Genomic DNA, 57,517 nt, shown 5'->3' with positions numbered 1-57,517 from the left:
CGGCGCGCCGTAGAGCCAGCGTGCTGCGATGTCGACGCCGATGCCATCGGCCAGGACCAGAAAGTCGTCGAGTGCTGCGGCAAATTCCTTGTCGGAACAGGCAACATTGGCGTTGTGGGCATTGAGGAATCCGACCTTGGTAAAGGTCTTTTCCCGGATGAACCCGGACAACAGCGAGACGGCCTCATCTCGCCGCAGGCTGGCGACGCGGATGCCCAGGATGCGCCGGAACGTTGCAACCGGTTTGGAGATTGTCATGCTCAAGCGGCAACCTCGCGCGTGCCGGCGCCAAGCGTGGCGAGCCCGAGCGCTACAGCACGATCGAGGGCCGCGATCTGCCGACGATGGAAATCGCTGCCGTCGACGTCGGCCACGGCTTGATCGACAGTTTGTTGGAGCGCCCTGGCGAAGGCGGCGGGGTCATCGGTCATGATGCAGTTCCGAGGCTTGTGGGCGATGCCGCGCAGCGAATGCGCCGTCGCCACCGACGGCAGGCCGAGTTCGAAGGTCTCGATGGTCTTGAGCTGGACGCCGCTGCCGGAAGTGCTGACCAGCGGGATGACAGCGGCACTCCGGACGAAGGCCTGGGCATCGGGCACGCGACCGACGAAGCTGACGCCCGGATGCGGCGAAGACACGCCAGCCGGGACGCTGCCGGCGATGTGAATGCGGAAATCGGCACGCAGATGCGGCACCACCTTGCCCAGGAACCAGTCGAGGCCGATGCGGTTTGGCTCCCAGGTCCAGGTGCCGATAAGCCCCGCGTCGCACTCGATCCGGCGCGTGCCGGTCGCAGGCGGCAGATCGGAACGGGTGACCAGCGGGAGCGCCACCGAGCGTGTTTCGGAGGCGACGCCGAGTTCGGCGCGGTCCTCCTCGGCCAGCGTGAAGACGAAACGCGCATTGCGGCACAGTCGCTTCTCGATGACCTCGAGCAGCCTCGCCTCTCGGCGGAACAGGATGCGCTGGAAGGCGCCCCGGGCGGCCTGCGAATTTTCCGTCGCGGATCGGAACTCGACATTGTGGGCGACGAAGATCGAGGGCTTGTCGCGAAAGGCGTCTTCGAACGCAGCCGCCATTTGAACCGAATTGAGGATGTAGCCATCGAACGGCCCGGCGGCCGCGATCGCCTCGCGCACCCTTTCCTCGGGGATCACGCGCAGCTTGGCCGAAGCGAATGTCAGGCCGGAGGCAACGGCACTGGCCAGCCATGCAAGCTTGCGCGGCAAGGGCGCGGTATCGGTGCGCACGTCAAGCGAACCGAGCAGGATGGTGTTTTCCGGGTCGGATGGCGCCTTGCCCGGCCAGCCGAAGCCGAGCACGGTCACGCGCACGCCGTTGCGGCGCAGCGCGTCGATGATCGCCTGGTTGGCGATCTCGTAACCCGAGGAAAGCGCTCCATCGGGTACGATAGATGTGGCAAACAGCACATGCATCACAACAGATTCCTGTCCCACGGCTAGCAGGCTGCGGTGAAGTCTTCATTAAGCAATCTGGTCGTTGTCCTGCAAACGCCACTGGCGCACAGCCTCCGGAGCGCCATTATTTAACTGACCGTTATCGTGCCGATGCTAGGCAAGGGCATCACAAGAACCGGCGTTTTTCCATGACCGTCCTGCCACCACTCAAGTCCGTGACCATCGCCGGCCAATCGCCTGCGCTGGCCAATGACGCCGTGGACGTGGTGGTGACGCTGCCGACCTTCCGCCGGCCACAGCAATTGCTGGCAACGCTCGATTCGCTCGCCAGGCAAAAGACGGCACGCCGCTTTGCGGTCATCGTCATGGAAAACGACGACGAGGGTCGCGAGGGCCTGAACGCGGCGCTGCCCCTGTTCGAGAGCGGCAAGATGGCCGGGATGGTGATCATCGCCCATGAGCGCGGCAATTGCAGCGCCTACAATGCCGGCTGGCACACGGCACTTCTGCAGTTTCCGAATTTCACCCAGCTCCTGGTGATCGACGACGACGAACTGGCCGATCCCTTGTGGCTGGAAACAATGTGCAGCACGCAACTGCGTCTCGACGCCGACATCGTGGGGGGGCCGCAGCTCCCGGTGTTTGCCGACCCGGCTCACCAGGCCTGGGCGACGCATCCGGTGTTTGCACCGCCCTACTCCATCACAGGCCCGGTGCGGGCGCTGTTTTCATCGGGCAACCTGCTGCTCACCCGAAGCGTGCTGCTGGCGATGGGACCGCCCTTCCTCGATCTGCGCTTCAACTTCATGGGCGGCGGCGATTCGGATTTCCTCAGCCGGGCCGCCCGGCGGGGCTTCAGGCTCGCCTGGTGCGCCGAAGCCAAGCTGTTCGAGAACGTGCCGGCGCGGCGCGTCGAGGCCGACTGGATCCGGGCACGCGGCCTGCGCAACGGCGTCATCTCGACGCTGGTCGCCAAGAAGCGGTATTCCGGGGCGCCGCTGGCCAATACACGGGTGTTCCTGAAGAGCCTGACACTGCTGATCTTCTCGCCTTTGCGCGCGCTGCTGCGGTTGATCTGGACCGGCTCGCCTTCGGTCGCCGCCTACCCGATCCATGTGGCGCTGGGCCGCGTGCTCGCCGATTTCGGTTATGCCAATGAGCAATATCGGCAGCCTGAAAAGAACTGAGGCGGCGCCGCTGTCGGCGGCGTTCACCAGTTCGGGCGTCGCCACGGCGATCGCGACGGTGCTGCTGACCGTGGTGATCGTGTCGTTCCGCCCATTCCAGCCGGCGGGCGCCGATGTCGCCGGCGGCGGCGACATCGTCAACCAGCTCGGCTTCGGCTCGCTGGGCGGAGTTTCGATCCTTGCGCTGCTGACCTTGGCCGCTCCTGACCGGCTGCGCGCGCTGGCAAGCCTGCCCTGGGCGATCCTGCTCTGCTTCTTCATGATTTCGGTGCTGACGGCCACCGATCCAGGTTCTGCCTTCCGTGCCGCGTCGTTTACCCTGATCGGCATCCTGGCCATGGCGACCGTGCTGGCGCTGCCGCGCGACGGCGATGCCTATTCGACGGTGCTCGCTGTCTCGGGACTCGTCGTCGTCGGGCTCTGCTACGCCGGCGTGGCGCTCAACCCGAGCGTGGCGATCCACGGCGCCGACGGCGTCGAGCCGCAGCATGCCGGGCTGTGGCGTGGCGCGTTCTCGCACAAGAACATCGCCGCCCCGGTCATGGCCTGCTACAGCTTCGCCGGCATCTATCTGTTCCGGCGCGGCTGGCACCGGTCAGGCGCCATCCTGTTCGCCGCCGCCATGTTCTTCATGGTCCATACCGGTTCCAAGACCACGGCCGGCCTGGTGCCGCTGTCGATCATGGTCGTCATCCTGCCGGGCCTGATCGGCATGCGACTGGGCGCAACGGTGCTGTTTGCAACGGCGATCATCGGCACGGCGCTCGCCACGCTGGGCATCGTCTTCATCGATCCGCTGAAGGACCTTGCCGCCTATTTCGTCCCCGACCTCACCTATACCGGCCGCACCACCCTGTGGGCCTATGCCGGCGAGATGCTGGCCCGGCACCCCTGGTTCGGCTACGGCTACGAAAGCTTCTGGGGCACGCCGCTGCTGACCGAGAGCGAGCGCGCCTTCGACCAGGACTGGGACATCCGTGCCATCGTGCACGGCCACAACGGCTATCTCGACCTCGCCGTGCTGATGGGCATCCCGGCGCTGGTCACGGCGATCTACGCTTTCCTGATCGCCCCCTTGCGCGACTACATGCGCATTCCGCTGACCAAGGAAAATGTCTTCCTGGGCGACATGTTCATGATGGTCGTGCTGTTCACCGCGCTGAATGCCTTCCTGGAGAGCTTCTTCTTTCGCCGCGCCGACCCGGTCTGGCTGTTCTTCGTCTTCGGCGTGCTGGGGTTGCGGCTGGTGTCGCGCGTCGTGATCCGCAAGGCGTGATCCTGGGCCCTTGATCCCGGCCGGCGGGCGCGACATTCTCGCGCCATGGCCACCGCCGTTTCCAGACGCCAGTTGCTCGCCGGGTCGCTCGGAGCGGCCATGTTGCCCATGCTGCGGAGCTTGCCGGCGCGCGGTGCCACCTGGCCGAAGACCGACGCGACATTGCTGTTTGCCGCCGACATCCATGCCTGCCGCATGGCAAGCGGGCTCAGCCCCAACTGCCAGGCCGAAGGCAAGACGGACGAAAATCTGCGCCGACACATCGCTGCCCTGAACAAGGTGAGCGAGTTGAACTGGCCGAGCGAGATCGGCGGCGCGAAATCGGGCCTTGCAGGCGCCGGCCAGCGCATCGGCCGGCCGCTCGGCCTGGTCGTCGGCGGCGACATGACCGACGATGGCGGCGGCCAGGTGACCCAACCCCATGAAGGCACCCAATTGCTGCAGTTCAGCCACCGCTACCAGGAAGGCAGCGGCCCCGACCGGGTGCATGTGCCGGTCTATGTCGGGCTCGGAAATCACGACCTGGATCAGGACGGGCCGCCGCCGCAGGTCGACTGGTACCGGCGCGAGCTGCGCGACTATGTCGAGATCAACCACCGCCCGAGCGTGTTCTTCAAGCCGCCGGTGCCGGCCACCAACTATGACGCGCCGTCCGACTGCTATTCCTGGGACTGGGGCGGGCTGCATCTCGTGCAGACACACAGGTTCGCCGGCGACACGGCCAAGGATGCCCCGAGCGCCCTCGGCTGGCTGAAGCGGGATCTCAAGACCTTTGCCGGCGACGGCAGGCCGGTGATCCTGTTCCAGCACTATGGCTGGGATCCGTTCTCGATCGAGAGATGGGACCCGAGCGCCCGCCAGTTCGACGACGCCGGGAGCGGCAAGCCGCACTGGTGGAGCGATGGCGACCGGCGCGACCTGCTGGCCGCCATCGGCGGCGCGAACGTGATCGGCGTCTTCCACGGCCACCAGCACGAGACGCCGATGGTCTACAGGCGCGACGGGCTCGACCTGTTCAAGCCCAAGGCCGGCTACATGGGCGGCTTTGCCGTGGTCCGGGTCACCAACGGCTTCATGGACGTCGCGCTGGCCGAGGCCGGGGCGCACGGCAGCGTCACCTTCACCAACGCCTTCAGCAAGAGGCTGGACGACACACGCTGAAGTGGCGTTTCCGCCCTTCCGCATGGCCGCGAGACGGTCTATGTCAGGATGTTCGGAGGGCTTTGAATGACCATCAGACTGATCCTCGCCGGCTGCGGCAACATGGGCTACGCCATGCTCACCGGCTGGCTGAAATCGGGCAAGCTCAGGCCCGCGGAGACGTTCGTCGTCGAACCCAATGCCGAATTGCGCGCCCGCGCCGCCGAACTCGGCAGCCGCGTCGCCTCGGAAGTCGGCGGCATCCCGGCAGACGCCGACCCCGAAGTCGTGGTCATCGCGGTCAAGCCGCAGGTCATTCGCGAGGTGACCTCCGGCTACCGCCGCTTCGGCAATGGCCGGGCGACGTTCGTCAGCGTCGCCGCGGGCACCTCGGTGGCCACCTTCAGCGAAATCCTCGGCGCACAGACCCCAATCGCGCGCTGCATGCCCAACACGCCCGCCGCCATCGGCAAGGGCATGATGGTGCTGTATTGCAACGACCATGTTACCGACAGGGCCAGGGACTTCGTCGGCGACCTGCTGTCGTCCAGCGGCGAAGTCGCCACCATCGCCGACGAGGGCCTGATGGACGCGGTGACCGCCGTCTCCGGCTCGGGACCGGCCTACATCTTCCACTTCATCGAGTGCCTGACGGCTGCCGCCGAGAATGCCGGGCTGCCGCCGAAGACGGCGTCGCTTTTGGCGATGCAGACTGTCTATGGCGCAGCCAGCCTCGCCGCCGAAAGCCGCGAGGACCCGGCCGTGCTGCGCCGCCAGGTCACCAGCCCGAACGGTACGACGGCAGCGGCGCTCGACGTGCTGATGGGCGAAGACCGCCTGAAGAACCTGCTCACCGGCGCCGTCGAGGCGGCGCGGCTGCGCTCCATCGAGCTCGGCAAGTAGCTATCGGGTTTCGGCCTCGGCCTGCAGCGCCCGGATGTGGGGCGCTGCCGCCTCGTTGACAGCGCGCTCCATGTCGCGGAACTGGCGGATGACATCTTCGCCGACAGGCGTGAGTTCGGCGCCGCCGCCATGCTTGCCGCCGGTCTTGGCAGCGACCAGCGGCTTGCCGAACATCTCCTTCATCTCCTCGACCAGGTCCCAGGCACGCTTGTAGGACATCTCCATGGCCCGCGCGGCCGCCGAGATCGAGCCGGTGGCGGCAATCTGTTCGAGAAGTTCGATCTTGCCAGGGCCGAGGCGGCCCTTCGGGTCGAGGTAGAGGCGCAAGGTCAGGGACGGCATCGGCTACTCCAGTCCTTAGCTGGTTAGCACAGGCGGCGCCCCCGGAGATAGATTGGCACGGTCGAAGGCAACGGTCTTGATGACCGCGAACACTTCGCGCCCGATGGCCAGTTCAAGCGTTTCGAGCGACTGACGCGTGATGCGCGAGACCAGGATGTCGCCCTTGCAGTCGAGGCGAAGATCGACCTGCGCGCCGTTGACCGCGCCGATCTCGGCAATGCGCGCCGGCAGGATGTTGAGCGCACTGAGGCCGTGAGGCCGTTCGGTCGCGATCATGACGTCGCGCGCGCGGACCCGGACGCGCACGCCAGCGCCCTCGGCAAGCGCGACGCGCGGCACGCGCATTTCGCCGGCGGCGGCGCCGAGCACGGTCATGCCGAAGCTTTCATCGTGGCGCAGCACCTTCATGTCGAGCACGGCACCGCCCTCGCCCACCTCCTCCGGCTGCAACAGGTCGAGCCTTTGCATGATCTCGGTCGTCGGGCCGGCGGCGGCGACCTTGCCGTCGGCCATCACAACGACATCGGTGGCGAGGCGGGCAACTTCGGCGATCGAGTGGCTGACATAGACGATCGGGATTTTGGTCTCGTCGCGCAAACGTTCGAGATAGGGCATGATCTCGGACTTGCGGGCATCGTCGAGCGAAGCCAGCGGCTCGTCCATGAGCAAAAGCCGAGGGCTCGCCAGCAGCGCGCGGCCAATGGCGACACGCTGCTTTTCGCCGCCCGACAGCAGGGCCGGACGGCGATCGAGCAGGTGGCCGATGCCGAGCATCTCGACCACGCGGCCAAATTCGGCGTAGCGCTCGCCTTGCGGCGTGAACCAGCGGCCATAGTGCAAATTGGAGCGCACCGTCAGATGCGGGAACAGCCGGGCGTCCTGGAAGACGAAACCGACGCGGCGGCGATGGGCGGGAACGAAAAGGCGGCTTGCCGTGTCGACCAGGGTCCGGCCGCCGATGACGATGCGGCCGGTCTCGGGACGGATCAGCCCGGCGATGATGTTGATGAGCGAGGTCTTGCCCGAGCCCGACGGTCCGAACAGTGCCGTCAGATGACCGGCACTTTCGAAGCCGGCTTCGAGGTCGAGCGCGCCGAGGCGGTGGCGGATGGCGACGGAGAGCGTCATTCGACATCCATGCGCTGGCCGATGCGGCGGGCAAACATCTCGGACACCACAAGTGCTGCCATCGAGATGGCGATGGAGATCAGCGTCAGCCGCATCGCCCCGGCATCGCCGCCCGGCACCTGCGTGAAGGTGTAGATCGCCGACGGCAGCGTCTGGGTTTCGCCGGGAATGTTCGAGACGAAGGTGATGGTGGCGCCGAACTCGCCCATCGCCTTGGCAAAGGACAGGATCATGCCGGCGACGATGCCGGGCAGGATCAAGGGCAGCGTCACCGTGAGGAAGACCCACATCGGGCTTGCGCCGAGCGTTCCGGCAGCGGCTTCGAGCCGCCGGTCGACCGCCTCGATGGACAGCCGGATGGCGCGCACCATCAGGGGGAAGCCCATGACGGCGCAGGCAAGGGCGGCACCGGTCCAGCGGAACGAGAAGACGATGCCGAAATATTCGTCGAGGAACGAGCCGATGGGGCCACGGCGACCGAAGCTCAGGAGCAGCAGGTAGCCGGTGACGACAGGCGGCAGGATCAGCGGCAGATGGACGATGCCGTTGAGCAGCGACTTGCCCCAGAATTTTCCGCGCGCCAGCAGCAGGGCAATGGCGATGCCGAAAGGCAGGCTGGCGGCCATCGCCCACAGGCCGACCTTGATCGACAGGCGGACCGCATTCCATTCGTCCGGAGTGAGGTCCAGCATTTCCAGGTCGCATTCCCTCAAAAAGCCCGTCCCACCCCGCCGTGCGGGATGGGACGGATGTTGCCTTGTGGCGATAGCCTAGCCGAGAAGCGGTAAACCACTCCCTAGAGTGTTTCCGCTTTTCTTCGAAACGCGAAAACGCTCTATGCTCTTGTTCTTGCGCAATTCCGGACGGAAAACCGCTGCACACTTTTCCTGGAATTGCTCTAGTTGGACGCCACCGGCGCGAGCATGGTGAAGCCCTGGGCCTCGAACAGTTCCCCGGCCTTGGCGGACTGAAGATATTTCACGTACGCCGCCGCGTCCGCGTTCTTCGAGTCCGCCGTCACGCCAACCGGATAGACGATGGGAGGATGCGTCTCTTCCGGGAACACGCCGACGACCTTCACGCCCGGCTCTGCCGCGGCGTCGGTCTGGTAGACGATGCCGAGCGGGGCTTCGCCCGTCGATACAAGCTTGAGGGCGGCGCGCACGTTCTCGGCCTGGGCGATCTTGCCCTCGACCGACGACCAGACGCCGAGCTTCTCGAGCGCGGCCTTGCCGTATTTGCCGGCGGGCACAGCCTTGACGTCGCCCATGGCAAGACGACCGTCACCAAGCAGCGCGGCAAGGTCGAAATTCGCAGCGATGTCGGTCTTGGCGGCCGAATCCTTGGGCGCAACCAGCACGATGCGGTTGCCCAGCAGCCTGACGTCCGAGCCGTCCTTGATGAGCTTCTTGTCTGCGAGGTACTTCATCCAGTCGAGGTCGGCGGATATGAACACGTCGGCGGGAGCGCCTTCCTCGATCTGCTTGGCGAGCGCCGAGCTGGCGGCATAGGACACGGTCGCCGACTTGCCGCTCTCGGCCTTCCAGGCGGCATCGACGGCGTCGAGCGCGTTCTTGAGGCTGGCGGCAGCGAACACGACCACGTCGCCATCGGCACGCGCCGAAGGCAGGCCGAGCGACAGCAAGGCTGCCAGGCCGCCCGCAGCTGCGACAAGCCGCAAACCAAATCCCCTACGCGTGAACATCGTCATTCTCTCCCTGATTGGCACGCCGCAGCCCGGCCGCGGATTCGTTATATTCATACGTATATAGCACTCTCGGCACAACCACCCATCCGGGTGGTTTTCAGCAAAACTGTTGCAGCATTCTCGAAGGTTGCCCGGTTGACCTTGCAGTAGGGGGAGACTGGCTCGCCGGTTCATGCCATATGTGTCGTTCTCACCTTGGGGCATGCAGACGTGGCACCTTGTGTCCGGCGACACCCTGTCCGTTCAGCCACGCCAACACGAGTTCCCCGAAATGTCCGGCATCACCATGTTCGAAGTCATCTGGCTTGGCGCCGCCCTGTTGGGCGCGGGCGCCGTCACGGGCCTGCTTGCCGGGGTCTTCGGCGTCGGCGGCGGTGCGGTCATCGTGCCGGTGCTGTACGAGCTGTTCCGCATGGTCGGCGTGCCGGAAGAGGTGCGCATGCCGCTCTGCGTCGGCACCTCGCTTGCGATCATCATCCCGACCTCGATCCGCTCGTTTGGCGCACATCGGGCCAAGGGCGCGGTCGACATGACGATCCTGAAGCAGTGGGCAGTGCCCGTGGTGCTCGGCGTGCTGATGGGCAGCGTGATCGCCCGCTATGCCTCGCCGGACCTGTTCAAGCTGGTGTTCGTCGTCGTCGCCGGCATTTCGGCGATACGGCTGCTGTTCGGCAAGGATTCGTGGCGCCTCGGCCTCGACATGCCCGGCAAGCTCATCATGAACGCCTATGGCTGGCTGATCGGCGTGCTGTCGAGCCTGATGGGCATCGGCGGCGGGCAGCTTTCGAACCTGTTCATGACCTTCTACGGCCGGCCGATCCACCAGGCGGTGGCAACGTCGTCCGGCCTCGGCGTGCTGATCTCGATCCCCGGCGCGCTGGGCTACATCTATGCCGGCTGGCCGCGCGCGGCGGAGTATCCCGACGTGGCCGCGCTGCAGTTTCCGCTGTCGCTCGGCTATGTCTCGCTTGTCGGCCTGATCCTGTTCGTGCCGACCAGCGTGCTGACCGCGCCCATGGGCGCCCGCCTGGCGCACGCATTGTCGAAGCGCAAGCTCGAAGTCGCCTTCGGTATCTTCCTGCTCCTGATCAGCCTGCGCTTCCTGATCAGCCTGATCGGCTGACCAAACCAAAACGCCCGGCAATGCCGGGCGTTTGCATGATCGGAGCGGACAAGGATCAGGCGCGCTCGAGCGCGACCGCGATGCCCTGACCGACACCGATGCACATGGTGGCAAGCGCCAGCTTGCCACCGCGCAGGCCGAGCTCCAGCGCCGCGGTACCGGCGATGCGGGCGCCCGACATGCCCAGCGGATGGCCCAGTGCGATGGCCCCGCCATTCGGGTTCACGTGCCCGGCGTCCTCGGCGATGCCAAGCTCGCGCAGCACGGCGATGCCTTGGGAGGCAAAGGCTTCGTTGAGTTCGATGACGTCGAAATCGGCCGGGCGGATGCCGAGACGGGCGCATAGCTTCTTGGTCGCCGGCGCCGGGCCGATGCCCATGATGCGGGGGGCGACGCCCGCCGCCGCGCCGCCCAGAACGCGGGCGATCGGCGTCAGGCCGTATTTCTTCACCGCCGCTTCCGAGGCGACGATGAGCGCTGCCGCGCCATCATTGACGCCGGAGGCGTTGCCCGCGGTCACCGTGCCACCCTGGCGGAACGGCGTCGGCAGCTTGGCCAGCGTCTCGATGGTGGTTCCGGCGCGCGGATGCTCGTCCTTGGCGACAACGATGGCATCGCCCTTGCGCTGCGGGATGGTGACCGGAACGATCTCCTTGCCGAGACGTCCGTTTTCCTGCGCGGCGACGGCCTTGTTCTGGCTGCGCACGGCAAAGGCGTCCTGGTCGGCGCGGCTGACCGAGAAGTCCTCTGCGACGTTCTCGCCGGTCTCGGGCATGGAATCGACGCCATACTGCTTCTTCATCACTGGATTGACGAAGCGCCAACCGATGGTGGTGTCGTGGATCTCGGCATGGCGGGAGAAGGCCGAGTCGGCCTTGGGCATGACGAAGGGGGCGCGGCTCATGCTTTCGACGCCGCCGGCAATCATCAATTCGGCCTCGCCGGCCTTGATCGAACGCGCGGCGTAAAGCAGGGCGTCCATGCCCGAGCCGCAGAGGCGGTTGATGGTCGTGCCCGGCACCTCGACCGGCAGGCCGGCCAGGAGCAGCGACATGCGGGCGACGTTGCGGTTGTCCTCGCCGGCCTGGTTGGCGCAGCCGAAGATCACGTCATCGACGGCGGCCCAGTCGACGGAGGCATTGCGCTCCATCAGAGCCCTGAGCGGCACCGCGCCGAGATCGTCGGCACGGACTGACGACAGCGCGCCGCCAAAGCGGCCGATCGGGGTGCGAATGTAATCGCAGATATAGGCCTCAGCCATCCTTGGATCCTCTCTTGGCGGAAACTGCCTCGCCCTTGTGGGCGGCGTCGGTGCGCGCCTTTAGATCACGCAGCGTCTGCAATTCCAACTGCGTCGGTTCAGGCGTTTCCTCCAGCTTGTCGGCGAACTTCACCGTCCAGCCGCAGGTCTCCTGGACCTTTTCGCGGGTGACGCCGGGATGCAGCGAAACGACGGTAAATTCCTTGGTGGCCGGATCGGGCTTCCAGATCGCAAGGTCGGTGATGAGGAGCGTCGGACCCTTGGTATCGATGCCGAGGCGCTGGCGGTGGTCGCCACCGTCGCCATGGCCGAAGGAGGTGTAGAAATCGATCTTGTCGACCATGCCGCGCTTGGACTGCGCCATGGTGATGTAGATCTCCTGCGACGAGGTCGCGATCTCCGGCGCGCCGCCGCCGCCCGGCAGGCGGGTCTTGGGGTGCGCGTAGTCGCCGATGACGGTGGTGTTGATGTTGCCGAACTTGTCGAGCTGGGCGGCGCCGAGGAAGCCGATGGAGATGCGTCCACCCTGGAGCCAGTAGCGGAACATCTCCGGCACCGAGACGGTGGTGATAGCGGTGTCGCAGAGTTCGCCGTCGCCGATCGACAGCGGCAGCACGTCGGGCGCGGTGCCGATGGTGCCGGATTCATAGATCAGGGTGATTTCGGGTGCGTGGGTCAGGCGCGCGACGTTGCAGGCGGCCGACGGTGCTCCGATGCCGACGAAACAGACGTCGTCGCCCTTGAGCGCGCGCGAAGCGGCAATCGTCATCATTTCATTGGGGGTGAAGCCGAGCTCGCTCATGCCACGTTCCTCAGGTGTTCGACGCGGGCCGAGAAATCGTCGGCGGTCTTTTCGATGACGTTCTTCTGCATCCATTCGCGGAAGCGGTCGCGGTCGGCGGCGATCTCGTCCCATTCGAGATAAGACGCGTTGTCGCGGATGTAGTAGCCATGGGCATAGGACGGGTGCGCGCCGCCCGGCACGACCGAGATGGCGGTGACCGACCAGTTGGGCAGCACGGTCAGGTTGGGGTGCAGGTCGTCGAAATTGTCGACCACCTCCTCTACGGTGACCACGGCGCGCCTGGCGGCCAGGGCTGCCTCCTTCTGGATGCCGATGATGCCCTCGACCAGCACGTCGCCGCGCTTGTTGGCCTTCTGGGCGTGGATGAAAGTAACGTCGGGACGAACCGACGGAACGGCAGCCAGAACCTCGCCGGTGAACGGGCAGGTGACCGACTTGATGTTCGGGTTGACCCGGGCGAGTTCGGCGCCGCGATAGCCGCGGAAGATGGCGCAAGGCAGGCCGGCCGCACCCGCCTCATAGGCATTGGCCATGGCGGCGTGGCTGTGCTCCTCGATCTCCAATGCGTGCGGAAAACCGTTCTCGACCGCATCGCGCAGGCGGCGCAGCAGGCCGACGCCGGGATTGCCGGCATAGGAGAAAATCGCCTTCCTGGCCATGCCCATGCCGATCATCTGGTCGTAGATCAGATCCGGCGTCATGCGGACCAGCGTCAGGTCCTTGAAGCCCTGGCGGATCGCCTCATGCGCGGCCGCGGTGGGAATGAGATGCGTGAACCCTTCGAAGGCCACGGTGTCGCCGTTGTTGAGATTGTCGGCGACCGCCTTCGACAGGGGGAGAAATTTGGTCATCGCGTTTCGTCCCGGGTTGTCAAAAGTTCGTATTGCGAACATTTGTTTTCTATGCGATACATTTCTGAGGCAATATCGTACCGGAGTCAATGACCTGCTCCGCCGCATCCGGATTTTCGGAGAAAGGCCGCCATGCGCGACGAGGATACCGCCCGCGACCACGTGACCTCGCTGGAGCGCGGGTTGTCGGTGATGGAGATCCTGGCCGCCAATGCGGCCGGGCTGACGCTGACCGAAACGGCCGAAAAGGCCGGCCTCACTCGTGCCGGCGCCCGGCGTTTCCTGCTGACGCTGGTGGCGACGGGCTATGCGGTGCAATCGGGCCGGAACTTTTCGCTGTCGCCGCGGCTGCTGACGCAGGCGCGCATCTGGCTGCACGGCGTGCCGCTGTGGACGTTCGCCGAGCCCTTCATGAAGGAGACGGCGGCGAAGCTGCATGAATCATGTTCGGCGGCGACCCTGTCGGGCGAAGACATGGTCTATGTCGCGCGCGTGCCGGGTCCCCGGATCATCGGCGTCGATCTGCAGGTCGGGGCGCGTCTGCCCGCCTTCTGCACCGCCATGGGCCGCGTGCTGCTGTCCGGACTGACGGAAGCCGAGCTTGAGGCCTTTCTCGCCCGTGCGGCGATCGTCCAGCGGACGCCGAAGACCGTGACCGACAGGGCAAAGCTGGCCGAGATCGTCGGCAAGGTGCGAACGGACGGCCATGCCATCGTCGACGAGGAACTGGAGATCGGGCTGCGCTCGATTGCCGTCCCGCTGCGCGACCGATCCGGCGCGATCGTCGCCGCGATCAACATCTCGACGCAGTCGACGCGTCACACGCCGGCCGAGATGGAGGCCGAGATCCTGCCGCTGCTCCGCGAGATGGCAGCAAGAATCAGCGACTTCTTCGTCGTGCAGTGATCAGGCCCTCATCGACCCGTTAACGCTGGTGCCAGGACAGCGCCTCGTTGAGCAGCGACGGCGACTGCAGGCCGCAGGAACCCTGAGCGCGCGCTGGTAATATTCGGCCAGCGCCGGGCGGTCGTCGGGATGGGCGCAGTTGTCGATGATCAGCCGTGCCCGCCACTTGGTGGACAGGCCGCGCAAATCGGCGGCAGCCGATCCGCGTCTCAACGATGCTCAGCCTTTCAAGCGGTTGCGCAGCAGGAGCTTCAGGCGGCCGCCGCCAGCCCGTTGCGCATGGCGTTCAGCCGGATCACCGCCCGGATCGGCAGGTGATCGGAGGCGACGCGCGCCAACGCCGTGTCGTGCGCCTCGATCTCGGTGAGCAGATTGTGCGGCCTCGCCATGACGCGATCGAGCGCCAGCACCGGGAAGCGCGAGGGAAAGCTCGGAACGATGGCATGCATCGGCCCGAAGGCCGGTTCCAGGCTGCGCAGCGACGAGCGCTTGCCCAGGCGCCATTCGTTGAGGTCGCCGACGAGCACGGTGGGTTTGTCGCTGTGCAGTTCGGCGGCAGTCAACAGCGTGCCGGCCTGGAGCTTGCGCGAATGGCGCAGCAGGCCGAAATGCGCAGCGATGACGCGCAGCGGTCCGGCATCGAGTTCGAGATCGACGATGACGGCGCCGCGCGGCTCGGCTCCCGGCAGCACGAGTTGGCGCGCCGAACTGACCGAACCCTTGCGAAACAGCACGACATTGCCGTGCCAGCCATGGCTCTTGCGCCGGCCGGCGAGCGGAACGGGCACCAGGCCGGTCTCGCGCTCGACCGCTTCGAGGTCGAGCAAGCCTGCACGGTCGCCGAAACGCTGGTCGGCTTCCTGGAGCGCAATGACATCGGCGCCGATCTCGGAAATCACCGCCATCGTCCGCTGCGGGTCGAAACGACGATCCAGCCCGACGCATTTGTGGACGTTGTAGGAGGCAACGACGATTTCGCTGTGGGCGCCGGCGCCCGCGGTCGAAACGGCATTCTGCAGATGTTGAGCCGGCAACGCGTGCCCGGCACCTGTCTTGTCGGTCGTTTCCAAGCCTTGTGTGCTAGCCATCACTCGTCTGGAATCTCTGGGAAATTCGTGTTCAGTTGCGGCAGGCGTCGTTGCCAACTGTAACCCATATGGTTGAGGTGTTCGAGATTTTCCACATGCGTCACGATGGCTCTCCACCGAAATGCTGTCGCGAGGCCATGGTTCCAATCCCAGCCGGCGGACCGCAACACGCATGAAACTCATCGCCATCATTGTCGCCGTGGCCGGGATCCTGGTCATCGCATCGCTGCTTGCGGTCTATGCCTTCGGCCGTTTCGCCAAGCGGGCACGAGGCACGCCGTCACAGGCGCTGCCGACGGCCGAAAGCGCAACCCAGTTCGACGCGTTGGTGGCGCCGCTGCTGGCCAATCATCCCGGCCAGAGCGGGCTGGCGCTGCTGTCGTCCAACCTCCATGCCTTCGCCGTCCGCGCCTATACGGCGCGCCACGCGCAGCGCAGCCTCGACCTTCAATATTACTACTGGAAGGACGACCTGACCGGCGGACTGCTGGCCCGCGAAATCCTCGGCGCCGCAGACCGCGGGGTGCGCGTGCGGCTGATCCTCGACGACATCAACGCCAAGGGCTACGATCCCAACTACATCGCGCTCGACAGCCATCCCAACATCGAGGTCAGGCTGTTCAATCCAAGCTGGGCGCGGGCCTTCGGCCTGCAGCGCGGGCTGGAACTGGTGCTGCGCGCGGTGCGCACGACGCGGCGCATGCACAACAAGGCATGGATCGCCGACGGCAGGCTGGCCATCGTCGGCGGCCGCAACATCGGCGACGCCTATTTCGACGCTTCCGAAGACGCCAATTTCCGCGACATGGACCTGTTGCTTGCCGGCATCGTGGTCGGGCAGACCGAAACGATCTTCGACCGTTTCTGGAACAGCGAGGCGGTGCTGCCGATCCGCCACGTCACCGGCATGGCCAAGGGCGACCTGCCGGCGCTCAGGGCGCGCCTCGAGCGCACCGCCACGACCGGCCTTGCCGAGCCCTACATCCACCGGGTCGCGCAGGAGAGCGGGGAATGGTCGTCCTCGGGCATGGGCAGGCTGCGCTGGACCAGCGAGGCCGCCGTCGCTTCGGACCCGCCGGAAAAGGCGATGGGCGCGGGCCAGGACAACTGGCTGATGACGGCGATCCGGCCGGTGCTGAGATCGGCGAAGCGGGAACTGCGCATCGTCTCGCCCTATTTCATCCCCGGCGAAGCCGGGACGCAAGAATTGACGACGCTTGCCAGGAACGGGGTCGCGGTCACCGTGCTGACCAATTCGCTGGCCGCCACCGACGTCGCCGCGGTCCACGGCGCCTATGTCCGCTACCGCAAGCCGCTGCTCGACAGCGGCATCGACATCTACGAACTCAAGCCGGACGACGAGCGCACCGACATGTCGCTGTTCGGCTCCAAGGGCGCCAGCCTGCACACCAAGGCCTTCATCGCCGACGGAGAGGCAGGCTTCGTCGGCTCGTTCAATTTCGACCCGCGCTCGGCCTCGCTCAACACAGAGATGGGCGTGCTGTTCAGGCAGAAGGAACTGGCCGGCGAGGTCGAGGCCGCCATCGAAGCGCAGATTTCGCCGCGCAGCAGCTTCAGGCTGTCGCTGCACGGCGACCGGCTGAGCTGGACCGACCACACCGCCAACGGCCCGCGCGAGCTCAAGCACGAACCGCAGGCCAGCCTGCGGCGCCGCCTGGTGGCCAAGGTGATCAGCTACCTGCCGATCGAATCACAGCTGTGAGAGGCGCGGATACCCAGACAATCAGAGTCTTTGGGAGAACAGCATATGACACCGAGCGCCTCTAGCTAATCTGAGCAGCATCCGCCTTGGCAGCATTAGAAACAGGTGGTCCGTACTGTATGACCTACCGCAGTGCTCGAGCAGGTAACAGGTCGTTGCTGGTTAGCGCGGTTGTAATTATCAGCCGCAACCTGAAGACCACTGCCTATCTCACGCATGGTAGCGCGGTTGCTGAGCCGCTTGTCTATCTCGCGGTAAGCTTCGTGTTTCGTACAAACGTCCATTTCAGCGGCGCGCGGGTCCACACCTTGATCCAGACAACGCTGATAGATCTGCTGGGCAAATTGTTTTGCTTCGGTGTGGCTCATTTCGGTAGGAAGAGTTGTCTCGCAGCCCGCAAGCGCAATGGCTGAGATCATTATTGCCACATATCTCGTCCGACATTTCCAAATGCTCCGCACCGGCACCAGATACTTTTCCATCCGCCCCTCGCCTAAGATCTCCAACCAATATACTTCACCTTGAACCGTGGCGCATGTATATCTCGTAGTTGATTACTTTCGGCTCGTTGGTCCAGCTAACGATCTTACTGCGCGATTTAGGTGTGCACATACCCAACTGATCGGCGCTCGGCATCCTGGCGAAGGCAGCCGTCGCGAGCTCTGGCTCAACACCGCCTCCCAAGCAGAGCGGACCGTTCAGTGATTCTCCTGCGACCGGGACGTCGCTGACAAACTCAGTAGTTCAGCGACAGCCGCATGAACGGGCCATGAATCAACTGGCTGGCGCGCCCGCTTGGTTCAAGAGACACATCCTGAAACGTCTTGTAGCCGACGGCCGACAGGTATTCGAGCTGATATCCGGCACCCAGCTCGACGCCAGGCGCGAATTCCCAGGCGAGGCCGGCTTTCGCGCCGACAGTGGCGAAGGTGCGGCTCTCGGAGAACTCCGCGTAACCGGAGTAATTCTTCTCAGCCTTGATCTTGCCGAACAGGACCGAGGCATCGGCGGATGCAAAGAAGCTCAACTGCTCGGCTACTGGCCTGGAAACGTCAAAACCTATCCTCGGTCCGATGCCCCAGGACCTGGATGAGGCGTAATAGAATGGCGAGACGTTGTCGGTGAAATCCGCACTGTAGGTCTGATAGCGCAGGCCAGCGAATGGGCGAAGCGACCAATCATCGTGCTGCGCACGATAGCCAGCCTCGACGTTGAGGTTCCAGTACCGACCGCCGGTGAACTGCCAGTCGAACCGATCATCGTTGCGCCTGCCGGTGGACTGCTCAAGATAGCGGAAACCGGCGGCCACATCCCAACTGTCGGCAAGACGGTAGCCCAGCCTTGCAGCGCCGGAGCCACCTCCTCCTGTTCTCGCTTCAAAAGAATCGGCGCTGTCGTACTGCCGATTGTGGCTGCTGGTGCGGAACGCATACGCCCCTTCGACATAGCCGAACCAAGCTGAAACCGGCATCGCCTCATCAATTGCCTGTATATCAGCGGCGGAAGCAGCTGTTGTCGCAATGACGAACGAAGAAAACGCAAAAAGTACTTTTTTCATGCCAAACCAACTAAATTAGAGACTGCGCAGTATCACGCCCTCATGGATTCGAACAATAGCCAGGCAGCGATTGTTTTCACTGTATCCACGCCTGCGGCTCACCTTCGCGACAGCATGTCACGTGGCGTGCCTGCGACGGTTCCGCTTCCTGCAAGCGACTGTCTCCGCGTGAAGCGGCTGGTGACAGCCAACCCGTCATCAAGCGCATTCCACCGGCCAGGCAATGAAGCCTGGGCTTTAGCTTTCGCGAAGCCGATCCTTGGCGGGCTTGGGTCGTGGGCGGCCAGCGATGGCTCGACTTCAGGCTCACCGCAGGGCAACTGGACCATAACCTCGGCACGCGCAAGCGCGTCGCCTCGATACCTTGAAGGGCCCGACTTTTCGAAATCTGGGGAAGAATGGTGCTGCCAGAGAGGATTGAAGTTCCTCAAAGAGCAGCCCAAGCGTTGAAAACATTGAGCTTTTCAAGGCCGACTATTCGAAAACCATAGCAGTTAACCGCAACAGGTTTCAACCTATGGAGTCCGAATCAATGACCACCGATTTCTCGTCCCCCGACCTGCCACCTATCCCGACCCTTGAGGAACTGGCCGACAAGCTGACTGCCGTGAGGTTCGCGAGGGATGCATTCAGTGTTCCCAGCGTTGCTTTCAGGTTCCTGGAAGCCTGGGCGAAAGGCGAAGATGTCTCCTACTGGCTCAAGGAACTGGAGGAAGATCGGGCAGCAGCTCTGGAAGACTAGCGCAAGGTCGCAGGGGTGGAGCGAGGCTTTGCCCTCCCTCTCCTCATTTCACCGCCGCAGTCCACATCCATCAGGTATTCAGAATGAACCATAATCCCATTATCCACGCCTACTTTCAGGCTAATCAAACCGTCATTGCCGAGGCCAGAGATATGCCATTGGGTATGCTGCGGACGCTCCTCGGAGTAGCCCTATGGGGCAGCGAGGATAACGCCTCGTCCCCCTGGACGCTTGAGGACCTAGCGGAGCGCCTGGACGTTCCTCCTTCCACTGTCTCTCAGCACACCAGATACCTCGGATATGGGCTGAGGGGCACCATCGTCGGCCTGGACCTCGTGCGCACCTCTGAGAACCTGGACAACCGGCGCAAGAAGACCTTCGCCTTGACGCAACGAGGCCATGCCCTGATGGCCCAGGTGGAGGCCATCTTGGCCCATGGGTGCTCGCAAAGGGGATGACCAGTCCCCACACGGTTCTCCTCCTGATCCCGTATCACTCCAATGGGCGGGTGAAGTGGGGGAGCCGTGAAGTTCTCTTTGAGGTACCTTTTTGGTGGAGGTCTTAAGTAACCTCAAGGTATCCTGAAGGAAATTTATGGGATTCCGGAAGCGTCTGAGAGGATAAATCCAATTTATCTTGCAATTTTCAATATATCAGTTGACGAATGCTCGCTTACATCGTAGATGTGCAGCGTCGATCTGGCTTCGGCTGGAACTTTTAATTGCCCCACATAGGGCAGGTGAAAGAGACGGACGGTCAAAGCACCGTATGCCCCGCACCCGATGAACGGGCGGACCACCAAACCCTTCCCAAACCCTCAATGTTTGCCCGCTTTGCGGGCGCGAGCGACGTGGCTGACGGGCCATGCCTCGGGCTCTTTGACAGAGTGAAAACATGTGTCCATGGCATCCCTGCCGCTAGCGTGGCGGAGTGGGACACCATGGCCCGACCCGCAACCGTGTCGGAGTGCGCAGCAAGAGCGAAGTCGCACGAGGATAAGAACGGACGCAAACCCACTCACGAGACCAGTGAGTAATCCGCCCGCATATGTGACCGGGCGCGACCAATCCCAATTCACCAATCTGGAATGCCGCCTCTCGGCAACGACGAGGCACGTCCAGACCTTCACCAGCAGAGAGGATACTCAGTTGGAAGATTTGAATACGCCTATTCAGGGGACACAGGCCGCCCCTCAGAACGACGAAGAGAGGCTCCGTAGAGCCATCGCCGCAGCAGACGCCGAGCTGGCCGCAAGTTCCCAACGGGCCGGCACCGAACGCCGCGCCGAGAAGGGCATCATCCAGAAGGGCGCGGACCTCTGGAAGTCGGCGGGGGTGGGCATCGCCAAGGCGGGCATCGAGACCAAGGACTTCTTCCTTGGGGAGCCCGCCGAGGCCGACAAGTCAGACCTGAGGCGTGGCGTCGAGCAGCTCGGCCGGGACCTCTCCAACGAGAGTGTCGCCAACTCCCTCACGATGGGAACCACTCATATCATCACTGGCCTCATTGGGGCCGGCAAGCTGATGGCCCCCGTGAAGGCCCTCCAGAAGGTCAAGTCCGTGAGGGGCGGCGTGGCGGCCTACGAGACGGCTCGTGGTGCCCTTGCTGGTGCCGTGGTGCTGGACCCTCATGAGGCCCGCCTGTCGGACCTGATCGAGAGCTTCCCGGACCTCCAGAACCCAGTCACCGAGTACCTGTCCTCAGACCCGACCGACAGCGCCGCCGAGGGCCGCTTCAAGAACGCCCTGGAAGGCATCGGGGCGGACTTTGCCCTATTGGGTGCCATCAGGGTCATCAAGTTCCTCCGTTCGGGGGACACCGAGGCGGCCACGAGGGAGATCGCCAAGCTCGAAAAGGCCCGCCAAGCGAACGCCGACGAGTTCGGGATGGACTTCACGGGAGGCTCCCAGCCCCTCGCCAAGGATGAACCCGTGGTGGCTCCTCAGGGCGTCACCGGGACTAGCCCCCAGGTGACCCTTGTGGACGAGGTGGGCATCCAGCCTGCCGCCAAGGATGAGCCGGTCCAGGCTCCTCCCTCCCAGGAAGGCCCTGATGCCCAAGCAGTTGAGGACTTCGACCCTCACGCCTCAGGATGGGACTTTACGGAAAGACCTCCACACCATCTGGACGAAACAGCCGAGGACCTGTCCGTATTCAAGGAGAGGCAGTTCCCCGATGACAAGGTGGAGGCCTACCAGAGGGGACTAGCCGAGGAGAGTACACCCCGACAGGCCTCCTCCCAGATGGTCCCCGAAGAGGGCGTCATCGAGCAGATCGGGGCGGCTCCCCAGCCGGTGAACCCCAAGACAGGAGAGGCGCTCCTCCCGACCGAGAAGGTGGCCCCGAAGCTCATCCGCACCAAGGAGGTCGCGGAGAAGGAGCTGAATGACATCCTGGACGGCTCCAGGTCCGACTCCGAGGCCATCCGCCAGTACGGCTCGGTGGCAGCAGCTCGGGCCAGCGGCCACAAGTTCGCCCAGGTGAAGCTCCCGTGGCAGAAGCTCTACACCCAGGGCGGCACCGGGGAGTTCATGTCCAACGCCGTGCGGGTGCTCGAAGGCCGCTTCAACGCCGCCAAGGGTGGCGCGATCCTCAAGGATACCAGAGTGCGGGCCTTGGTGAATGACCTCTCGGAACAGTTCGGAGAGGACCCGGCGATGGTGCTGGGGGACATTGCGGACGCTGGCAAGAACGCCTCGAAGATGGTCGCCCAGATGGAGGCTGGCCTTCGGATCGGCAACCGGATGTTCAACGATGCCAACGACCTCGCCGCCCGCATCCGTCTCGGGAACTTCGAGGAGTTCGGGGGGAGCCCAGAGGCCGCCAAGTCGGAGCTTCAGGCCCGCCTAGCGCTGGCCTTCGATACCCTCGCAAGTGCCAACTCAATACGGTCCAATGCCGGCCGGGCACTCCGCCGCAACCGCTCCGAGTTCGCCATCTCCAAGAAGGACCTCGCCAAGCTCCGCACGATGGACCCCGACAAGGTGACGGTCATCATGGAGCGGGCAGGAGGCGACCCCAAGAAGGTCTCGATGATCCTCAACGCGACCTGGAGCCGCAGGGTGATGGATGAGGTAGCCTTTCTCCTATCCAACAACCTGTTGTGGCTGTGGCCTACGCACCTGACGAACATCACCAGCTCCGCCATGATGATCGTCGGCAGACCTACCGAGAAGCTCTTGGGCTCCTTCGCCGTGGGTCCCCAGACGGGCAACATCATGCGCCGCCAAGCTCTCAAGGAATACTCTGCGACGGTAGCGGCTCTGGGCGACGGCTGGACGGCCATGGTGGAGGCCTTCAAGCGGGGAGACTCGCTCCTCAGTCCCCACAACACCGAGCTTTTCCAGAGTGGCTCCCTCGGCGCTACCCTGCCGCGCATCCAGTGGAAGCCAATCAAGACGGTATCCGACATGGTTGAGAATGCGCTCAATGCAGTCAACTACCGGAACTTAGTAGGGCTCCCGACTCGGACCCTCGGGGCTGTGGACGAGTTCTTCAAGACGCTTCGCTATCGCGCTGTGGTCCAGGCCGATGCGGCAGTAGAGGCGGCCCAACGGGGTCTATCTGGACGGGAGTACGAAGCCTTCATCACCCGGCGTTTGGAGGACGCAATAGACCCGGCGACAGGGAGGGCGCTGGACGAGCGGGCACTTCGGGAGGCCCAGGTAACAACCTTCCAGCAGGAGCTTCTTCCCGGCACTTTGGGGGCCACCATTCAACAGGTCCGCTCCCGGCACCCAATCCTTCACCTCGTGCTACCCTTCGTGAAGACGCCAATCAACGTGCTTCGCTACGGGGTCAAGATGACACCCGGCTTGAACCTCATCCAAAAGGAATACCTTGACGCGATACGGGGCGCGGCAGGGCCGGAAGCACAGGCCCAAGCGGTTGGCCAGATGGCCCTTGGCAGCGTCTTCATGGGGCTGGCCGCAAACCTCGCACTGTCCGGCAAGCTCACCGGGGCGGGACCGGCGGACCCGAAACTCAGAGGGCAGCTTACGGCTACCGGCTGGCAACCTTTTAGCTATGTGGTGCAGAACGGGGATGGGGCCCGCACCTACGTCCCCCTAGGCCGCGCCGACCCGGTAGGCCTTTCCCTGACCATGGTCGCGTCCATCGTGGAGGCCATGCAGGCAGACCCTGAGGCCGACATGGAAGTTCCAATATCGGCCCTCGGCTATGCACTCGCGAGGAGCTTCGGAGACCGCACCTTCTTGGCAAACGCCAACCAAGCCATCCAAGCCCTCAGTGATCCCGAGAGGCGTGGTTCAAAGTGGCTCGGGAATACGATGGGGAATCTCGTGCCGGCCTCTAGCCTCCTCCGAGGTACCAATCCCGACCCCTACCTCAGGGAAGCCCGCTCCGTTCTAGACATGGCCCTCAAGGACATTCCGGGCTACTCAGAGACGCTCCCGGCCCGTCGCGATGCCTTCGGAGAGCCTCTGTTCCGCCGCATAGGTCTCCTCACCGATGACGATGCGGACGTGGTGGAGACCGAGCACAATCGTATGATCCTGGAGACCGGCAAGGCAGGCGTTGGCTCACCAAGCCCAGAATTCGAGGGACTGGACCTTCGGGACATCATCCTCACTACGGGGCCGAACGCAGGCCGCAACGCCTATGAGGTGCTCCAGGAACTCTCTGGGCAGATTCCCGGACAGCCAAGCCTCAAGCAGGCACTTAGAAAGACCATCGAAAGTGCCGCTTACCAGGATATGCCGGACGGAGACCCTAATGTGAAAGGGACCCGCCTTGCGGCACTGGGCTCAATCACCGAAAGGTACCGCAGGGCCGCCAAACAGTACCTTGTTGTCCAGAATGCCGAGCTTAGGAAGCTGATCGGGGCTCGCCAACGGGAGGCCAACGGAGCCCGCCTGGAGAAGCGCCGGCAGCGCGACGGGAATGTTCCCAAGACATTCTCAGAGATGCTCCAGCCACAGCGCTAGGAGACCCCAACAACAGCTTAGGCATTGCTCAGGGCCGGGAGGGTTTCTCTTCCGGCCGCTGGCTTTGCCTTGCCATCACACAAGGAGAACCGGATGGCGTCGACACTAGAACACCAAAACTCCCCGCTCATCACCCCCAAGCGCGTCGTGGCCGCCCCAGAGGAGGCCTTTACCATTCTGCCCTCGTGGGCGAGGCTTATCGAGGTCCTCCATCCCGGAGGCACTGCGACCGCATGGAGTGCCATCGCGCCAACAATTATCGTGGTGGTGGGAAGGACCCAACTAGCCGATGCCGGCTTCTCTAGCTTTCAGTATGCGGCGCTTTACGAACTCACCCGCATCCCCGGTATCGGCGTAGCCCTGAATGGAGATGGCAAAGGGCGCTTCTATGCCCGCATCACCATCCAGGATGCACCCGAGGACCTTACGACCGTCAGCCGTTTCCTCTCTGATGCCGGCCCCTACGACCAGATACGGACCACGGGGACGCCATCATCGGACATGCGGGGAGACAACCTTGAGGCCCTGCCTGCATCGCGTCGAGGCAAGTACGCAAGGAGCATAGTACTTCACCACGCAAAGCGCCTTGCCACTGCCTGGGAGGAGCGAGGCGACATGCCCGAGCACCTCACCTCGTCCACTTATCTGGAGAACCTGAGGCGGCTTTTGAGGGCCGTTGATGCCGAGGCCGCTGGAGCCGATCAGATCGAAGCCTTGCGGCAGGTCGAGCATGAGCCCTCAGCCGTATAAAGACGACATCGAGCTACGCGCGAAGGAGCCCCCATCCGGGGCTCCGAGGCGCTGTGCCATCGTTGGGTGCGGCAGGCCGGTGCAGCGTTCGGGCAGGAATGGCCTTTCAGACACCCTGTGCAAGCGGCATGTGGAGTTCCAGAGGCGGCACGGCTCCCCCTGGCGGCGCTCCTATCTGGTCCGCGAGCTAGCACCCTACCGGAGGGCCGCCGAGACGTGGCTCAAGGCGCACCAGAGCGATCCCGCCACTATACGCGTCATTGCCGCACTAGATGGTCTCATTTCCAGCGGCGGGAAGCCCGCACACGCACACGAGGCCCGATGGTGGAAGCCGAAGGCCAAGGTCAGGAATGTCCTCGCAAGACTCCATCAGGCCGGCAAGACGGGACGCCAGTTGCTAGCTATCGTCCTCACCGTGAAGGCCACCCAGGCCGCCATCGGACCCAGGGCGAACCCAGAGTTCCGCCACGTCCAAATCGCTAAGATGACCCACCGCCTCGCATCGGGGACGCATACCCGGTCCACCCGATTTGCTACCATCTCCCAGTACCCCAGGGCCGAAGGCATCTTCATGCGCCGACTGGGGAGTGCCATCGAGGACATAGCGGCCATTGTGGCGACAAGTGAAGCGGTGGAGGAGGTGCTGGGTCTGGCTAGGGGTACGCCATGAGACCAGTCCATTTTGACGAGCAGTCAAGTCACCCTCTGAAAGTGATGCCGGTCCTTCTAGATGGCATCCCCCCAAGCACCCCAGTGTCCCCAACCGAGGACCCCTCCCACAGCGGCGAGGAGACTGAAAGCCACCGGAACGTCCCTTTCAGTCCCTTCCTGGTCCCCGCAAGCGCTTCCCTCGTGGCCCTCGCGGACGCGATATTTGAGGAGACCGAGAGCCTACGCCTCGCCACTGGGCGGATACGCCGGGACGCCACTGAGCGTCGCAGGGAGGCCGTGGGGACCCTTGTTGCGAACGTCGCTTGCCTTGTAGTCCACTTCCCCGAGGGGACACTTTTGTCCCTGTCCGCACGGAAGGACGGCGCGACCCGATATGACCGCCCGAAGTTCCCCGTTGATGTACTCAGCGGCGTATGGAGGGCGATGGAACAGCTTGGGCTACTGGTCGTTCACCCGGGCAGTCGCGGACAGTGGCGCACCACAATCGCCCCTTCTGCCATCCTGAAAGAGCGCATCAGGGAGGCACGGCACCGAGGGCCGATTGAGGTAACTCGGCGGGCGGGGGCCGAGACGATTATCCTCAAAGCCAAAGCCCGCAGCGACCGTCCAAAGCTCCTCATCGACTATGCCGACACCGACAGCACGAGGGCCATGCGCATGGGGTTGGAGGCAGTCAACGCATTGCTCTCCAAGGCTGACATCAGGCTTGGCGAGGAGCGTCCGATGGTCCCGGTGTTCCTCACCCGGCGCTTCCAGATCGACAGCCCAGAGGCCGCCCACACGTTCGATCAGCACGGGCGGCTATATGGCGGCTTCTGGCAGTCGCTCCCAAAGACCAGACGGCACTTGCTGAGGATCGAGGGGGAGCCAGTGGTGGACTTGGACTTTGCTGCCATGTTCGTGCAACTCGCCTACCTTCATGCCGGCGCAGCCATCCCGAACAGCGATCCCTATGGCGACATTGAGGGCCTCCCTCGCAATGCCGTCAAGAAGGCCGTCGCCTCGCTTCTATGCCGACAGGGGCCTATGGTCCGCCTGCCCTCAGACCTCCGCCAGCTAGTTGGCCCGGAGTGGACGGGTCGCAAGGTGGAGGCGGCCATCCGGGAGCGCCATCCGGCCATCAGCCATCTGATTGGCATCGGCCTGGGGCTTCGCCTCATGTTCACCGAAAGCGAAATCATGCTGGCAACGCTGCGTGTTCTAATAGAGCAAGACATACCAGCGCTCCCGATGCATGACGGAATCATGGTCTCGACCGGCCACGAGTCGGCAGGACGGCGAGCAATGGCGATAGGCTCAATGCTGATTGTCGGCACGGCGCTACCTGTGGTCCGCAAAGTCATTTGACGGCTGAGACCACAACTAGCCCATATATGGCCTACGGGTGGCCCACTGGGGCGGGCATCAAGCTTGAGGGCTGACCGAGGCTCCGCCTCATCATCGGCCCAACAATGATGTAAACCTAAGGCCAGTGTCCTGGCTGTTAGTGCTTAAGGTGACCATAAAGACACCGGACAGTTGCATCGGGACAGGGAGGGGATGAAGCGATAGCCGCCCCTCTCTCAGTGTCTCCAAGCGCTCCAGGCGTTGCCTCTTGACTCTCATGTTCTCTTTTTGTTCTATGTCAGGAACACGTTGAGGAGGCCAACATGCCGACCAGCCAAGCCCCGTACGAAGCCCAGGCGGCCGCGCCGCAGTTCCGCCAAGACGACATCTGGGAATGGCAGTTCCACATGGACCACCTGGATGTCATCCGCGACTTGGTGGACGAGGGTCTGTTCAATGAGGGCAGGCCTGAAGACCGCCTCGCGCACAGCCTCATGTCCTGCACTCTGGATGACCTGGGCCCCTCTGAGCAGTCTCTTTTTGAGGAGCGGTTGAAGCCCCTCCTGGAGGTCCGCTGCACTGACCCCGACAGGTTTGTCTCCGAATATCGTCGTCAGAGGTCCGGAAAGACCCGCCATCAAGTGTCTATCGACCACCAAGCAGGACGCCTCGCTGCATGAGACGATAGACTGGCAGTGCAGAGAGTCATGGTGTCGGTGGCAGGGATGAACAATCCCCAACTAGTCTTATTCAGCGGCCCCTCGCTCGCCTGGTGTCCTCTCCACCCTGCCTCGGAGCCTCCCCGGCAAAGCCGCCGCGCTGTCAATTACCGATTTGACCGCCTTAGAGTTTGCTAGTTCGTGGATAGGGCTACCATGAGTGTGCATCTCCACGAGGCGGAGAGGAGCCTCATCCAATCGTGTCAGTGCAGAGGCAAAAAGCCTCTTCTCTAGCTCATGGTCTATGCGAACTGCTTCGCGCCTATAGCCTTCGTAGGCCTTTGCCACTGACGCCTTAAACGCGTAGTCCTCCGCAAGTCGGAACCGCTGGTTGATCTGCTTGGTCGCGATCCATGCAAACCAGATGGGCGCACCGAGACTTAGAGCAGTTAGCAGGACCTGCACCCAGATTCGCAAGGGGTCCAATGTCTCGGCTGCAAGGACCTCCTTCATGGCAGAAAGGCGGACAAAACCAACGACCATTGCCGCGCCCAGTGCAATTGCAAGGCCAGCCACCCACCATCCTAAGGACCGATTCAACTTACCGGCTCGGTCGTCAAAAGCAGCAGCCAGCCCGATGCTGGTTGTAATCCGATGCGCCTCACCAGCTTGGGCGACGAGCTGGGCACCCTCTTCGGCAGCACTGTGGAGCTTGGCGAGGTAGTCAATTGCCTTCTTCTGGTCTTCTTCGATCTTGCCAAAGAGTGCGGAGGCATTGGATGAGATTTGCCGCATGTGATTGTTGGCGGCTTTAAGTTCTTGAAGAGTCGTGGGGAGGCTCGTTGCGGCTTCCTCCGCCTCCAAAAGCGTGGCAATCTTCTGCTGCAACTCCTCCTTATCCGGGACGATCTCGTTGATTTGGCGGTCAATGGCGGCGAGTCTACGGGCCAGCGGGCTGGGGAGCCTTTTGGGGTCAGACGCTGACCAGCCGAGCAACGGCTCGACCGTTATCGAAACGTAGGACAGCGTGCTCAGGACGGGAGGCAAGCCGGCTGACGGGTTTCCTGCGAAACTCGGGAGCACATCGCTGAGCAGGCCGGCGAGCGCACTACTTGCGTCGTTCAGTGCCTTTGCGTCCGCTTCGGACACAGCCACTATGTTGGCCTGTCGCAGTGTGGTCGCGATCCGGGAAGGAAACTCGGCAAGCTGCGCTGGCGATATCGCTGGATGATTCCAGCCATGAGACTGGCTGAACCTACTGTCAGAACTACCTAATGCCAGCAGCTTGGCTGCGACCTCATCAAGCTTCTCGCATAATAGTGAAACCGCATCGTGCATTTGCTATCTCCCCCTGTGCCTCTACTTGGAATACCAAGCCGAATATAGGACAGCAATGCTGGTCGCTCACCCGAGTCCTTGAATCTACGTCCGCCTGCCGATCTCCGCTATACATCGGTGCAACAAGTCTGATCCTGGAAGGGGACAAGCATGACTGATCCGTGCGCCATCTGGAGGACACGCACCTACGATAGTGGGCGCAGCGTTAGCGGTGACTTGCGGCAGTACGACTCGCCACGCGCGGGCGGCAGGTACCAGGTTACTGGGTCCGCAACCGGCTCCCTCGGCGACCTCGACAACCGTCAAAAAGCCTATCTTACAACCTGGCTCGTGGACCAGCACAGGGCCGGGAACGAATGGCCTGTTGTGGACACTGCCGCCGTCGAGGCCGCGAAGGCCGCTGCTCCCAGATCAGTCTCTGAGAGACGAGATCGGCTTCTTCTGGTGGTCGCCAGCCATACCCCGGCGCTGGGTCAGACCATGCGGTATTACGACCACATTCTTGTGGTGTCACTGGACGAGCGCCCCCGCGAGAACCCGCATTGGGCTGAGTATGACGCGCTACTGGCCGCCACCGAGTCTCTGGATATCAAGGAAGTCGAGGCCCTTCTCTCGTTCGCGACAAAGCAAGGCCTTATGGGGAATGCCCAGGGCCACCTGTCTTTGACCTTCGACGGGTACGCGCACCTAGAGAAGCTACGCGGGACAGCACGGGACTCTCTTCAGGCTTTCGTCGCCATGTGGTTCGCACCTGAAGTGTCGGCGGCATACGTGGAGGGGATTGCCCCTGCCATCGTTGACGCAGGCTATCGTCCCATGAGGATCGACCAAAAAGAACATAACAACAAGATTGACGACGAGATCATCGCCGAGATTAGGCGATCCAGATTCGTTGTGGCCGACTTTACGTGCGGTCTAATCGGAACGGAAGGGAACACAACCGCAATACCTAGAGGTGGTGTCTACTATGAGGCAGGTTTTGCACAGGGTCTTGGGATTCCCGTCATATGGACGTGCCGGGAGGACCACATTGGCCATGTTCATTTTGATACTCGCCAGTTCAATCACATTACGTGGAGGGCACCGGGCGAACTCCGGGAGAAGCTTCGCAATCGCATAGGGGCGGTACTAGGAGATGGCCCACTGTTGTCCCGATAGGTGGAAGACCGGAACGCTACAAGGGTGCCTCACGCGAGCGCTTCAATCTACGTGACAGTTGCAGGGCTTCCCCCCTGGTGGGGTCCTGGAAATGCCCCACGCCATCGCCCTGCCCTCCAGGCCCCTCTCGGAGGCAGGGGCAGGGCTACCCTTCGCCCAGGCTCGACCTCAGGCCTCCGAAAAGGCACATGAGGCTTATATCATTTGGGTATGCCTCAAGCGAAGCACTCCAAGGCTCTCCATTTCGTGCTTCGATAATGCTCGTTGACAACTTAAAGCGAAGCGCTATTATCGAAGCTACCCAAAGCGAAGCATGGAGCCTTCCCTATGTTTATCCGCGCCTACCTCCGCGCCTCCACCAGGGAGCAAGATGCCAGCCGCGCCAAGGCAGACCTCCAGCGGTTTGTAGATGAACGGGGGCTGAGAATTGCAGCCTCCTACGTGGAGAACGAGAGCGGTGCCTCCCTCCAGCGTCCAGAACTCTTCCGCCTCCTCTCGGATTGCCAGCCTGGAGACGTGCTCCTGGTGGAGCAAGTGGACCGCTTGAGCCGCCTTAACGCCGCCGACTGGGAGAAGCTCAAGGCGGAGATTGCTTCCAAAAGGGTCCGCGTGGTCGCCCTAGACCTCCAGACCTCGCATCAATTGATCCAGGCTGGTGGCGATGAGTTCTCCGCCCGCATGCTGGACGCTATCAATGGCATGATGCTGGATATGCTGGCTGCTATCGCCCGCAAGGATTATGAGGATCGCCGCAGGAGGCAGACCCAGGGTATCGAGAAGGCGAAGGCATCGGGGGGCTACAAGGGGCGGCCTGAGAATGCAGAGCGCAATGCTGCCCTTGTGGACATGCTGAGGAAGGGCCAGACGTGGGCCAGCATCGTGGCGGCAACTGGGGTCTCAACGTCTACGCTGGCGCGGCTATCCAAGCGGCTGTCGGTCGGAGCGCAAGGGTGAGGTAGCGAGATGCTCCAGACCATCACCTCTCTGCTGCGCTCGATACTCCCAGCGCCTACTCACGTTGCCAGCCCATCGCGACCATTGCCCTCCTGAACCAGGACTCCCGCAGAGAACTTCAAGACCATGCGGCTCCTCTCTGCGACACATGTAGTCGACACTGCGGGACGCTGGTGGAAGGTCGAGACGCGGCAATGTCAGTACACCGGGACGCTTCTGCGCCAGACGAGAAGGATCACAGACTAGCGGAAGGGAGAGGCGGTTTGGCGGCAAGGACGCAAGCCTGCAACTGGCCCAAATACGCGGGGCAGGCCCTCGCCAACATCGCAGATGCCTTGAACGCCAAGAGTGTCGCGACCAAAGGATGGCCAATAGAGCCCATGTGGATCAAGATGGGGGCCGGGTAGCTAGAATCTCAAGTGCGCAGCGAACCATGTTGCGGCCCAGCTCTCGTAGCACCTGGGGGCCCTCATCGTATTTTCCGGTTATTGCTCGTGCACTAACCTGGTGTCGAAGGGCCGCAGGCATCACCAGCAGTTCCCGACAAACATCACCCGTGAGTAGCGCTAGGCTGCACAGATAGCGCTGAGCTACCGTAGCGTCCGCAACACGAATTAATCCATTATCGCGATCTGCCCCCATTGCTGCGACGACAGCCGTGGAGTCGAACCGCTCCAGATTGAGTATTAGCGGCGTGAAAAGTGCCCGAACACGATGGTCATCATAGGATGTATTGAAGGCCTTATGAGCGAATATATTTCTGATTTTTCGGAAATTGTTTAGATTATCGACGGTGTCCTTACTTAGCCAACCAAGGTGGTATGCCATCGTGATGCGGCCGCCGAACGTCCCTAGGGGGCCATTGCTTCCAAACATTTTTTCCCTAGAGGACTCGGACTCCAAGTCGACCATCTGATATTGGAGCAAAGTAAGAATGCGATCTTCTAGATAAGATGAGACAACAAGAACCTGTGACGTTTCCGAATCTCGGTGGAGGCGTCGAAAAATATCAGGCATCGCAGAGGCGTCGAATTTAGTGTTATCGACAGCCTTTCTCGCCTCACTAACCTTATATTCGTACATTGCCTTGGCGGCGGCATCCAGCGCGTCGGGATCAAGCTTCATCCTTGGATGACTCACATTGGCCTTGCTCTATTTACACAGGGACAGCCGTGGCGGACAACAGCACGCTTAGTAGGCAAGCTGAAGGCTTCGCCACGCCGAGCCCCCCCTGCTTGGGCAGTCGGCCACTAGCAACTCTTGCCGAAAGGAACCAAGTCGCCGTATCCCCATATCAGCGTCCCGAGCAGAGCCAATGCGGGCAGCATGCACAAGGGATGGAAGAACGCCAGCCGGTTCACGAGCATCTTCGGGGCCTCATGCCAAGCCGTCCAGCCAAACGCCAGGGCGGATACGAGGACTATCGCCGCGCCGCTTCGGGCGAAGTGGAGACTGCAAGAAGTAGTGATCGCCCACCAGCCATGCAGGAAAAGCGCTAAGAGGCATGCCCAGAGCGCCAACCTAGGGGCAAGATACTCTGCCGTGCGGCGCTTCATCCAAGGGAAAGTTCCCTTTTGATCCCATTCGCGTAAAATCTTTATGGCATGCCGAAACGCGAACGTATCATCGTCATTAGTCACCTTGGGCAGATATTTGACTTTGCCATCAACCACACGGCGTTCATACCCTGGCCGGACCTCCCCCTCACTGTCCATTCTTGAGCCCCAACACGTCAGGGGCCTTGTCCGCTGCCACAGCAGCTTCACGGTAGGCTCTCATAAACTCAGGGATGCCTCCGACAAGCATCGCTAGGATCGAACTCGCCACGGCATATTTTTGGTGGATGCTGCACTCTTTGAACGCACCGCTAAACTCGCGCTCCCCATGGAGTTGTATGCGGTAGTCATCCTGGAATTGGGGAAGGAAGTCGCGTATCCCGCGAACGATGTCTAGCAACTGTTGCTCGGATATTTCCTCCAGCCCGTCATGCGCGAAAGCATTGCGTTGCTTGTTCAACGTTCGGGCTGGCACTAGAACTGGCTCCGGAGCACCGAGCATTTCGAGCAAGTTGAGCTTTTCGGCGAGATACTGGCTCCTGGTCTTCCGCCACCGATTTCCAGTTAGCGTGTCCAGCGCCCGTATCGCTGCTCTTTCCACCTCGAAGTGACAGCGAACCACTACCCCCAACGCGTCTTCAGCGAAGAACGCGGAGGCTAGACGTTTTGTATCTAGTTCATGACCTATCGTTAGCGTCTCGAACTTTAGATCGATTTTAGTCAACGCTATCCCCCTTCAACTATCGCCTAATTTAGCCCGCAAGGTCAGCAAAGATTTAATCTTCCGCATCTCCGCCGCAAGGCCCGGCAGCATGACTTCCGTTGAGCCATACTTTGCGTGGACCTTTGCCGTTGCGTGACCCGCAAGATATTCCGCCGCCTCCGAGTTCACACCATCACGGCGACATAAGGCAACAAACAGGTGCCTCAAGCCGTGATTTGGCGAGACCCCTTTGCGAGTGATGCCGACCGCCTTGGAGCGAACCCAGCGGCCCATGTAGGAATATGCAGACGGGCGAAACAGTTGTCCCTTGGGCCGCCCCTCAAGCCACTCCAAGAGCCCCTCCGCAGCTAAGGCTGGATGGACTGGTACCACCCGCTCACTGTTTGCCGTCTTGAGGGAACGCCTGCCGGCGCTTGTCACACGGAAGAACCATTCGCCCTCCGCTTGGAAGAAGTCCTCCCGCCGCAAGCCCTCCGCCTCGCTGATACGCAGGCCACCGTAGAGACACACCCAGGGCAACCACCGCTTGCTGATGTCCACCTCATTGCGGGCCGCTTGCAGAACCGTACGAGCCTCCCCAAGGTTATAGGAGGTGTCGCTTGCAGGCTTCTCGACATACGAGGGCAGCTCCACGCGGCCAGAGACACTCTCTGCCGACGCCATGGCCTCCCGGTGCTCCCTTTGACGCTTTCCCCAGTTGATGATAGTCCCCAAACTCACAATCCGGTCTGCAATGGACCGATTGCCAATCTCCCCCGCCGAGAGCATCGAGTCCATCCACTCCTCTACCTCCGAGACCTTCACCGTGGTGGCATCCTTAGAGCCTCGGGACCGCGCGAAATCCTCCCCGACCCGCTTGTACTTCTGGAGGGACTTCTCGGGCATGGGCTTTGAGCCCGCCCCCGCCATCCGCTTTCGGGCCTGCTCATCCACAATTGCACTGAAGGTCACCGCTGAAGGCGACTTTGCCTTTCGAGCGGAGGCCACGAAAGCTGGAGCAACCTCAAGCTCTGGCACCGGGCCGTAGTCATAGTGTTTGCGACGTTCCAGCCCGCTCCGAGCCTTGGCCATAAGGGACGCCATGGCATCCAACACGTCCTGCCGCGTCTCCGCTGTGACAGTCAGCCTGTGGCTTGCCAGCGCACTGTCAGTATCTTCTCCGTGCTTGGCCTCCTGGAGTGCTGCCATGTGCGTTGCGAAGGCTGGCAGGGCGGCCGGGTACTTCATCAGGAGGCGGAGGATGCGCTCCCGCGCCCTCCCCACCCCTCCCGCCATAGCCTTCCGCAAGTCCGCTTCGAACTTGGAGCGGACTTCTGGAGGCATCGTAGCCACCAACTCATCCCACTGGCCACCGTCTTCAACCGGCCAAGCAAGCTGAGGGACAGTCGGGGCGCTGTGCGGATTGTCCTCGTGGGCGGCAATGAAGGCCCGCGCATGGTCGGCAGCAAGTCCGACAGCCTGTCGGTGCGAGAGCCCCTGGGGGCCCGATTCTAGTAGCGACTGCCACGCGCTCATCTTGGTGTCCCACGCGGCCAGCATAGTGCGGTACTCAGCGCCCGCCTTGTCGCGGTCGTGGTGGCCAGTGCTTCGCGTGAACTCTTGGCTTGCCCCTACGTCAGCTACTCCAAGCGACCGCAGTTTGTCTTTTTCGCGCCACAGGCGCTCAGGGATTCGGAATCGCCCCTGCCAGACATCCGAGCCTTTTCGTTTGGAGAGGCCCCGCATTCGCCACCGTCTTCCAGCCATACCCAGAGCACATTCCCATAACAGTCCGATTTGACGGAAGCCATGGAAAACTCTATGCTTTTGAAGCTGCTTGGGAAAAGAATGGTGCTGCCAGAGAGGATTGAACTCTCGACCTCTCCCTTACCAAGGGAGTGCTCTACCACTGAGCTACGGCAGCATCCGTGGACGGGGCGGCTTTTGACACATGAATCGGGGGAGCGCAAGTTATCAGTTGCAGCAAATCGACACTGATTTTCCACAGGCGCCTTTACGCCACAATACTGGCCATTTCCGTTGCCAAGCCGCTATGAACGATCGACAAGCGGGGACCACCACATGTCGTCGAAGCCAAAAATGCCCTCGAGCGGTGCGGACGCGCGCAAGGCGCGGCTTGCAGCCGAGCTGCGCGCCAACCTGATGAAGCGCAAGGCGCAGGCGCGCTCGCGCCGCACCGGTGAAGCGGATACGAGGCCGGAAGGCCTTGCCGCGGCCGAGGGAGAGACAGAGAAACCCGAGAAAGCCTGACCGGCGACGGCAGGCGCTTGGCGCATGGATCCGCAAAACCCTGATTCTTGAACCGGGTGGCGCGATGGTCTAGACGGCGGCAAGAAAATTTCTCGCCAGAACCGGGATCCCCCGGAGAAACGACGGCCAATGGATCGCATCAGAATTGTCGGCGGCAACGAGCTGACCGGAACCATCCCGATCTCGGGCGCGAAAAACGCGGCCCTTCCGCTGATGATCGCCTCGCTGCTCACCGACGATACGCTGACGCTGGAAAACGTGCCGCATCTGGCCGACGTCGAGCAGCTGATCCGCATCCTCGGCAATCATGGCGTCGACTACACGGTCAACGGCCGCCGCGAACGCCAGAGCGAAGGCTATTCGCGCACCATCAGCTTCAGCGCACGCAACATCGTCGACACCACAGCGCCATATGAGCTGGTGTCGAAGATGCGCGCCAGCTTCTGGGTCGTCGGACCGCTGCTCGCCCGCATGGGCGAGGCCAAGGTGTCGCTGCCCGGCGGCTGCGCCATCGGCACGCGCCCTGTCGACCTGTTCATCGAAGGCCTGCAGGCGCTCGGCGCCGACATCGACGTCGACAACGGCTATGTCGTGGCCAAGGCCAAGAACCGGCTGATCGGCAACCGCTATGTGTTCCCCAAGATCTCGGTCGGCGCCACCCATGTGCTGATGATGGCGGCGACGCTGGCCCGCGGCGAGACGGTGCTCGAAAACGCCGCACGCGAGCCCGAGGTCGTCAACCTCGCCGAATGCCTCAACGCCATGGGCGCCAGGATCACCGGCGCCGGCACCTCGACGATCACCATCGAGGGCGTCGATTCGCTGTCGGGCGCGCGCCACCGCGTCATCCCCGACCGCATCGAGACCGGCACCTATGCCATGGCGGTGGCGATGACCGGCGGCGACGTGCTGCTGGAAGGCGCGCGTGCCGACCTGCTGCAGGGCGCGCTCGACGTCGTCTCGCGCACCGGCGCCGAAATCATCCAGACCAATTCCGGCGTCCGCGTCATGCGCAACGGCTCGGGCATCTCGCCGGTCGACGTCGTGACCGAACCCTTCCCCGGCTTCCCGACCGACCTGCAGGCGCAGTTCATGGGCCTGATGACGATGTCGAAGGGCAAGTCGAAGATCACCGAGACGATCTTCGAGAACCGCTTCATGCACGTGCAGGAACTCGCCCGCCTCGGCGCCCACATCACGCTGTCGGGCCAGACCGCGATCGTCGAGGGCGTCTCCAAGCTCAAGGGTGCGCCGGTCATGGCAACCGACCTGCGCGCTTCGGTGTCGCTGGTCATCGCCGGCCTCGCCGCCGAAGGCGAGACAGTGGTCAACCGCGTCTACCATCTCGACCGCGGCTTCGAGCGGCTGGAAGAGAAGCTGTCGCGCTGCGGCGCCGTCATCGAGCGCATCAGCGGTTGAACGAAGGGAATAGGGGAATAAGGGAGTAAGGGAACAGGCAAGCCTCTCCCTGCTCCCCTACTCCCTCGCCCCCGCGGTTGCGCGCTGCATCAAGACCGCCTAACAAAGCCGGAAGCATTACATTCCGCACAGGCAGCCGACCGGACATGAACCAGCTCAAGCTAGTCGCCCTCGACGAAGAGGATCTGGAGATCATCTCGGCCCATGTGCAGGACGCCGTGGTCAAGGTCGGCGATCTCGCCTTCGATGCGCCGTCGAAGCGTTTTGCGCTGGCGATGAACCGTTTCGCATGGGAAACCAAGACCGGCTTCTTCCGGCCCAAATATGAGCGCCGGCGCTCGATCCTGCATTTCGACCGCGTGCTGTCGGTCAAGCTTTTCGGCATTTCGCGGACCAAGAAGGACGAGGTGCTGGAGCTTCTGGCGATCGGTTTCGCGCAGGGCGAGGACCCCGCCGGCGAGATCGAGCTTTTGTTTTCCGGCGACGCTGCGATCCGGCTCGAGGTCGAGGTCATCGAAGCCCGCCTGACCGACACCGGGGCCGCCTGGCAGGCCTCGTCGCGCCCCATCCACAAGACTTGAGCATTCCCGATGGCCATCACCCTTCGCCAATCCGATGCAGACTTCGAGACGCGCTTCGCGGCGTTCCTGACGACCAAGCGCGAAGTGTCGCCGGACGTCGAGGCCACGGTGCGCGCCATCATCGACGACGTGCGCGCGCGCGGCGACGCGGCGCTGATCGACTACACCAGCAAATTCGACCGCGCCGACCTTGCGACGCTGGGTATCGCCGTGACACGCGCGGACATCGACCGGGCCTACAAGGACGCCGACCCCAAGACGGTCGAGGCGCTGCGCTTCGCGCGCGACCGCATCCGCTCGCACCATGCCCGCCAGATGCCCAAGGACGACCGCTATGTCGACCCGATCGGCGTCGAGCTCGGCTCGCGCTGGACGGCAGTCGAGGCGGTCGGGCTCTATGTGCCTGGTGGCACGGCGAGCTATCCGAGTTCGGTGCTGATGAATGCGGTGCCGGCCCAGGTCGCCGGCGTCGAGCGCATCGTCATCGTGGTGCCCGCGACAGGCGGCGTCATCAATCCGCTGGTGCTGGTCGCGGCCGATCTCGCCGGCGTCTCCGAAATCTACCGCATCGGCGGCGCCCAGGCGGTGGCCGCGCTTGCCCATGGCACCAAAACCATCACTCCGGTGGCCAAGATCGTCGGACCCGGCAATGCCTATGTCGCCGCCGCCAAGCGCCAGGTGTTCGGAACCGTCGGCATCGACATGATCGCCGGCCCCTCGGAGGTGCTGATCGTCGCCGACAGCGACAACGACCCCGACTGGCTTGCCGCCGACCTGCTGGCCCAGGCCGAGCATGACGTGTCGGCGCAGTCGATCCTGATCACCGACGACGCCGTCTTCGGCAGGCAGGTGGAAGAGGCCGTCGAACGCCAGATCAAGCTGCTGCCTCGCGCCGAGACGGCCGCGGCGAGCTGGCGCGATTTCGGCGCCGTCATCCTGGTCGACGACTTCGATGCCGCCCTGCCGCTGGTCAACCGCATCGCCGCCGAGCATCTCGAACTTGCGGTCGCCGATCCCGAGGCGCTGCTCCCACGCATCCGCAATGCCGGGGCGATCTTCGTCGGCAAGCACACGCCCGAGGTCATCGGCGACTATGTCGGCGGCTCCAACCACGTGCTGCCGACGGCGCGTTCGGCGCGCTTTTCCTCGGGGCTGTCGGTGCTCGACTTCGTCAAGCGCAGCTCGATCCTGAAGCTCGGCCCCGATCAGCTGCGCGAACTGGCGCCGGCAGCTATCGCGCTGGCCAAGGCGGAGGGGCTCGACGCACATGCGCGCTCCGTCGCCATCAGATTGAACATGTAGGCGGCCATGTCCGACAAAGGCCACGCACGCTCCCGCCTGGTCGACGTCGAACTCGACGAGTCGATCGGCCGTTCGACGCCCGACGTCGAGCATGAACGCGCCGTCGCGATCTTCGACCTGATCGAGGAGAACTCGTTCCATCCGATGAACGACGACGGCCACGGACCCTACCGGCTCAAGCTGTCGCTGGTCGATGCGCGGCTGGTGTTTGCCATCTCGCGCGAGCATGGCGAGGCGGTGGTCACCCACATCCTGTCGCTGACGCCGTTCCGCCGCATCGTGAAGGACTACTTCATGATCTGCGAAAGCTATTACGAGGCGATCCGCTCCTCGACGCCGAGCCAGATCGAGGCGATCGACATGGGCCGGCGGGGGCTGCACAACGAAGGCTCGCAGACCCTGCTCGACCGCCTCTCCGGCAAGATCGAGATCGACTTCGACACCGCCCGCCGCCTCTTCACGCTGATCTGCGTATTGCACTGGCGCGGATGACGCATGGCGGACGCAAAATCTCCGCGCTCCATCCTGTTCATGTGCCGAATGAATTCGGTCCGCTCGCCGATGGCCGAGGCGATTGCCCGCCACCGCCTGTCGCCATCGACCTTCGTCACCTCGGCGGGCGTGCGCGCCGGCGAGCGCGACCCCTTCGTCGATGCGGTGCTGGCCGAAGATGACATGGCGCTGGACGAGCACCAGCCGCGGACCATCGACGACCTCGAGGACGACTATTTCGACCTGATCGTCACGCTGGCGCCGGAAGCGCATCACGCCGCGCTCGAATTCACGCGATCGATGGCGGTCGACGTCGAATACTGGCCGACACCGGACCCGACGGCCGCCACTGGCACGCGCGACCAGATCATGAGCGCCTACAGGGACGTGCGCGAGCGGCTGAAGGCCAGAATGGCCGAAAGATTTGCTGTAGACGCACAGAAAATCGACGCCGATTAAGCGTGTTCACAAAGCGCGGATTATCATATAGGTTCCGCGCAAATTCCGGCCGGGGCGCCGGGAAAGCCACCCAAACCGAAGGTACCGAATGCCGAAGGAAGAAGTCCTCGAGTTTCCGGGCGTCGTAACGGAATTGTTGCCGAATGCGATGTTCCGGGTCAAGCTCGAAAACGAACACGAAATCATCGCCCACACCGCCGGCCGCATGCGCAAGAATCGCATTCGCGTTCTCACCGGTGACAAGGTCCTCGTCGAAATGACGCCTTACGACCTGACCAAGGGCCGTATCACCTACCGCTTCAAGTAAACCGCCCGCTGCCACGGGCGCGTCGGCGGTCTTAGCCCACAGGATCTTGGATTGAGCGATCTGCAAAAGCTTGTGCTTGCCTCGGGTTCGCCCCGCCGTGTCGAGCTGTTGCAGCAGGCAGGCATCGAGCCCGACCGGCTGTTTCCCGCCGATGTCGACGAACGCCCGATGCGCGCAGAACACCCGCGCTCGCTGGCCAAGCGGCTGTCTGTGACCAAGGCGCAAAAGGCGCACGAGGTGCTGGCCAAGGAGCCCGAGCCCGCGTCCGGCTTCATCCTCGCCGCCGATACGGTGGTCTCGGTCGGACGGCGCATCCTGCCGAAGGCGGAGACCTCGGACGAGGCGCTGCATTGCCTGCAGCTTCTGTCGGGCCGCTCGCACCGCGTCTATACCGGCCTTGCATTGGTCACGCCCGCCGGCAAGCTGCGCCAGCGCCTGGTCGAAACGCGGGTCCGCTTCAAGCGCCTGTCGAAGCAGGACATGGAAAATTACCTCGCCTCGGGCGAATGGCGCGGCAAGGCCGGCGGCTATGGCATCCAGGGACTTGCCGGCACCTTCGTGGTCAAGCTCGTCGGCTCCTACACCAACGTCGTGGGCCTGCCGCTCTACGAAACCACGTCGCTGCTTTCGGGCGAAGGCTACCAGGTCCAGCTCAACTGGCAGGCCGGGGCGCGCGCGTGACGGGCAAGCCCACCGATGTCGTGACGCCCCTGCGCGCCAAGCAGCCCTGCCCCGAATGCGGCAAGCCTTCGGTGCGCGAGAATTATCCCTTCTGCTCGCCGCGCTGCAAGGCGGTCGATCTCAACCGCTGGCTTTCGGGCGCCTACGCCATTCCCGTCCGCGACGACGAGGAAGAAGATTCGACCGGGGGCAGCGAAGCCGGCGAACGAAACTGACGCGCCTTTTCGGCTTCCGCGATGACCTGTGATTTCTTTGCAGAAAAAGACATCCGGGGCGCTGGACAGGGGCAAATCTCGTGCTATAACCCACCCGCTTTCAAGGGTGCAGCGCACCACTCGAGGCACCCGGATCAAGGCTACTCGCCCGATCCTGGAACTAGGCCCAGATAGCTCAGTTGGTAGAGCAGCGGATTGAAAATCCGCGTGTCCGTGGTTCGAATCCGCGTCTGGGCACCACTTCTTCCCCTCAATTTCATTGACATCGATTCCAGCGCCGGGTGTTTTCTCAGCAGGGTTTGACGGTTCTTGTTCGTCGCTTGCCAAGCTCCTTCATGGCCGCCAGACCTGATAGAACCGCTCGTGAGTGCTTCCGGTTCAACTCGGCGCGTCACCGCGCTGGCGAAATGGCGTGAAGAGATAGTTCTCCGATCACCGGCGGCCAATTTTGCCTGCCGGCTCCGGCCAAATGTCCGTCGAATTCCAGCAAGAACAATTCGCTCGTGTCTGCCGTGCATTCATGCAAATTCGTGCAAAAATAAAGCCGAACAGGATTCCATACGGAAATACCTACTTGGTCGCGTAACCGGAACTCTTTCCATTTACACGCAATTCATCATTGTTCTGCATTTTCTTGCCCCGGGGGAACTTTGAGATCGAGTTGGCGGGGGAAAGTCGACATGTCGGCGAGCGCGCAGGCGAGCACGGAACACGAGAAACTCGCGGACGGCCTGATGCACAAGACCAGGGCGTCTTACGTGGCAGCGCTGATCCTGATCGCGTCGCTGGCCACTGCCAGCTTCTTCATGCTGAGTTCGGTGATCTCGGCGAACACCCAGAAGACCGCCCTGATCGAGCTCGGCGCCCGCCAGCAGATGCTGTCGCAGCGGATCCTGCTGAGCGCCACGGAAGCCCATACGGCCGACGTGCAATGGCTGCGCACCCAGGCGCGCCAGAACCTCAAGGCGGCGCTCGAAAACTTCCTCGCCAACGAGCGCATCCTGCGCAACGGATCGCCCGATACGCGGTCGCCGCTCCACCGGCTCGAACTCTCGGAGGACGCGACCAGGCTGTTTACCGAAGCTCCCGGCCAGATCGACGCGACGACGCGGATCCTCGAATACACGGTCAATTCATATCTCAAGCTGCTGCCCGACTCGGTGTCCGCGGAGATGCCCGCCGATGCCACGGCCCACTTCGCGGCGCTGAGGCTCTACGTCGCCGAGAAGGCCCGTCGCGAATATGAAACGTTGACCCGGCTGTTCTCGTCGGAAGCAGCCGAAAAGGGCGCGGCGGTGGAGAAGATCCACCTGACGGTGTTCGTCCTCACCTTGCTGCTGCTCGTCGCCGAGGCGGTGCTGATCTTCCGGCCGCTGGTGCGGCGCGTCGTGTCCTGCACCAGCGAACTGCTCAGGGCGCGCGACCAGATGAACTTCGCCGCCAACCATGATGCGCTGACCGGGCTGTACAACCGGGCGTTCCTCAACGACTACATGGATACCGCCCTGGCCGCGGCCAGACGCAAGGGCGAGACGGTCGCGGTCATCCACATCGACCTCGACCACTTCAAGACCGTCAACGACACGCTGGGCCATGCCGCGGGCGATGCCGTGCTGATCGAGACCGCGCGGCGCCTCGTGGCCAGCGTGCGCGAATCCGACGTCTGCGTGCGCCTTGGCGGCGACGAGTTCACCGTCATCCTGACCGATGTCGGCACCGAGGCGGACGCTGTCGAGGTCGCGACGCGGATCACCACGAGCATCAAGCAGCCGCTGGAGTTTGCGGGCGCGTCGCTGAAGCCGAGCGCCAGCGCGGGCGTGGCCCTGTTCCACGACGCCACGGCAACGATGGACGAGCTTTTCGTCAACGCCGATCTCGCACTCTACCGCGCCAAGGCAGAAGGTCGGGGCGGTTATCGGCTGTTCGCCGCGACCCTGCGCGACAAGTTCGAAGAAAGGGCCAATCTCGAGCGCGAACTGCGCGAAGCCATCGCCGCCGAGGCCTTCGCCGTTCACTTCCAGCCGCAGGTCTCGCTCCAGACCGGCAAGGTGATCGGCGTCGAGGCGCTGGTGCGCTGGGAGGCCAGGGGCAGGAGCGTGTCGCCCGGCGAGTTCCTTCCGGCCGCCGAGAAGGCCGGGCTGATGCCGGCCATCGGCCGCTCCATCTTCGCCAAGGCGATACGCACGGCCGCCGGATGGCATCGCACGGGGCTGGATTTCGGCCGGCTCTCGCTCAACGTGTCTGCCCAGGAGCTGCACGAGGCGGACTTCGCCAACCATTTGCTCGGCCTGCTCAAGGCCGAAGGCCTGCCGACCCGCCTGGTGGCGCTGGAAATCGTTGAATCGGTGATGCTCGACGATGAAAACAGCGGCATCGGACTGACGTTGAAGCGGCTGCGCAAGGCCGGCATCCGCATGGAACTGGACGATTTCGGCACTGGTTACGCATCGCTGTCGCACATCAGCGCCAACGAAGTCGACCGGCTGAAGATCGACCGGCGTTTCATCCGCGACATCCACAAGAACCCGGCCAATTCCAAGATCGTCAAGGCGATCATCGAACTGGCCCGCGGCCTCGGCATTTCGATCATCGCCGAGGGCGCCGAGACCGAAAAGGAGCTGTCCTTCCTGCAGGCGCTGGGATGCCCGGCAGTCCAGGGCTACGGCGTGGCCTTTCCGATGCCTGACGCGCAGGCCGAAGCGTGGCTGGCCATGCGCAATGCCTCTCCGCAGCCTGTCGTCGTCGCCCGGACCGCGTGAGCGAACACTGCTGAGCGACCACCGAGGTCAGATGCGCGCATCGCCCAATGTCACCCGCGCGACGCCGACATAGGGGTTGGCGTGCAGGGCCAGGATCCACAGGCTGACGCTGGCCGTGACGGCGAATATCAGGATCGCCTTCCTGCCGGCATGCGGCCTGTCGGCATGGACCGCGCCGATGACGACTGCAGACAACAGCGTCAGGAACAGCACAAGATACCATTTGAGCTGGTTCACGGAGCCCACCCCGACGGCGAGGCGCGAGTTCCGAGCATCCTGCAATTCGTCGAAATCCTGGACCATCTGGGCGATGATCGGATCGGGAAGGCCTGACCTCGACAGGGCGATCAAGGCCAGGCGGATGTCCTGCAGCGCCTGCTCGACGGCGGGCTCGGGCGACAGGTTCGCGTTCTGCCATTCCACCGAAATGACGGCATCCTTGTAGGCCTGAAGACCATTCATCAATTCGGCAGAGGCAAGCGCCTCGGGTTTGGCCATGCCGGCGAGGCGTATCATCGACGAGCGTTCCTCGCTGGCGACCTGGCTGGCGCGCGCATTGACCGACCAGACGTCGGCCGCGGTGAAGCCGAGCGACAGCGCCCAGGCCGTGGTGATGGTGCCGACAAAAGCGGCGACCGGCATCGACAAAGGGTCGCCTTGTGCCTGCCTGGCAAAGATCGCCAGGAAGGCCGCGCCGAGGAAAAATGAGACGACGCCGACGACGATGAAGGGAAGCGTCAGCAAGATGGGCGACCAGGAGAATATTTCCACGATGCTGCCTTGCGCCTAGGGTGTTTTCTATTGACCGTGAATAAGCCAATTCCCGGAATCCTCAAACAAAAAGCCCCGCAGGTTGCGGGGCTTTTGCATTCATGGAGGCGAAGTCGCGGCTGATTACGACCGCGGCTTTTCCTTCTTGGGATCGTAGTGGGCAAACGGGACGATCCGTGCCGGCAGGCGCTTCTGGTGGCCGTCGAGCTTGCCGATCTCAACCTCGGTGCCAACGTTGGCGTGGGTTGCATCAACTCGGGCCAGCGCGATGTTCTTGTTGAGCACCGGCGAGCGCATCGACGAGGTGACGATGCCGATCTGGGCGCGGCCGATATGGACGCAGTCGCCATGGCCGACGACGACATTCGAGTCGATGTCGAGGCCGACGAGCTTGTGGATCGGGTTGTCCTTGCGCCGGATCAGTGCCTCGCGGCCGATGAAGTCGTCGGTCTTGGTCTTCAGCGGCACGGTGAAGCCGATGCCGGCCTCGAACGGGTCGGTCTGGTCGGAGAACTCGTAGTTCGCGAAGATCAGGCCGGCTTCGATGCGGACCATGTCGAGGGCGGCAAAGCCCATCGGCTTAAGCCCATGCGGCTGACCTGCCTCCCAGACCGCGTCGAAGACTTTCTCGGCATCGCGCGGATGGCACCACACTTCGTAGCCGAGCTCGCCGGTGTAGCCGGTGCGCGAGACGACGATCGGCACGCCCTGCGCATCGCCGATGCGACCGATGGTGAAGCGGAACCATTCGAGCTCGGACAGCGCCGGCTGGTGCGGCGGCGTCCAGACGATCTCCTTGAGGATGTCGCGGCTGTTCGGGCCCTGCACGGCGATGTTGTGCATCTGATCGGTCGAAGAGCGGATGAGCACCTTGAGGCCAAGCTTTTCCGCCTGCTCGCGCAGCCAGTCGCCGGAATAGTCGTCGCCGCAGATCCAGCGGAAATTGTCCTTGCCGAGGCGCAGCAAGGTGCCGTCGTCGATCATGCCGCCATGCTCGTAGCACATGGCGGTGTAGACGACCTGGCCGACGCCGAGCTTCTTGACGTCGCGGGTCAGCGTGTACTGCATCAGGGCTTCGGCATCGGGGCCGGTGACCTCGAACTTGCGCAGCGCCGACAGGTCCATCACCACCGCCTTCTGGCGGCAGGCCCAATACTCCTCGATCGGACCTTCCTTGGCGAATTCCTGCGGCAGCCAGAAGCCCTTGTATTCGATGAAGTTGCGGGTGTGCTTGGCAAAGCTCTGGTGGAAGCCGGTCTCGCGGGTCATCTTGGGTTCTGCCTCCGGGGTCGTGCGTCGGGCGATCGCGCGCTGGAACTTGTTGTTGCCGGAATAGGTCCGGACGTGGATGTCGGTGAGGTTCCAGCCGTTGGCCGGCGTGGTGTCGTCGGGGCAGGCCGAGGAGACGCAGACGATGTCGGTCAGGGCTCGCAGCAGCACGTAGTCGCCCGGCCGCGACCAGGGTTCGTCGGAGAACATGACGCCATGGGCGTCGATGCCGGTGTTGAAGAAGAAGTTGACCGCCATCCAGCCGGCACGGGCATTGACACCATGAGGCGTCAGCGCGCCGTTGAAGTTCTCCGAGCAGTTGATGTGGCCGGGGTAGCCGATGTCGTCATAATATTTGGCGTAGCAGGCAAGCGCGAAGGCGTCGTGGCGACCGCAGGTGTCCTGGATCACCTCGACCAGCGGCTCGAAATCCTGGTCGAAATATTTCGCATGCAGGCCCGGCATCGGATAGGCGTGGCCCATCAGCGAGCGGGTGGCGGTGACATCGAGGGCAAGGTCGCGGCCCTTGTCGAGCTTGCGCGCCGAGAAGCACTGGAAGTCGGTGCACTGGCGGCCGTCGACGTCGATGATCTGGATGTAGTCGCCGGCCTTGACGAAGAAGGACTCAGCCGTCTTCGACTTGACCCGGAGATCGAGCACCGGATCGGCGAGCGGATCGGGCAGGTCGGACTTGCCGGCGGGCCGGATCGTCGCCCGCTTGATCATGACCACCAGCGGCGTCGAGGTGTCGTGGCTGTCGATCGCCATCGGCGCGCCGGGAGCGGCCACCACAAGCGTACCCGGACGGGTGACGGTGAAGGTCTCTTCGGTACCGGCAACAGTGGCGCCATCGAAGAAGCGCACGGCCTCGGCGCGGCCTAACTCGAGCTTGCGGCGGGCGAGCCCGGCGCGGAACGTCTGCAGGCTGCCGTCGCCGTCAACCAGAAGCGCCTTGAGCCCGGCAGCGTCGCTGTTCGAGCGCGTGCCAAGGATGCCCGGATCGGCCTTGCCGGAGGCATCGAATGCCACCAGCTCGCAAGGCTGCCCGCCCTCAAGGTTGCGCACGGTCACCTTGTCGCCGGCTTCGATGTCGATCAGCGCGGCGCCACGACCCGGAACGTGGTACCGCTCCATGCCCGGCAACAGCAGCCCGGGTTGCAGGATGAGACTCGGACGCGGTGGTCCCGATGTCACGGCGGGGTAGTCTGCGATAGTCATCACCACCTCGTCAGAAATTTGCCTGTGTGTAAAAATATTTCAGTCTAGAGAATACTCTATTTTGCCGCTCTAGCAAGGCTTCGTTTCGTCGCATAGCCTAAAAATAAGGCGAAGCACCTGCCCGCCGGGCGGTGCTGCGAGCGAGGCCCGGACCATTGACGCCGCCTTGCCCGTCAAGCGATTGTCCTGGTTCGCTCTACCGTGGTACTGGGTCCGATTCGATAAACATTTCAAACTTGGACTGCGCTGCGGTAGGCTTCGTCGCCCGCCGCAGCCATGAGGCGGAACTGATATGCAAGGTCGCGAAATGAAGGCTGAAACCGACCAACTCACCTCTCAACTCATCGCCAGCTACTCGGTGGGGGCGACGGTGCAGACCGTTCTGGACCGGCTGTTCGCGAAGATCAGGTCGGAGGAATATCCGCTGAACGCGCGCCTTCCGTCCGAACGGGCGCTGGCTTCGGAACTGGGGGTGGCCCGCAACACCGTGCGCGAGGCGCTGGACGTGCTGGAAGCCCGCAAGGTCATCAACCGGCGCCCCGGCAGCGGCAGTTTCGTGACCTATCGCTCGGAAGAACCGGAACGTGGGGAGAGCTCGGTGGCGCTGGAGACCAGCCCGCTAGACCACCTTGTCGTGCGCGGTATCCTCGAGCCCGAAATGGTCCGCCTTGCCGTCATCAACATGACCCCGCGCGAGGTGTGGGAGCTGGAACAGCTCATGTCGAAGATCGAAAGCGTGCACACCGACGTCGTCGCCTTCGTCAAATGCGAAGAGGAAATCTATCGCAAGATCGCCGAGGGAACGCACAATCGCCTCTTGGCATCCTGCTACAACCTGGCGATCGAGGCCTGCCGCGTGAGCTTCCGCACCACCCTCCTGCGCCGGCATCTGTCGCCGAAACGGATCCTTGAATATCAACAGCGCTACAACGCGCTGTTCAACGCGATTGCCTCGCGCGACGTGGAGCGTGCGGTCGAATTCATCAAGCTGCACCTGGTCGAGGAGCAGAAGCTATTTCTGCAGGATTAGCTCGGGTGTCCGCGCCTGCAGGGCGGTTCCACTGCCGCTCGATTGCAGGCGCTGCTCCCAGAGTTGGCCCAGGTCCGACATTTCCTGCTTGAGCAGGCCGCCATGGCGCTTCAGCCAGCGCGGGATCGAACCGAAGGCGGCAATCTTCGCCTTGCCGCCCTTCAGCGTCACCACCGGCCAGTCCCCGACCAGCGCGTTGTCGATGCCGAACATGTTCTCGCCCCACCAATGGGCCGGGCCGAACGCGTGGGTGACATGGCCAAGCTGCTTCATCGCCGCCAATACAGGCAGCGGATTGACGCTGTTGCACTTTTCAACCGCCGCATGCCAGATGTCCAGGATAGCGACATATTCCCAGCTCACCGCGGTCCAGGTGCCGGGGAAGCGGTTGTTGTACTCGTCGAAGAAGCCCTTCGGCTGGTTGAAGAAGAAGGTCTTGTCGGTCAGCTTTTCATCGTCGAAGTCGGGGAACTGGAAGACGAAGCCTTCCATGAATTCGGCGGACGTCCGGGCGACGAGCTGGTCGTAATAGTCCAGCGTGCAGGAGATGATCTGCCCCTTGAAGCCCTGCGCATGGGCGTATTCAGTCATGGCATGGACCATCGGCGTGTAGCTGGTGCACCAGCACAGTATGTCGGGGTTCGAATCCAGCATCGGCTGCACGATCCCGGCAGCGTCGGTCGCATGGGGATCGTACTGGATTTCCTTGACGATCCCCACATTGGCGGCCTTGAAGGCCGCGCGATAGGTCGCCAGCGAGGGCAGACCAAGCGCATCGGACTGGCTGCAGATCGCAACGGTTCGAAGCTCCGGCCTGGTCCTGGCCAGCCAGTCGACCCCGGTCACGTTGTAGATCGGATGCAACTCGCTGGGCGCGATCAGATACGGCATGTCCGGCGACAGGTCGCTGGGCAGCAGGGTTGAGGTCAGGACTTTGCGCTGGGTCAGATATTCCCGTATCCGCGCAATCGTATCTCCGCCCAGCATCATCAGCAGCTTGATGTCATGCTGTTCGATCAGATGGCGCGCGCCCTCCTCCGCCCGGCCGGCATCGTAGTCGCAATCAAATTCGACGATCTTGATCGGATAGCGCCGCCCGTTGATCAGCAGGCCGCCGGTCTTGTTGAGCCAGTCCTCCCAGATCCGGCAGCCGTGCAGTCCGGGCAGACCCCATGACTCCGCCTGGCCGCTGAGCGGAGCCAGGAACCCGACATTCACGGCGTTCGGCATGCCGACGGACAGCCGGGGCAAGAGGCTGGATACCGCAAGATGATGAGCAAAGCTGGAATTCTGCATGGCTGTAAGTATCATCAAATCTTGGGAGCTTCATCCTCATGAGGCGAAATTTTTCTTCCTCAGAGGAAACTCGTCGTTGACAAATTGGTATAACGGCAGTCAGTATGCACTGGACCAGTGGAACCAATAGCGAAATTTGGTCTATACCAAAATAAGGAGGAAACCATGACAGCAAAGCGTGTCGCCGTAATCGGCGCCGGACCATCGGGTCTGGCCCAGCTGAGGGCATTTCAGTCGGCCGCGGAGAAGGGCGCCGACATCCCCGAGATCGTCTGCTTCGAGAAGCAGGCCAACTGGGGTGGCCTGTGGAACTACACGTGGCGCACCGGCCTCGACCAATATGGCGAGCCCGTCCATGGTTCGATGTACCGCTATCTCTGGTCGAACGGCCCCAAGGAGGGCCTTGAATTCGCCGACTATTCCTTCGAAGAGCATTTCGGCAAGCAGATTGCCTCCTATCCGCCGCGCGCCGTCCTGTTCGACTACATCGAAGGCCGCGTGAACAAGGCCGGCGTCCGCAAGTGGATCCGTTTCGAGACCGCCGTGCGCATGGTGACCTGGAACGAAGAGACCAAGAAGTTCACCGTCACCGTGCAGGACCTGCCCAAGGATCACTGCTATTCCGAGGAATTCGACAACGTCATCGTCGCCTCGGGCCACTTCTCGACCCCGAACGTCCCCGAATTCCCCGGCTTCGACCGTTTCAACGGCCGCATCCTGCATGCCCACGACTTCCGCGACGCCCGCGAGTTCGCCGGCAAGGACGTCCTGCTCATCGGCACCAGCTATTCGGCCGAAGACATCGGTTCGCAGTGCTGGAAGTATGGCGCCAAGTCGATCACCAACAGCTACCGCACCGCGCCGATGGGCTTCAAATGGCCTGAAAACTGGGAAGAGAAGCCACTGCTGGAGAAGGTCGACGTCAACACCGCCACCTTCAAGGACGGCTCGACCAAGCGCATCGACGCCATTATCCTGTGCACCGGCTACAAGCACCACTTCCCGTTCCTGCCCGACGACCTGCGTCTCCGGACCGCCAACCGCCTGGCGACCGCCGACCTCTACAAGGGCGTCGCTTATGTCCACAATCCGGCGATGTTCTACATCGGCATGCAGGACCAGTGGTTCACCTTCAACATGTTCGACGCGCAGGCCTGGTGGACACGCGACGTCATCCTCGGCCGTATCAAGCTGCCTGCCACCAAGCAGGCGATGGTTGCCGACGTCGAGGATCGCGTGACCCGCGAGGATGCCGGCAAGGACACCCACGACGCGATCGAATACCAGGGCGAATACGTCAAGGAACTGATCGCCGAGACCGACTATCCGAGCTTCAACGTGGACGGTGCCAACGCGGCATTCTTCGAGTGGAAGGAACACAAGAAGAAGGGCATCATGGAGTTCCGCAACCACTCCTACCGGTCGGTCATCACCGGCACGATGGCCCCGGCACACCACACGCCGTGGAGGGACGCGCTCGACGATTCGCTGGAAGCATATCTGCGCACCGCCTCCCCCGTCGCGGCAGAGTAACATTCCGGTCCGGATGGACCGGCTTGCCCGAAGACATGCGATGCCGCCCCCTAACAGGGGCGGCATTTTGCTTTCAGGGGCATCGCAGCAGCCACGGCCAAGCGAGGACCGGGCGACGAGTCCCCACCCTGCGACTTTCTTCACGGTGAAATTCGGCCCCCCGCAACTTTCGGGGTTCGGCGCTCTCACCGGCTGGCTTTGCGACCACCCTCCCCACACTTCAGCAGGTCGGGAACAGCCAATCTCGGCCGGGAGCTGCGGCGACCCAGAACTCGCGAAATGGCGAAGACGTGGCCCTGGGTTCGTCGCAAGGGCGAAGCAAGGCAGCGCCTGCGCGGAGCAGCGTCTTCAGGCGCCGGCCGCCGCAAGGCATAGTCAAACAAAAAACGGGCCGGCCCCGAAGGACACGACCCGCTCTGAACCCTGAAAAACCGTCCGGCTAGGCGTTCACGCTCGGCCCGCGATTCTTCTCGCTGGCGTAGAGCGCCACCGCCATCGCCCGGTTGCGGACGTCGAGTTTGTCGTAGAGATTCTTGAGGTGGTATTTGACCGTGTTCTCCGAAATCCCGGTGCGCGATGCGATCTGCAGATTGGTCCAGCCATCGGCGAGAACCGACAGCAGCTCGCGCTCGCGCGCGGTCAAGCGCGACAGCGGCGTGTCGTTGATCTTGGACACGTCGACATAGGGAATGCAGATGCGGCCATGCGCCACCGCCACCAGCGTGTCGAACAGGATCGCCGGATCGTCGAACTGATAGCAGAAGCCCTGAACACCAAGGCGAACGCACTGCTTGAGGATCGAAATGTCATGGTCATTGGAAAAGACCACGACCCGGGCATGCAGCGAGCGCCGCTGCATTTCGGCCAGCACCTCGCCACTGTCCATGTCGGACAGCTTCCAGCCGAGCACCGCGAGATCGAACGATTGATCGGCCTCGGAAGCCGCCTGGAGAAAGGCCTTGCCGGTCGGTACGCTGTCGACGAGTTCGAAGCGGCCGTCGCGCGAAATCATGTCGCCTAGCGCCGCAACCACAAGCGGGTTTCGCTCGGCGATCAGTATCTTGAACTTGCTGTCTCTTGCCACTGGCACCACCTCAATCCCGATGCCCTGGCGCTGACCTTTCCATTCGGCGTTCATGTTCCTCCCGCCTATGTTCGTGCGCCCACCTCTTGCCGACGTCTCCTGTGTCAGGTCGATCCATCTCGGCCTTGATTGCAATTCATATCATGAATGATTTTTTCATTCCAGTATATTAGGCAAAATAGACTCAGTGCCGGCTTCATAACCGGCGAACGGTCCAAAGACCGGCAAACCACCCCTTCGGGTGGGGCTTTCCCGGCCAGAAAGATGCGCCCGCATTGGCCAATCTTGTGACATGGGGAGCATGGATCGAAGTTTCCACCGGCACTGCGACAAAATGGCTTGACGGCGCATCGAAATCGGACAAACTTCACTTTGAGGAAAAAAAGAAGCCTTAGCGGAAACTGACGCCGCACCACGAAACCAGGAAATTCCGGCGTGGGCGACGGGCATTCTCAAATCTATGGGGAACTGAGACAATGAGCGCTGTTACGGACATCAGTCCGGCGGAACCCGCCGGCCAACTTCACAGGACAATCGACTGGCGAGGCGCCTTCTGGGTGGCCAGCGGCGTGCCGCCGCTCGTCCTGTTTTCCATCGGCGGCATCGCCGGCACGACGGGCAACATCGCCTTCCTGATCTGGACGTTGTCCATCCTGATGGGCTTCATCCAGTCGTTCACCTACGCTGAAATCGCCGGCCTGTTTCCGAACAAATCGGGCGGCGCCTCGGTCTATGGCGCCACTGCCTGGCTGCGCTATTCGAAGTTCGTCGCGCCGCTGTCGGTGTGGTGCAACTGGTTCGCCTGGACGCCGGTGCTGTCGCTCGGCTGCACCATCGCCGCCGCCTACATCCTCAACGCGCTGGCGCCGATCCCGGGCTTCACCGAAACCTCGCCCGAGGTGCTGCAGTATCTGGCCGCCAATGTCGGCACGAGCGCCGCTGACGCGGTCGCCGCCGTCACCGCTGCCGGCACCCCCGGCATCCGCACCTGGACGCTCTACAGTCACACGCTGGGCCCGGTCGGCTTCTCGCTCAACGCCACCTTCTGGATCGGCGCGCTGCTGATGCTGATGACCTTCGCCATCCAGCACCGCGGCATCCTCGGCACCGCGAGCGTGCAGAAGATCGTCGGCATGCTGGTCATCATCCCGCTGCTGATCGTCGGCGTCGTGCCGATCATCACCGGCCAGATCAACTGGGACAACTATTCGCCGCTGGTACCGCTGGCCGCGGCCTATGCGCCTGAACCCGGCTCGTGGAACACCGCCGGCTGGACGCTGGCGCTCGGCGGCATGTTCATCGCCGCCTGGTCGACCTACGGCTTCGAAACCGCGGTCTGCTACACCCGCGAGTTCAAAAACCCGGCCACCGACACGTTCAAGGCTATCTTCTACTCCGGCCTGCTGTGCATGCTGCTCTACATCCTGGTTCCGTTCACCTTCCAGGGCGTCCTCGGCATCAACGGCATGCTGGCAACCCCGATCGTCGACGGCTCGGGCGTGGCTGACGCCATGGCCAACATGGTCGGCGGCGGTGGCCTGGTGAAGACGCTGCTGGTCATGCTGATGATCCTGGCGCTGCTGCTCGCGATCATGACCGCCATGGCCGGTTCGTCGCGCACCCTCTACCAGGGCTCGGTCGACGGCTGGCTGCCCAAGTACCTCAGCCACGTCAACGAGCATGGCGCGCCGACGCGCGCGATGTGGACCGACCTGATCTTCAACCTCTTCCTGCTGGCGATCGCTGCAACCGACGCGACGAGCTTCTTCTTCATCCTCGCCGTCGCCAACTGCGGCTACATCATCTTCAACTTCCTCAACCTCAACGCCGGCTGGATCCACCGCATCGACAACGGGCACATCAAGCGTCCGTGGAAGGCGCCGACCTGGCTGCTCGGCCTGGGCACCATCTTCGCCTTCGTCAACGCCGCATTCATGGGCGCCGGCGCCAAGGTTTGGAACCCGATGGCCCTGTGGGCAGGCCTGTTCACGGTCGCGCTGATCATCCCGGTGTTCTGCTACCGCCACTACGTCCAGGACGGCGGCAAGTTCCCGGCGCACATGCTCGACGACCTCGGCATGCATGAGGCCGACCTGCGCAAGAGAAAGGCCGGCATCCTGCCCTACGCGACGCTGATCCTCGGCCTCGCGGTGGTCCTGATCGCCAACTGGTTCTTCGTGCTCTGACACGCCGAACCCAACAACAATACAGGCACGGTCCCGCGCTGGGAGGCGCGGGGCCTTTTTGAACAAGACGGGGAACGAAAATGAGCACAACGACAGCAAGTCACAGCGACGCCGGAGACGGCCAGCTTCAACGAACGATCGACTGGCGCGGCGCCTTCTGGGTGGCCAGCGGCGTGCCGGCGCTGGTTCTGTTCTCGATCGGCGGCATCGCCGGCACCACCGGCAACATCGCCTTCCTGATCTGGACCGCCTCGATCATCCTCGGCCTGATCCAGTCCTTCACCTATGCCGAGATTGCCGGGCTGTTCCCATCGAAGTCGGGCGGCGCCTCGGTCTATGGCGCGACCGCATGGCTGCGCTATTCGAAATTCATCGCGCCGCTGTCGGTGTGGTGCAACTGGCTCGCCTGGACGCCGGTGCTGTCGCTAGGCTGCTCGATCGCGGCGGCCTACATCCTCAACGCGCTGGCGCCGATCCCCGGCTTCACCGAGACCTCGCCCGAGGTGCTGCAGTACATGGCAGCCAATGTTGGCACGAGCGCTGCCGACGCAGTCGCCGCCCTGACTGCGGCAGCGACCCCCGCGATCCGCACCTGGACGCTCTATCACGGCACGCTCGGCCCGGTCAGCTTCTCGCTCAACTCGGTGTTCTTCATCGGCGTCATCCTGATGCTGATCACCTTCGCCATCCAGCACCGCGGCATCCTCGGCACTGCCAACGTGCAGAAATACATCGGCCTGATCGTCATCGTGCCGATGCTGATCGTCGGCATCGTCCCGATCATCACCGGCCAGATCAACTGGGACAACTATTCGCCGCTGGTGCCGCTCGCCGCCGCCTACTCGCCTGAGCCCGGCACATGGAACGTCGCCGGCTGGACCCTGGCCTTCGGCGGCATGTTCATCGCCGCATGGTCGGCCTACGCCTTCGAGACGGCCATCTGCTACACCTCGGAGTTCAAGAATCCGGGCCGCGACACGGTGCGGGCGATCTTCTACTCCGGCCTGCTCTGCCTGGCGCTGTACACGCTGGTGCCGTTCACCTTCCAGGGCGTGCTCGGCCTCAACGGCATGCTGGCGACGCCGATCGTCGACGGCTCGGGCGTTGCCGAAGCCATGGCACGCATGGTCGGCGGCGCCGGCTTCGTCACCTCGATCATGGTGATGCTGATGATCATGGCACTGATGCTGTCGATCATGACGGCGATGGCCGGTTCGTCGCGCACCCTCTACCAGGGCTCGGTCGACGGCTGGCTGCCCAAGTTCCTCAGCCACGTCAACAGCCACGGCGCACCGACCCGTGCCATGTGGACCGACCTGATCTTCAACGTATTCCTGCTCGCCGTCGCCGCTGCCGACGCCACCAGCTTCTTCTTCGTGCTGTCGGTGTCGAACTGCGGCTACATCATCTTCAACTTCCTCAATCTGAACTCGGGCTGGATCCACCGCATCGACAACGGCCACATCCATCGTCCGTGGAAGGCCCCGACGATCCTGATCGCGGTCGGTGCGCTGCTGTCCTACGTCAATGCCATGTTCATGGGCGCCGGCGCCAAGGTCTGGAACCCCTGGGCGCTGTATGCCGGATTCATCGCCGCGGCGCTGATCATCCCGGTATTCTGCTACCGCCACTACATCCAGGACGGCGGCAAGTTCCCGGCGCACATGCTCGACGACCTCGGCATCACCCAGGAAGACCTGAAGAACCGCAAGGCGGGCATCCTGCCCTACCTGACCCTCGCCGCAGGCGTGGCGGTGGTGCTGCTCGCCAACTGGTTCTTCGTCATCTGACCGAGACATCTCGTCACTAGGGTCAAGGCCGGCGCAAGCCGGCCTTTTCCTTTGGGGGATGCCGCAGAGCTCACCCCATGGCCATGGCAGGAAAAAGCACTGGGCCAATATTTCTTTCCATGAAAGATTCTTGCATTACGGTTGACTTTCACGCCTCTCGCCTGTTATAGATTCAGACGGGAAAATTCAGCGCAAAAGCTGTCCGGATCGGGTATCCGGGGCTGCGAATCGACGGCACCTGCCGTGGGTTTCGACGCGTTCGCCTGGGAGGAATGGCATAGCATGACGACGGTAATCGACGGCAAGGCAGTGGCGGCCGATGTGGTGGCGAAGGTCCGGGTAGCGGCCGAGCAGCTCATCGCAAAGACCGGCGTCGTGCCCGGCATCGCGGTGGTCATCGTCGGCCACGATCCGGCAAGCCAGGTCTATGTCGCCTCCAAGGGCAAGAAGGCCAAGGAGTGCGGCTTCCACTCGATCGAACATGCGCTGTCGTCCGACACCTCCGAATCGGATCTCGTGGCGCTGGTCGAAAAACTCAACGCCGATCCGGCGATCCACGGCATCCTCGTGCAGCTGCCGCTGCCGGACCACATCGATGCCGGCAAGATCATCCAGACGATCGCCGCCGACAAGGATGTCGACGGCTTCCATTTCACCAATGTCGGCAAGCTCGGCACCGGTGAGCTCGACACCGCCTTCGTGCCCTGCACGCCGGCAGGCTCGATGCTTTTGATCGAGCGCGCGCTCGGCCGCGACCTGTCGGGCCTCAACGCGGTGGTGGTCGGACGCTCCAACATCGTCGGCAAGCCGATGGCCAATCTCCTGCTCAACGCCAACGCCACCGTCACCGTTGCCCACAGCCGGACCAAGGACCTGCCCGCACTGTGCCGCAGCGCCGACATCCTGGTTGCCGCAGTCGGCCGCCCCGAGATGATCAAGGGCGACTGGGTCAAGCCGGGTGCCACCGTCATCGACGTCGGCATCAACCGTCTCGACGGCGGCGCCAACGGCAAGTCGAAGCTGGTCGGCGATGTCGACTATGCGGGTGCAGCCGAACAGGCCGGCGCCATCACGCCGGTGCCCGGCGGCGTCGGCCCGATGACAATCGCACTTCTGATGGCCAACACCGTCGTCTCGGCATTCCGGGCGGCAGGCCAGGCAGCACCTCGTTTTTAATCCGGGAGCCTGACCGGCTCCGTCGAAATCGAACCAAACTCAAGGGAAAAGAGTCATGGCCGAATTTAAGACCGACATCGAGATCGCGCGTGGCGCCAAGAAGAAACAGATCCAGGAGATCGGCGCCAAGATCGGCATTCCGACCGAGCACCTGCTGCCATACGGCCACGACAAGGCCAAGATCTCGGCCGAGTTCATCGCCAATGCGCGCAAGAACAAGGACGGCAAGCTGATCCTGGTCACCGCGATCAACCCGACGCCGGCCGGCGAAGGCAAGACCACCACCACGGTCGGCCTCGGCGACGGCCTCAACCGCATCGGCAAGAAGGCCGTGGTCTGCATCCGCGAAGCCTCGCTCGGACCCAACTTCGGCGTCAAGGGCGGTGCCGCCGGCGGCGGTTATGCCCAGGTCGTGCCGATGGAGGACATGAACCTCCACTTCACCGGCGACTTCCAC

At 63.1% G+C, this 57,517-nt stretch carries 53 protein-coding genes and 2 tRNA genes (1 of these 55 cut by a window edge); 33 read left to right on the top strand and 22 right to left on the bottom strand.

Annotation, left to right across the window (positions count from 1 at the left end; translation table 11 throughout):
* Positions 1 to 258, bottom strand: partial view of a WecB/TagA/CpsF family glycosyltransferase gene (locus ASC75_RS16795; protein WP_055977986.1) — the 5' end (the start) only. 504 nt of this gene lie to the left of the window's left edge; 258 of the gene's 762 nt are visible here — the first part of the coding sequence; it begins with the start codon at positions 256 to 258; its stop codon lies beyond the left edge, outside the window.
* 2 nt (positions 259 to 260) lie between these two features.
* Complete coding sequence (locus ASC75_RS16790) at positions 261 to 1,436, bottom strand: glycosyltransferase family 4 protein (RefSeq protein WP_055977983.1); 1,176 nt, start codon at positions 1,434 to 1,436, stop codon at positions 261 to 263.
* 170 nt (positions 1,437 to 1,606) lie between these two features.
* Between ASC75_RS16790 and ASC75_RS16785 the strand changes: the two genes are divergently transcribed.
* From ASC75_RS16785 to proC, 4 genes are all read left to right on the top strand, one after another.
* Positions 1,607 to 2,605, top strand: a complete 999-nt coding sequence (locus ASC75_RS16785; protein ID WP_055977978.1) for a glycosyltransferase — start codon at positions 1,607 to 1,609, stop codon at positions 2,603 to 2,605.
* Entirely contained in the window at positions 2,574 to 3,881 is a 1,308-nt protein-coding gene (locus ASC75_RS16780) for an O-antigen ligase (protein WP_055977975.1), read from the top strand. The genes ASC75_RS16785 and ASC75_RS16780 overlap by 32 nt, the downstream gene beginning before the upstream one ends.
* A gap of 99 nt (positions 3,882 to 3,980) precedes the next feature.
* On the top strand, positions 3,981 to 5,042 hold the full coding sequence (locus ASC75_RS16775; protein ID WP_348271295.1) for a metallophosphoesterase: 1,062 nt from the start codon (positions 3,981 to 3,983) through the stop codon (positions 5,040 to 5,042).
* A 66-nt stretch (positions 5,043 to 5,108) separates the two neighbouring features.
* On the top strand, positions 5,109 to 5,924 hold the full coding sequence (gene proC / locus ASC75_RS16770) for a pyrroline-5-carboxylate reductase (protein ID WP_055977969.1): 816 nt from the start codon (positions 5,109 to 5,111) through the stop codon (positions 5,922 to 5,924).
* On the opposite strand, the gene ASC75_RS16765 is transcribed toward proC, so the two are convergent.
* The 4 genes from ASC75_RS16765 to modA form a co-directional block, all read right to left on the bottom strand.
* Entirely contained in the window at positions 5,925 to 6,266 is a 342-nt protein-coding gene (locus ASC75_RS16765) for a winged helix-turn-helix domain-containing protein (protein WP_055977966.1), read from the bottom strand.
* Between the two features lie 15 nt (positions 6,267 to 6,281).
* Complete coding sequence (gene modC, locus ASC75_RS16760) at positions 6,282 to 7,394, bottom strand: molybdenum ABC transporter ATP-binding protein (RefSeq protein ID WP_055977963.1); 1,113 nt, start codon at positions 7,392 to 7,394, stop codon at positions 6,282 to 6,284.
* On the bottom strand, positions 7,391 to 8,086 hold the full coding sequence (gene modB / locus ASC75_RS16755) for a molybdate ABC transporter permease subunit (protein WP_055977960.1): 696 nt from the start codon (positions 8,084 to 8,086) through the stop codon (positions 7,391 to 7,393). Before modB ends, modC begins: the two co-directional genes overlap by 4 nt.
* 206 nt (positions 8,087 to 8,292) lie before the next feature.
* Positions 8,293 to 9,099: a molybdate ABC transporter substrate-binding protein gene (modA, locus tag ASC75_RS16750; protein WP_055978424.1), complete on the bottom strand. Its 807-nt coding sequence runs from the start codon at positions 9,097 to 9,099 to the stop codon at positions 8,293 to 8,295.
* A gap of 274 nt (positions 9,100 to 9,373) precedes the next feature.
* On the opposite strand from modA, the gene ASC75_RS16745 reads away from it, so the two are divergent.
* Positions 9,374 to 10,225, top strand: a complete 852-nt coding sequence (locus tag ASC75_RS16745; protein ID WP_055977954.1) for a sulfite exporter TauE/SafE family protein — start codon at positions 9,374 to 9,376, stop codon at positions 10,223 to 10,225.
* Positions 10,226 to 10,280: 55 nt separating this feature from the next.
* Here the strand turns inward: ASC75_RS16745 and pcaF are convergent, their stop codons facing one another.
* From pcaF to ASC75_RS16730, 3 genes are read right to left on the bottom strand one after another with little or no spacing between them, the layout of a single operon-like run.
* Positions 10,281 to 11,486: a 3-oxoadipyl-CoA thiolase gene (pcaF, locus tag ASC75_RS16740; RefSeq protein WP_055977950.1), complete on the bottom strand. Its 1,206-nt coding sequence runs from the start codon at positions 11,484 to 11,486 to the stop codon at positions 10,281 to 10,283.
* Positions 11,479 to 12,288: a CoA-transferase subunit beta gene (locus ASC75_RS16735; RefSeq protein ID WP_055977947.1), complete on the bottom strand. Its 810-nt coding sequence runs from the start codon at positions 12,286 to 12,288 to the stop codon at positions 11,479 to 11,481. The genes pcaF and ASC75_RS16735 overlap by 8 nt, the downstream gene beginning before the upstream one ends.
* Positions 12,285 to 13,142: a CoA-transferase gene (locus ASC75_RS16730; protein WP_055977944.1), complete on the bottom strand. Its 858-nt coding sequence runs from the start codon at positions 13,140 to 13,142 to the stop codon at positions 12,285 to 12,287. Before ASC75_RS16730 ends, ASC75_RS16735 begins: the two co-directional genes overlap by 4 nt.
* A 132-nt stretch (positions 13,143 to 13,274) precedes the next feature.
* Here ASC75_RS16730 and ASC75_RS16725 point away from each other — a divergent pair, with 132 nt between their 5' ends.
* A complete protein-coding gene (locus ASC75_RS16725; RefSeq protein ID WP_055977943.1) occupies positions 13,275 to 14,048 on the top strand; it encodes an IclR family transcriptional regulator C-terminal domain-containing protein in 774 nt (257 codons plus the stop codon).
* A gap of 251 nt (positions 14,049 to 14,299) precedes the next feature.
* On the opposite strand, the gene ASC75_RS16720 is transcribed toward ASC75_RS16725, so the two are convergent.
* Complete coding sequence (locus ASC75_RS16720) at positions 14,300 to 15,067, bottom strand: endonuclease/exonuclease/phosphatase family protein (RefSeq protein WP_244487872.1); 768 nt, start codon at positions 15,065 to 15,067, stop codon at positions 14,300 to 14,302.
* A gap of 241 nt (positions 15,068 to 15,308) precedes the next feature.
* On the opposite strand from ASC75_RS16720, the gene ASC75_RS16715 reads away from it, so the two are divergent.
* On the top strand, positions 15,309 to 16,859 hold the full coding sequence (locus ASC75_RS16715; protein WP_055977940.1) for a phospholipase D family protein: 1,551 nt from the start codon (positions 15,309 to 15,311) through the stop codon (positions 16,857 to 16,859).
* Between the two features lie 95 nt (positions 16,860 to 16,954).
* Here ASC75_RS16715 and ASC75_RS26120 read toward each other — a convergent pair whose 3' ends face one another.
* Entirely contained in the window at positions 16,955 to 17,341 is a 387-nt protein-coding gene (locus ASC75_RS26120; RefSeq protein ID WP_156381295.1) for a hypothetical protein, read from the bottom strand.
* 254 nt (positions 17,342 to 17,595) lie between these two features.
* Complete coding sequence (locus ASC75_RS16705; RefSeq protein WP_156381294.1) at positions 17,596 to 18,417, bottom strand: Lpg1974 family pore-forming outer membrane protein; 822 nt, start codon at positions 18,415 to 18,417, stop codon at positions 17,596 to 17,598.
* Between the two features lie 532 nt (positions 18,418 to 18,949).
* Between ASC75_RS16705 and ASC75_RS16700 the strand changes: the two genes are divergently transcribed.
* From ASC75_RS16700 to ASC75_RS16670, 7 genes are all read left to right on the top strand, one after another.
* Complete coding sequence (locus ASC75_RS16700; protein ID WP_156381293.1) at positions 18,950 to 19,159, top strand: hypothetical protein; 210 nt, start codon at positions 18,950 to 18,952, stop codon at positions 19,157 to 19,159.
* A gap of 83 nt (positions 19,160 to 19,242) precedes the next feature.
* A complete protein-coding gene (locus tag ASC75_RS16695) occupies positions 19,243 to 19,617 on the top strand; it encodes a MarR family winged helix-turn-helix transcriptional regulator (RefSeq protein WP_055977929.1) in 375 nt (124 codons plus the stop codon).
* Positions 19,618 to 20,307: 690 nt separating this feature from the next.
* The gene (locus ASC75_RS16690; protein ID WP_156381292.1) at positions 20,308 to 24,105 is read left to right on the top strand and encodes a hypothetical protein; all 3,798 of its coding nucleotides are present in this window, start codon (positions 20,308 to 20,310) and stop codon (positions 24,103 to 24,105) included.
* 93 nt (positions 24,106 to 24,198) lie between these two features.
* Positions 24,199 to 24,855 carry a hypothetical protein gene (locus ASC75_RS16685; RefSeq protein WP_055977924.1) on the top strand — a complete coding sequence of 219 codons (657 nt, stop codon included), beginning with the start codon at positions 24,199 to 24,201 and terminating at the stop codon, positions 24,853 to 24,855.
* Entirely contained in the window at positions 24,836 to 25,525 is a 690-nt protein-coding gene (locus ASC75_RS16680) for a hypothetical protein (RefSeq protein WP_055977922.1), read from the top strand. Before ASC75_RS16685 ends, ASC75_RS16680 begins: the two co-directional genes overlap by 20 nt.
* Positions 25,522 to 26,874, top strand: a complete 1,353-nt coding sequence (locus tag ASC75_RS16675; protein ID WP_156381291.1) for a hypothetical protein — start codon at positions 25,522 to 25,524, stop codon at positions 26,872 to 26,874. Before ASC75_RS16680 ends, ASC75_RS16675 begins: the two co-directional genes overlap by 4 nt.
* A 302-nt stretch (positions 26,875 to 27,176) precedes the next feature.
* A complete protein-coding gene (locus tag ASC75_RS16670; RefSeq protein WP_055977914.1) occupies positions 27,177 to 27,533 on the top strand; it encodes a hypothetical protein in 357 nt (118 codons plus the stop codon).
* A 66-nt stretch (positions 27,534 to 27,599) separates the two neighbouring features.
* Here the strand turns inward: ASC75_RS16670 and ASC75_RS16665 are convergent, their stop codons facing one another.
* A complete protein-coding gene (locus ASC75_RS16665) occupies positions 27,600 to 28,850 on the bottom strand; it encodes a hypothetical protein (protein ID WP_055977911.1) in 1,251 nt (416 codons plus the stop codon).
* 216 nt (positions 28,851 to 29,066) lie between these two features.
* On the opposite strand from ASC75_RS16665, the gene ASC75_RS16660 reads away from it, so the two are divergent.
* Both ASC75_RS16660 and ASC75_RS16655 read left to right on the top strand, forming a co-directional pair.
* Positions 29,067 to 30,008 (top strand): hypothetical protein, encoded by a 942-nt coding sequence (locus ASC75_RS16660; protein WP_156381290.1) that lies wholly within the window; start codon positions 29,067 to 29,069, stop codon positions 30,006 to 30,008.
* Positions 30,009 to 30,335: 327 nt separating this feature from the next.
* Positions 30,336 to 30,962, top strand: a complete 627-nt coding sequence (locus ASC75_RS16655; RefSeq protein ID WP_055977905.1) for a recombinase family protein — start codon at positions 30,336 to 30,338, stop codon at positions 30,960 to 30,962.
* A gap of 387 nt (positions 30,963 to 31,349) precedes the next feature.
* Here the strand turns inward: ASC75_RS16655 and ASC75_RS16650 are convergent, their stop codons facing one another.
* From ASC75_RS16650 to ASC75_RS16630, 5 genes are all read right to left on the bottom strand, one after another.
* Positions 31,350 to 32,087 (bottom strand): hypothetical protein, encoded by a 738-nt coding sequence (locus ASC75_RS16650; RefSeq protein WP_055977902.1) that lies wholly within the window; start codon positions 32,085 to 32,087, stop codon positions 31,350 to 31,352.
* Positions 32,088 to 32,212: 125 nt separating this feature from the next.
* Positions 32,213 to 32,635, bottom strand: a complete 423-nt coding sequence (locus tag ASC75_RS16645; protein ID WP_210168388.1) for a hypothetical protein — start codon at positions 32,633 to 32,635, stop codon at positions 32,213 to 32,215.
* A 31-nt stretch (positions 32,636 to 32,666) separates the two neighbouring features.
* Positions 32,667 to 33,242, bottom strand: a complete 576-nt coding sequence (locus ASC75_RS16640) for a hypothetical protein (protein WP_055977896.1) — start codon at positions 33,240 to 33,242, stop codon at positions 32,667 to 32,669.
* A gap of 12 nt (positions 33,243 to 33,254) precedes the next feature.
* Entirely contained in the window at positions 33,255 to 34,565 is a 1,311-nt protein-coding gene (locus ASC75_RS16635; protein ID WP_162244936.1) for a hypothetical protein, read from the bottom strand.
* 505 nt (positions 34,566 to 35,070) lie between these two features.
* Positions 35,071 to 35,145 (bottom strand) — tRNA-Thr (locus tag ASC75_RS16630).
* Positions 35,146 to 35,303: 158 nt separating this feature from the next.
* Here ASC75_RS16630 and ASC75_RS16625 point away from each other — a divergent pair.
* The 11 genes from ASC75_RS16625 to ASC75_RS16575 all read left to right on the top strand — a co-directional run bounded on the left by ASC75_RS16625 (position 35,304) and on the right by ASC75_RS16575 (position 43,707).
* Positions 35,304 to 35,492: a hypothetical protein gene (locus ASC75_RS16625; protein ID WP_055977892.1), complete on the top strand. Its 189-nt coding sequence runs from the start codon at positions 35,304 to 35,306 to the stop codon at positions 35,490 to 35,492.
* A gap of 129 nt (positions 35,493 to 35,621) precedes the next feature.
* On the top strand, positions 35,622 to 36,911 hold the full coding sequence (gene murA / locus ASC75_RS16620; RefSeq protein WP_055977889.1) for a UDP-N-acetylglucosamine 1-carboxyvinyltransferase: 1,290 nt from the start codon (positions 35,622 to 35,624) through the stop codon (positions 36,909 to 36,911).
* 146 nt (positions 36,912 to 37,057) lie between these two features.
* On the top strand, positions 37,058 to 37,492 hold the full coding sequence (locus ASC75_RS16615; RefSeq protein WP_055977885.1) for a DUF2948 family protein: 435 nt from the start codon (positions 37,058 to 37,060) through the stop codon (positions 37,490 to 37,492).
* A gap of 9 nt (positions 37,493 to 37,501) precedes the next feature.
* Positions 37,502 to 38,794 (top strand): histidinol dehydrogenase, encoded by a 1,293-nt coding sequence (gene hisD, locus ASC75_RS16610; protein ID WP_055977883.1) that lies wholly within the window; start codon positions 37,502 to 37,504, stop codon positions 38,792 to 38,794.
* 6 nt (positions 38,795 to 38,800) lie between these two features.
* The gene (locus ASC75_RS16605) at positions 38,801 to 39,286 is read left to right on the top strand and encodes a UPF0262 family protein (protein WP_055977880.1); all 486 of its coding nucleotides are present in this window, start codon (positions 38,801 to 38,803) and stop codon (positions 39,284 to 39,286) included.
* Positions 39,287 to 39,289: 3 nt separating this feature from the next.
* Entirely contained in the window at positions 39,290 to 39,745 is a 456-nt protein-coding gene (locus ASC75_RS16600; RefSeq protein ID WP_082496638.1) for a low molecular weight phosphatase family protein, read from the top strand.
* An 88-nt stretch (positions 39,746 to 39,833) separates the two neighbouring features.
* On the top strand, positions 39,834 to 40,052 hold the full coding sequence (gene infA / locus ASC75_RS16595; RefSeq protein WP_006200926.1) for a translation initiation factor IF-1: 219 nt from the start codon (positions 39,834 to 39,836) through the stop codon (positions 40,050 to 40,052).
* A 51-nt stretch (positions 40,053 to 40,103) separates the two neighbouring features.
* Entirely contained in the window at positions 40,104 to 40,733 is a 630-nt protein-coding gene (locus tag ASC75_RS16590) for a Maf-like protein (RefSeq protein WP_055977876.1), read from the top strand.
* Positions 40,730 to 40,948, top strand: coding sequence for a DNA gyrase inhibitor YacG (gene yacG, locus ASC75_RS16585; RefSeq protein ID WP_055977872.1), 219 nt, complete (start codon positions 40,730 to 40,732; stop codon positions 40,946 to 40,948). The genes ASC75_RS16590 and yacG overlap by 4 nt, the downstream gene beginning before the upstream one ends.
* A gap of 164 nt (positions 40,949 to 41,112) precedes the next feature.
* Positions 41,113 to 41,188 (top strand) — tRNA-Phe (locus ASC75_RS16580).
* A gap of 440 nt (positions 41,189 to 41,628) precedes the next feature.
* Positions 41,629 to 43,707, top strand: coding sequence for an EAL domain-containing protein (locus tag ASC75_RS16575; RefSeq protein WP_055977869.1), 2,079 nt, complete (start codon positions 41,629 to 41,631; stop codon positions 43,705 to 43,707).
* Between the two features lie 27 nt (positions 43,708 to 43,734).
* On the opposite strand, the gene ASC75_RS16570 is transcribed toward ASC75_RS16575, so the two are convergent.
* Positions 43,735 to 44,478, bottom strand: a complete 744-nt coding sequence (locus tag ASC75_RS16570; RefSeq protein ID WP_244487860.1) for a hypothetical protein — start codon at positions 44,476 to 44,478, stop codon at positions 43,735 to 43,737.
* Positions 44,479 to 44,601: 123 nt separating this feature from the next.
* Positions 44,602 to 46,965 (bottom strand): aminomethyltransferase family protein, encoded by a 2,364-nt coding sequence (locus tag ASC75_RS16565; protein ID WP_055977863.1) that lies wholly within the window; start codon positions 46,963 to 46,965, stop codon positions 44,602 to 44,604.
* 307 nt (positions 46,966 to 47,272) lie between these two features.
* Between ASC75_RS16565 and ASC75_RS16560 the strand changes: the two genes are divergently transcribed.
* Entirely contained in the window at positions 47,273 to 47,995 is a 723-nt protein-coding gene (locus ASC75_RS16560) for an FCD domain-containing protein (RefSeq protein WP_055977860.1), read from the top strand.
* Here the strand turns inward: ASC75_RS16560 and ASC75_RS16555 are convergent.
* Complete coding sequence (locus ASC75_RS16555) at positions 47,978 to 49,291, bottom strand: ABC transporter substrate-binding protein (RefSeq protein WP_055977857.1); 1,314 nt, start codon at positions 49,289 to 49,291, stop codon at positions 47,978 to 47,980. The two genes, ASC75_RS16560 and ASC75_RS16555, sit on opposite strands and share 18 nt — an antisense overlap.
* A 165-nt stretch (positions 49,292 to 49,456) precedes the next feature.
* Between ASC75_RS16555 and ASC75_RS16550 the strand changes: the two genes are divergently transcribed.
* Positions 49,457 to 50,824, top strand: coding sequence for an NAD(P)/FAD-dependent oxidoreductase (locus ASC75_RS16550; RefSeq protein WP_055977854.1), 1,368 nt, complete (start codon positions 49,457 to 49,459; stop codon positions 50,822 to 50,824).
* A 439-nt stretch (positions 50,825 to 51,263) separates the two neighbouring features.
* Here the strand turns inward: ASC75_RS16550 and ASC75_RS16545 are convergent, their stop codons facing one another.
* A complete protein-coding gene (locus tag ASC75_RS16545) occupies positions 51,264 to 51,917 on the bottom strand; it encodes a response regulator transcription factor (protein ID WP_244487871.1) in 654 nt (217 codons plus the stop codon).
* Positions 51,918 to 52,384: 467 nt separating this feature from the next.
* Here ASC75_RS16545 and ASC75_RS16540 point away from each other — a divergent pair, with 467 nt between their 5' ends.
* The 4 genes from ASC75_RS16540 to ASC75_RS16525 all read left to right on the top strand — a co-directional run.
* Entirely contained in the window at positions 52,385 to 54,094 is a 1,710-nt protein-coding gene (locus tag ASC75_RS16540) for an APC family permease (protein WP_055977852.1), read from the top strand.
* An 80-nt stretch (positions 54,095 to 54,174) separates the two neighbouring features.
* Entirely contained in the window at positions 54,175 to 55,884 is a 1,710-nt protein-coding gene (locus ASC75_RS16535; protein ID WP_055977849.1) for an APC family permease, read from the top strand.
* Positions 55,885 to 56,166: 282 nt separating this feature from the next.
* Entirely contained in the window at positions 56,167 to 57,060 is an 894-nt protein-coding gene (gene folD / locus ASC75_RS16530; RefSeq protein WP_055978421.1) for a bifunctional methylenetetrahydrofolate dehydrogenase/methenyltetrahydrofolate cyclohydrolase FolD, read from the top strand.
* 55 nt (positions 57,061 to 57,115) lie between these two features.
* Positions 57,116 to 57,517, top strand: a 402-nt coding sequence (locus ASC75_RS16525; protein WP_156381288.1) for a formate--tetrahydrofolate ligase, incomplete at its 3' end; no start/stop codon positions are given.

Source organism: Aminobacter sp. DSM 101952, from assembly GCF_001424795.1.
Classification (GTDB): Bacteria; Pseudomonadota; Alphaproteobacteria; order Rhizobiales; family Rhizobiaceae; genus Aminobacter; species Aminobacter aganoensis.
The sequence above is the reverse complement of the archived record's forward strand: the minus strand, read 5'-3'. Positions and strand labels throughout refer to the sequence as shown.

Bases quoted from the DNA above. Each gene is read 5' to 3' on its own strand.
- modA (WP_055978424.1), bottom strand. From the start codon at position 9,099: ATGTTCACGCGTAGGGGATTTGGTTTGCGGCTTGTCGCAGCTGCGGGC.
- murA (WP_055977889.1), top strand. From the start codon at position 35,622: ATGGATCGCATCAGAATTGTCGGCGGCAACGAGCTGACCGGAACCATC.
- modB (WP_055977960.1), bottom strand. From the start codon at position 8,086: ATGCTGGACCTCACTCCGGACGAATGGAATGCGGTCCGCCTGTCGATC.
- ASC75_RS16540 (WP_055977852.1), top strand. From the start codon at position 52,385: ATGAGCGCTGTTACGGACATCAGTCCGGCGGAACCCGCCGGCCAACTT.
- ASC75_RS16655 (WP_055977905.1), top strand. From the start codon at position 30,336: ATGTTTATCCGCGCCTACCTCCGCGCCTCCACCAGGGAGCAAGATGCC.
- ASC75_RS16605 (WP_055977880.1), top strand. From the start codon at position 38,801: ATGTCCGACAAAGGCCACGCACGCTCCCGCCTGGTCGACGTCGAACTC.
- ASC75_RS16765 (WP_055977966.1), bottom strand. From the start codon at position 6,266: ATGCCGTCCCTGACCTTGCGCCTCTACCTCGACCCGAAGGGCCGCCTC.
- ASC75_RS16560 (WP_055977860.1), top strand. From the start codon at position 47,273: ATGAAGGCTGAAACCGACCAACTCACCTCTCAACTCATCGCCAGCTAC.
- ASC75_RS16665 (WP_055977911.1), bottom strand. From the start codon at position 28,850: ATGCACGATGCGGTTTCACTATTATGCGAGAAGCTTGATGAGGTCGCA.
- ASC75_RS16685 (WP_055977924.1), top strand. From the start codon at position 24,199: ATGGCGTCGACACTAGAACACCAAAACTCCCCGCTCATCACCCCCAAG.
- ASC75_RS16725 (WP_055977943.1), top strand. From the start codon at position 13,275: ATGCGCGACGAGGATACCGCCCGCGACCACGTGACCTCGCTGGAGCGC.
- ASC75_RS16575 (WP_055977869.1), top strand. From the start codon at position 41,629: ATGTCGGCGAGCGCGCAGGCGAGCACGGAACACGAGAAACTCGCGGAC.
- ASC75_RS16745 (WP_055977954.1), top strand. From the start codon at position 9,374: ATGTCCGGCATCACCATGTTCGAAGTCATCTGGCTTGGCGCCGCCCTG.
- hisD (WP_055977883.1), top strand. From the start codon at position 37,502: ATGGCCATCACCCTTCGCCAATCCGATGCAGACTTCGAGACGCGCTTC.
- ASC75_RS16780 (WP_055977975.1), top strand. From the start codon at position 2,574: ATGAGCAATATCGGCAGCCTGAAAAGAACTGAGGCGGCGCCGCTGTCG.
- ASC75_RS16635 (WP_162244936.1), bottom strand. From the start codon at position 34,565: ATGCCTCCAGAAGTCCGCTCCAAGTTCGAAGCGGACTTGCGGAAGGCT.
- ASC75_RS26120 (WP_156381295.1), bottom strand. From the start codon at position 17,341: ATGGAAAAGTATCTGGTGCCGGTGCGGAGCATTTGGAAATGTCGGACG.
- ASC75_RS16650 (WP_055977902.1), bottom strand. From the start codon at position 32,087: ATGAAGCTTGATCCCGACGCGCTGGATGCCGCCGCCAAGGCAATGTAC.
- ASC75_RS16535 (WP_055977849.1), top strand. From the start codon at position 54,175: ATGAGCACAACGACAGCAAGTCACAGCGACGCCGGAGACGGCCAGCTT.
- ASC75_RS16555 (WP_055977857.1), bottom strand. From the start codon at position 49,291: ATGCAGAATTCCAGCTTTGCTCATCATCTTGCGGTATCCAGCCTCTTG.
- ASC75_RS16615 (WP_055977885.1), top strand. From the start codon at position 37,058: ATGAACCAGCTCAAGCTAGTCGCCCTCGACGAAGAGGATCTGGAGATC.
- ASC75_RS16785 (WP_055977978.1), top strand. From the start codon at position 1,607: ATGACCGTCCTGCCACCACTCAAGTCCGTGACCATCGCCGGCCAATCG.
- proC (WP_055977969.1), top strand. From the start codon at position 5,109: ATGACCATCAGACTGATCCTCGCCGGCTGCGGCAACATGGGCTACGCC.
- ASC75_RS16730 (WP_055977944.1), bottom strand. From the start codon at position 13,142: ATGACCAAATTTCTCCCCCTGTCGAAGGCGGTCGCCGACAATCTCAAC.
- pcaF (WP_055977950.1), bottom strand. From the start codon at position 11,486: ATGGCTGAGGCCTATATCTGCGATTACATTCGCACCCCGATCGGCCGC.
- ASC75_RS16550 (WP_055977854.1), top strand. From the start codon at position 49,457: ATGACAGCAAAGCGTGTCGCCGTAATCGGCGCCGGACCATCGGGTCTG.
- ASC75_RS16680 (WP_055977922.1), top strand. From the start codon at position 24,836: ATGAGCCCTCAGCCGTATAAAGACGACATCGAGCTACGCGCGAAGGAG.
- ASC75_RS16735 (WP_055977947.1), bottom strand. From the start codon at position 12,288: ATGAGCGAGCTCGGCTTCACCCCCAATGAAATGATGACGATTGCCGCT.
- infA (WP_006200926.1), top strand. From the start codon at position 39,834: ATGCCGAAGGAAGAAGTCCTCGAGTTTCCGGGCGTCGTAACGGAATTG.
- ASC75_RS16670 (WP_055977914.1), top strand. From the start codon at position 27,177: ATGCCGACCAGCCAAGCCCCGTACGAAGCCCAGGCGGCCGCGCCGCAG.
- ASC75_RS16790 (WP_055977983.1), bottom strand. From the start codon at position 1,436: ATGCATGTGCTGTTTGCCACATCTATCGTACCCGATGGAGCGCTTTCC.
- folD (WP_055978421.1), top strand. From the start codon at position 56,167: ATGACGACGGTAATCGACGGCAAGGCAGTGGCGGCCGATGTGGTGGCG.
- ASC75_RS16700 (WP_156381293.1), top strand. From the start codon at position 18,950: ATGACCACCGATTTCTCGTCCCCCGACCTGCCACCTATCCCGACCCTT.
- ASC75_RS16625 (WP_055977892.1), top strand. From the start codon at position 35,304: ATGTCGTCGAAGCCAAAAATGCCCTCGAGCGGTGCGGACGCGCGCAAG.
- ASC75_RS16600 (WP_082496638.1), top strand. From the start codon at position 39,290: ATGGCGGACGCAAAATCTCCGCGCTCCATCCTGTTCATGTGCCGAATG.
- ASC75_RS16775 (WP_348271295.1), top strand. From the start codon at position 3,981: ATGTTGCCCATGCTGCGGAGCTTGCCGGCGCGCGGTGCCACCTGGCCG.
- ASC75_RS16715 (WP_055977940.1), top strand. From the start codon at position 15,309: ATGAAACTCATCGCCATCATTGTCGCCGTGGCCGGGATCCTGGTCATC.
- ASC75_RS16705 (WP_156381294.1), bottom strand. From the start codon at position 18,417: ATGAAAAAAGTACTTTTTGCGTTTTCTTCGTTCGTCATTGCGACAACA.
- modC (WP_055977963.1), bottom strand. From the start codon at position 7,394: ATGACGCTCTCCGTCGCCATCCGCCACCGCCTCGGCGCGCTCGACCTC.
- ASC75_RS16695 (WP_055977929.1), top strand. From the start codon at position 19,243: ATGAACCATAATCCCATTATCCACGCCTACTTTCAGGCTAATCAAACC.
- ASC75_RS16675 (WP_156381291.1), top strand. From the start codon at position 25,522: ATGAGACCAGTCCATTTTGACGAGCAGTCAAGTCACCCTCTGAAAGTG.
- ASC75_RS16565 (WP_055977863.1), bottom strand. From the start codon at position 46,965: ATGACTATCGCAGACTACCCCGCCGTGACATCGGGACCACCGCGTCCG.